Origin of the sequence: Bombilactobacillus bombi, from assembly GCF_003522965.1 — a bacterium.
GTDB classification, from domain to species: Bacteria; Bacillota; Bacilli; order Lactobacillales; family Lactobacillaceae; genus Bombilactobacillus; species Bombilactobacillus bombi.
On record NZ_CP031513.1, the window covers coordinates 1,614,802 to 1,672,472 of the forward strand.

General features: G+C 32.0%; 53 protein-coding genes, 1 pseudogene and 2 riboswitches (2 of these 56 only partly in view). Of the genes and pseudogenes, 37 read left to right on the forward strand and 17 right to left on the reverse strand.

Going from position 1 to position 57,671, the window contains the following annotated elements:
• The 4 genes from DS830_RS07775 to DS830_RS07790 all read left to right on the forward strand — a co-directional run.
• Nucleotides 1–602, forward strand: partial view of a glycoside-pentoside-hexuronide (GPH):cation symporter gene (locus tag DS830_RS07775; protein WP_118908901.1) — the end only. 1,333 nt of this gene lie to the left of the window's left edge; 602 of the gene's 1,935 nt are visible here — the last part of the coding sequence; its start codon lies beyond the left edge, outside the window; the stop codon is at nucleotides 600–602.
• Between the two features lie 23 nt (nucleotides 603–625).
• The gene (locus DS830_RS07780; protein WP_118908902.1) at nucleotides 626–2,836 is read left to right on the forward strand and encodes an alpha-galactosidase; all 2,211 of its coding nucleotides are present in this window, start codon (nucleotides 626–628) and stop codon (nucleotides 2,834–2,836) included.
• Nucleotides 2,837–3,151: 315 nt separating this feature from the next.
• On the forward strand, nucleotides 3,152–3,730 hold the full coding sequence (locus DS830_RS07785) for a TetR/AcrR family transcriptional regulator (protein ID WP_118908903.1): 579 nt from the start codon (nucleotides 3,152–3,154) through the stop codon (nucleotides 3,728–3,730).
• A gap of 17 nt (nucleotides 3,731–3,747) precedes the next feature.
• Nucleotides 3,748–6,216, forward strand: a complete 2,469-nt coding sequence (locus tag DS830_RS07790; protein WP_118908904.1) for a YhgE/Pip domain-containing protein — start codon at nucleotides 3,748–3,750, stop codon at nucleotides 6,214–6,216.
• A 64-nt stretch (nucleotides 6,217–6,280) separates the two neighbouring features.
• On the opposite strand, the gene DS830_RS07795 is transcribed toward DS830_RS07790, so the two are convergent.
• The 4 genes from DS830_RS07795 to thiM all read right to left on the reverse strand — a co-directional run bounded on the left by DS830_RS07795 (nucleotide 6,281) and on the right by thiM (nucleotide 9,320).
• Nucleotides 6,281–6,973, reverse strand: coding sequence for a GTP pyrophosphokinase (locus DS830_RS07795; RefSeq protein ID WP_118908905.1), 693 nt, complete (start codon nucleotides 6,971–6,973; stop codon nucleotides 6,281–6,283).
• Between the two features lie 66 nt (nucleotides 6,974–7,039).
• A complete protein-coding gene (gene thiE, locus DS830_RS07800) occupies nucleotides 7,040–7,696 on the reverse strand; it encodes a thiamine phosphate synthase (protein WP_118908906.1) in 657 nt (218 codons plus the stop codon).
• Nucleotides 7,683–8,516 (reverse strand): bifunctional hydroxymethylpyrimidine kinase/phosphomethylpyrimidine kinase, encoded by an 834-nt coding sequence (gene thiD / locus DS830_RS07805; RefSeq protein ID WP_118908907.1) that lies wholly within the window; start codon nucleotides 8,514–8,516, stop codon nucleotides 7,683–7,685. The genes thiE and thiD overlap by 14 nt, the downstream gene beginning before the upstream one ends.
• Entirely contained in the window at nucleotides 8,517–9,320 is an 804-nt protein-coding gene (gene thiM / locus DS830_RS07810) for a hydroxyethylthiazole kinase (protein WP_118908908.1), read from the reverse strand. It abuts the gene before it with no gap.
• 64 nt (nucleotides 9,321–9,384) lie between these two features.
• Nucleotides 9,385–9,489, reverse strand: a riboswitch (TPP riboswitch).
• Nucleotides 9,490–9,772: 283 nt separating this feature from the next.
• Here thiM and guaD point away from each other — a divergent pair.
• The 23 genes and pseudogenes from guaD to DS830_RS07920 all read left to right on the forward strand — a co-directional run bounded on the left by guaD (nucleotide 9,773) and on the right by DS830_RS07920 (nucleotide 36,228).
• Nucleotides 9,773–11,062: a guanine deaminase gene (gene guaD, locus DS830_RS07815; protein ID WP_240366799.1), complete on the forward strand. Its 1,290-nt coding sequence runs from the start codon at nucleotides 9,773–9,775 to the stop codon at nucleotides 11,060–11,062.
• A gap of 4 nt (nucleotides 11,063–11,066) precedes the next feature.
• Nucleotides 11,067–12,416: a uracil-xanthine permease family protein gene (locus DS830_RS07820; protein ID WP_118908910.1), complete on the forward strand. Its 1,350-nt coding sequence runs from the start codon at nucleotides 11,067–11,069 to the stop codon at nucleotides 12,414–12,416.
• Nucleotides 12,417–12,688: 272 nt separating this feature from the next.
• Nucleotides 12,689–13,792, forward strand: a complete 1,104-nt coding sequence (locus tag DS830_RS07825) for a hypothetical protein (protein WP_162887556.1) — start codon at nucleotides 12,689–12,691, stop codon at nucleotides 13,790–13,792.
• Nucleotides 13,793–13,878: 86 nt separating this feature from the next.
• Nucleotides 13,879–16,089, forward strand: a complete 2,211-nt coding sequence (locus tag DS830_RS07830; RefSeq protein WP_118908912.1) for a sigma factor-like helix-turn-helix DNA-binding protein — start codon at nucleotides 13,879–13,881, stop codon at nucleotides 16,087–16,089.
• Nucleotides 16,086–17,459, forward strand: a complete 1,374-nt coding sequence (locus tag DS830_RS07835; protein WP_118908913.1) for a DEAD/DEAH box helicase family protein — start codon at nucleotides 16,086–16,088, stop codon at nucleotides 17,457–17,459. Before DS830_RS07830 ends, DS830_RS07835 begins: the two co-directional genes overlap by 4 nt.
• Nucleotides 17,437–17,613 carry a hypothetical protein gene (locus DS830_RS08915; RefSeq protein WP_162887557.1) on the forward strand — a complete coding sequence of 59 codons (177 nt, stop codon included), beginning with the start codon at nucleotides 17,437–17,439 and terminating at the stop codon, nucleotides 17,611–17,613. The genes DS830_RS07835 and DS830_RS08915 overlap by 23 nt, the downstream gene beginning before the upstream one ends.
• A complete protein-coding gene (locus DS830_RS07840) occupies nucleotides 17,613–19,646 on the forward strand; it encodes an AAA family ATPase (RefSeq protein ID WP_118908914.1) in 2,034 nt (677 codons plus the stop codon). Before DS830_RS08915 ends, DS830_RS07840 begins: the two co-directional genes overlap by 1 nt.
• Complete coding sequence (locus DS830_RS07845) at nucleotides 19,639–20,088, forward strand: hypothetical protein (protein ID WP_118908915.1); 450 nt, start codon at nucleotides 19,639–19,641, stop codon at nucleotides 20,086–20,088. Before DS830_RS07840 ends, DS830_RS07845 begins: the two co-directional genes overlap by 8 nt.
• A gap of 181 nt (nucleotides 20,089–20,269) precedes the next feature.
• Nucleotides 20,270–21,838 (forward strand): hypothetical protein, encoded by a 1,569-nt coding sequence (locus tag DS830_RS07850; RefSeq protein WP_118908916.1) that lies wholly within the window; start codon nucleotides 20,270–20,272, stop codon nucleotides 21,836–21,838.
• An 18-nt stretch (nucleotides 21,839–21,856) separates the two neighbouring features.
• Nucleotides 21,857–23,740, forward strand: a complete 1,884-nt coding sequence (locus tag DS830_RS07855; RefSeq protein ID WP_118908917.1) for a Rad50 family protein — start codon at nucleotides 21,857–21,859, stop codon at nucleotides 23,738–23,740.
• An 11-nt stretch (nucleotides 23,741–23,751) separates the two neighbouring features.
• Nucleotides 23,752–24,210 (forward strand): hypothetical protein, encoded by a 459-nt coding sequence (locus DS830_RS07860; RefSeq protein ID WP_118900011.1) that lies wholly within the window; start codon nucleotides 23,752–23,754, stop codon nucleotides 24,208–24,210.
• A 48-nt stretch (nucleotides 24,211–24,258) separates the two neighbouring features.
• Nucleotides 24,259–25,200, forward strand: a complete 942-nt coding sequence (locus DS830_RS07865; protein WP_118908918.1) for a restriction endonuclease — start codon at nucleotides 24,259–24,261, stop codon at nucleotides 25,198–25,200.
• 179 nt (nucleotides 25,201–25,379) lie between these two features.
• Nucleotides 25,380–26,222, forward strand: a complete 843-nt coding sequence (locus DS830_RS07870; RefSeq protein ID WP_162887558.1) for a PRD domain-containing protein — start codon at nucleotides 25,380–25,382, stop codon at nucleotides 26,220–26,222.
• Nucleotides 26,223–26,329: 107 nt separating this feature from the next.
• Entirely contained in the window at nucleotides 26,330–28,201 is a 1,872-nt protein-coding gene (locus DS830_RS07875; protein ID WP_205526783.1) for a beta-glucoside-specific PTS transporter subunit IIABC, read from the forward strand.
• A 43-nt stretch (nucleotides 28,202–28,244) separates the two neighbouring features.
• The gene (locus tag DS830_RS07880) at nucleotides 28,245–28,961 is read left to right on the forward strand and encodes a glucosamine-6-phosphate deaminase (protein WP_118908921.1); all 717 of its coding nucleotides are present in this window, start codon (nucleotides 28,245–28,247) and stop codon (nucleotides 28,959–28,961) included.
• Nucleotides 28,962–28,963: 2 nt separating this feature from the next.
• Nucleotides 28,964–30,409, forward strand: a complete 1,446-nt coding sequence (locus DS830_RS07885) for a glycoside hydrolase family 1 protein (RefSeq protein WP_118908922.1) — start codon at nucleotides 28,964–28,966, stop codon at nucleotides 30,407–30,409.
• Nucleotides 30,410–31,964: 1,555 nt separating this feature from the next.
• A complete protein-coding gene (locus DS830_RS07890) occupies nucleotides 31,965–32,450 on the forward strand; it encodes a PTS sugar transporter subunit IIB (protein ID WP_118908923.1) in 486 nt (161 codons plus the stop codon).
• Between the two features lie 5 nt (nucleotides 32,451–32,455).
• The gene (locus DS830_RS07895; protein ID WP_118908924.1) at nucleotides 32,456–33,247 is read left to right on the forward strand and encodes a PTS mannose/fructose/sorbose/N-acetylgalactosamine transporter subunit IIC; all 792 of its coding nucleotides are present in this window, start codon (nucleotides 32,456–32,458) and stop codon (nucleotides 33,245–33,247) included.
• Nucleotides 33,240–34,043, forward strand: a complete 804-nt coding sequence (locus DS830_RS07900) for a PTS system mannose/fructose/sorbose family transporter subunit IID (protein ID WP_118908925.1) — start codon at nucleotides 33,240–33,242, stop codon at nucleotides 34,041–34,043. Before DS830_RS07895 ends, DS830_RS07900 begins: the two co-directional genes overlap by 8 nt.
• A 20-nt stretch (nucleotides 34,044–34,063) precedes the next feature.
• Nucleotides 34,064–34,480, forward strand: a complete 417-nt coding sequence (locus DS830_RS07905) for a PTS sugar transporter subunit IIA (protein ID WP_162887559.1) — start codon at nucleotides 34,064–34,066, stop codon at nucleotides 34,478–34,480.
• A 31-nt stretch (nucleotides 34,481–34,511) separates the two neighbouring features.
• Nucleotides 34,512–34,936: pseudogene (locus tag DS830_RS07910) on the forward strand (CAT RNA binding domain-containing protein); the annotation flags it as partial.
• Nucleotides 34,937–34,948: 12 nt separating this feature from the next.
• Entirely contained in the window at nucleotides 34,949–35,392 is a 444-nt protein-coding gene (locus DS830_RS07915) for a PRD domain-containing protein (protein ID WP_118908928.1), read from the forward strand.
• Nucleotides 35,389–36,228 carry a Nif3-like dinuclear metal center hexameric protein gene (locus DS830_RS07920; RefSeq protein WP_118908929.1) on the forward strand — a complete coding sequence of 280 codons (840 nt, stop codon included), beginning with the start codon at nucleotides 35,389–35,391 and terminating at the stop codon, nucleotides 36,226–36,228. The genes DS830_RS07915 and DS830_RS07920 overlap by 4 nt, the downstream gene beginning before the upstream one ends.
• A gap of 437 nt (nucleotides 36,229–36,665) precedes the next feature.
• Here DS830_RS07920 and DS830_RS07925 read toward each other — a convergent pair whose 3' ends face one another.
• Nucleotides 36,666–37,040: an IS30 family transposase gene (locus tag DS830_RS07925; RefSeq protein WP_118908930.1), complete on the reverse strand. Its 375-nt coding sequence runs from the start codon at nucleotides 37,038–37,040 to the stop codon at nucleotides 36,666–36,668.
• A 262-nt stretch (nucleotides 37,041–37,302) separates the two neighbouring features.
• Nucleotides 37,303–38,229: a LysR family transcriptional regulator gene (locus tag DS830_RS07930; protein WP_118908931.1), complete on the reverse strand. Its 927-nt coding sequence runs from the start codon at nucleotides 38,227–38,229 to the stop codon at nucleotides 37,303–37,305.
• Nucleotides 38,230–38,520: 291 nt separating this feature from the next.
• On the opposite strand from DS830_RS07930, the gene DS830_RS07935 reads away from it, so the two are divergent.
• The 7 genes from DS830_RS07935 (at nucleotide 38,521) to DS830_RS07965 (ending at nucleotide 45,326) form a co-directional block, all read left to right on the forward strand.
• Nucleotides 38,521–39,732, forward strand: coding sequence for a CaiB/BaiF CoA transferase family protein (locus DS830_RS07935; protein ID WP_118908932.1), 1,212 nt, complete (start codon nucleotides 38,521–38,523; stop codon nucleotides 39,730–39,732).
• Nucleotides 39,733–39,764: 32 nt separating this feature from the next.
• The gene (locus tag DS830_RS07940; RefSeq protein WP_118908933.1) at nucleotides 39,765–40,181 is read left to right on the forward strand and encodes a MaoC family dehydratase; all 417 of its coding nucleotides are present in this window, start codon (nucleotides 39,765–39,767) and stop codon (nucleotides 40,179–40,181) included.
• 222 nt (nucleotides 40,182–40,403) lie between these two features.
• Nucleotides 40,404–41,342: a nitronate monooxygenase gene (locus DS830_RS07945; protein WP_118908934.1), complete on the forward strand. Its 939-nt coding sequence runs from the start codon at nucleotides 40,404–40,406 to the stop codon at nucleotides 41,340–41,342.
• Nucleotides 41,343–41,430: 88 nt separating this feature from the next.
• A complete protein-coding gene (locus DS830_RS07950) occupies nucleotides 41,431–42,156 on the forward strand; it encodes a type I pantothenate kinase (protein ID WP_162887561.1) in 726 nt (241 codons plus the stop codon).
• 9 nt (nucleotides 42,157–42,165) lie between these two features.
• Nucleotides 42,166–42,759: an ECF transporter S component gene (locus DS830_RS07955; RefSeq protein WP_118908936.1), complete on the forward strand. Its 594-nt coding sequence runs from the start codon at nucleotides 42,166–42,168 to the stop codon at nucleotides 42,757–42,759.
• Between the two features lie 981 nt (nucleotides 42,760–43,740).
• Nucleotides 43,741–44,655 carry an ROK family protein gene (locus DS830_RS07960; protein ID WP_118908937.1) on the forward strand — a complete coding sequence of 305 codons (915 nt, stop codon included), beginning with the start codon at nucleotides 43,741–43,743 and terminating at the stop codon, nucleotides 44,653–44,655.
• A 101-nt stretch (nucleotides 44,656–44,756) separates the two neighbouring features.
• The gene (locus DS830_RS07965; protein WP_118908938.1) at nucleotides 44,757–45,326 is read left to right on the forward strand and encodes an LOG family protein; all 570 of its coding nucleotides are present in this window, start codon (nucleotides 44,757–44,759) and stop codon (nucleotides 45,324–45,326) included.
• Nucleotides 45,327–45,482: 156 nt separating this feature from the next.
• Here the strand turns inward: DS830_RS07965 and pepT are convergent, their stop codons facing one another.
• From pepT to DS830_RS08010, 10 genes are all read right to left on the reverse strand, one after another.
• Nucleotides 45,483–46,721 carry a peptidase T gene (gene pepT / locus DS830_RS07970; RefSeq protein ID WP_118908939.1) on the reverse strand — a complete coding sequence of 413 codons (1,239 nt, stop codon included), beginning with the start codon at nucleotides 46,719–46,721 and terminating at the stop codon, nucleotides 45,483–45,485.
• A gap of 13 nt (nucleotides 46,722–46,734) precedes the next feature.
• Nucleotides 46,735–47,271, reverse strand: coding sequence for an ABC transporter substrate-binding protein (locus DS830_RS09010; protein ID WP_276102925.1), 537 nt, complete (start codon nucleotides 47,269–47,271; stop codon nucleotides 46,735–46,737).
• 34 nt (nucleotides 47,272–47,305) lie between these two features.
• Nucleotides 47,306–48,355 (reverse strand): peptide ABC transporter substrate-binding protein, encoded by a 1,050-nt coding sequence (locus tag DS830_RS09015; protein ID WP_276102927.1) that lies wholly within the window; start codon nucleotides 48,353–48,355, stop codon nucleotides 47,306–47,308.
• A gap of 210 nt (nucleotides 48,356–48,565) precedes the next feature.
• Nucleotides 48,566–49,528: an NAD(P)-dependent oxidoreductase gene (locus tag DS830_RS07980; RefSeq protein WP_118908940.1), complete on the reverse strand. Its 963-nt coding sequence runs from the start codon at nucleotides 49,526–49,528 to the stop codon at nucleotides 48,566–48,568.
• Between the two features lie 141 nt (nucleotides 49,529–49,669).
• Entirely contained in the window at nucleotides 49,670–50,095 is a 426-nt protein-coding gene (locus DS830_RS07985; RefSeq protein ID WP_118908941.1) for an Hsp20/alpha crystallin family protein, read from the reverse strand.
• A gap of 91 nt (nucleotides 50,096–50,186) precedes the next feature.
• Nucleotides 50,187–50,852, reverse strand: coding sequence for an ABC transporter permease (locus tag DS830_RS07990; RefSeq protein ID WP_118899974.1), 666 nt, complete (start codon nucleotides 50,850–50,852; stop codon nucleotides 50,187–50,189).
• Complete coding sequence (locus tag DS830_RS07995) at nucleotides 50,852–51,787, reverse strand: osmoprotectant ABC transporter substrate-binding protein (protein ID WP_118908942.1); 936 nt, start codon at nucleotides 51,785–51,787, stop codon at nucleotides 50,852–50,854. Before DS830_RS07995 ends, DS830_RS07990 begins: the two co-directional genes overlap by 1 nt.
• Nucleotides 51,788–51,800: 13 nt before the next feature.
• The gene (locus DS830_RS08000; RefSeq protein ID WP_118899971.1) at nucleotides 51,801–52,427 is read right to left on the reverse strand and encodes an ABC transporter permease; all 627 of its coding nucleotides are present in this window, start codon (nucleotides 52,425–52,427) and stop codon (nucleotides 51,801–51,803) included.
• Nucleotides 52,420–53,595, reverse strand: a complete 1,176-nt coding sequence (locus DS830_RS08005; protein WP_118908943.1) for an ABC transporter ATP-binding protein — start codon at nucleotides 53,593–53,595, stop codon at nucleotides 52,420–52,422. Before DS830_RS08005 ends, DS830_RS08000 begins: the two co-directional genes overlap by 8 nt.
• Nucleotides 53,596–53,683: 88 nt before the next feature.
• Nucleotides 53,684–54,418: a TerC family protein gene (locus DS830_RS08010; RefSeq protein WP_118908944.1), complete on the reverse strand. Its 735-nt coding sequence runs from the start codon at nucleotides 54,416–54,418 to the stop codon at nucleotides 53,684–53,686.
• Nucleotides 54,419–54,590: 172 nt separating this feature from the next.
• A riboswitch (TPP riboswitch) is annotated at nucleotides 54,591–54,687 on the forward strand.
• Between the two features lie 42 nt (nucleotides 54,688–54,729).
• On the opposite strand from DS830_RS08010, the gene thiT reads away from it, so the two are divergent.
• The 3 genes from thiT to tnpA all read left to right on the forward strand — a co-directional run bounded on the left by thiT (nucleotide 54,730) and on the right by tnpA (nucleotide 57,347).
• Nucleotides 54,730–55,296, forward strand: a complete 567-nt coding sequence (thiT, locus tag DS830_RS08015) for an energy-coupled thiamine transporter ThiT (protein ID WP_118908945.1) — start codon at nucleotides 54,730–54,732, stop codon at nucleotides 55,294–55,296.
• 97 nt (nucleotides 55,297–55,393) lie between these two features.
• Complete coding sequence (locus DS830_RS08020) at nucleotides 55,394–56,407, forward strand: lipoate--protein ligase (protein ID WP_118908946.1); 1,014 nt, start codon at nucleotides 55,394–55,396, stop codon at nucleotides 56,405–56,407.
• A 481-nt stretch (nucleotides 56,408–56,888) separates the two neighbouring features.
• Nucleotides 56,889–57,347: an IS200/IS605 family transposase gene (gene tnpA / locus DS830_RS08025; RefSeq protein WP_118908947.1), complete on the forward strand. Its 459-nt coding sequence runs from the start codon at nucleotides 56,889–56,891 to the stop codon at nucleotides 57,345–57,347.
• Nucleotides 57,348–57,473: 126 nt separating this feature from the next.
• Here tnpA and DS830_RS08030 read toward each other — a convergent pair whose 3' ends face one another.
• Nucleotides 57,474–57,671 carry the 3' end of an NAD(P)-dependent oxidoreductase gene (locus DS830_RS08030; RefSeq protein WP_118908948.1) on the reverse strand. It continues 798 nt past the right edge of the window, so the window shows 198 of its 996 coding nt (coding positions 799–996); its start codon lies beyond the right edge, outside the window; it ends in the stop codon at nucleotides 57,474–57,476.

Sequence of the window (57,671 nt, forward strand, 5' to 3'; positions counted from 1 at the left end):
CAGTTTTCTTAATAATTGCTTTTCTAATTTTTTGGAAAAAATCTACTTTAACTGAAGAAAAACATGCTGAAATTATGGCACAGTTAGAAAAAACATGGGGCAAAGAAGTAAAGCCAGAGGCAAAAGAAGTGCAGCACAATTTCACAATGACTTTAGCATCACCCGTTTCTGGAGAAATAATTGCCTTAGATAAAGTGGCTGATGTGACATTTGCTTCTGGACAGGTAGGACAAGGATTTGCAGTTAAACCAACTGATGGACGAGTGTTAGCACCATTTAATGCCACGGTTAAAAGAATTTTTGAAACTAGACATGCTATTGGGTTGGTGGATGATCATGGCGTAGCTGTATTAATTCATATTGGATTTGATACTGTCAAAATGAAGGGTACAGGCTTTGTCAGTTACGTTCAAGAAGGACAATATGTCACTAAAGGAACAGAATTGATTGAATTTTGGGATCCGGCAATAAAAAAAGCTGGATTTGATGATACCATCACAGTCACTATAACCAATAGTGATAAATTCAGCACTCCTCAAATCCTAGCAAGACCGGGTGAGTTAGTGAGCGCCAATAAACAAGAAGTATTGAAATTACAATAATTTAATTGAAAACGAAGGAAGATATGAAATTGAAAAATTTGATTAATTTTGATGAACAGCAGCAAGTATTTCATCTTCATAATGGAAATATTTCTTATATTTTAGGAATTGATGAGGGTGGGGTACTTTCCCATTTATATTTTGGCCCACGAATTAAAAATTATCATGGGCAATTAAAAAATCCCCGTAAAGACCGTGGTTTTTCTGATAACTTGCCAGGAGCTCAAGAACGTACTTTTTCTTTAGATTTTGTGTTGCAGGAGTACAGTAGCCAGGGTGATGGCGATTTTAGAAATCCAGCTGCAATAATTAGACAAGCCAATGGCTCTTATTCAGCGCGTTTTGTTTACAAAGATTATAAGATAAGCTTTGGTAAACCCCAATTAGATGGACTTCCAGCAGCTTATGTTATTAAGAAAAATGAAGCTCAAACTTTAAAGATTATTTTAGAAGATCAAGTTAATCAATTGGAATTAATTTTGATATATACGATTTATCAAGATTATGACGTTATTGCGCGTTCAGTAGAATTGATTAATAAAAGTGATAAGTCTGTTCACATTGAAAAGCTGGCTTCTATGCAACTTGATCTACCTGCTGGTAAGAAACAGCAAGTTATTTCTTTACCAGGAGCACATGCTAATGAGCGTCAATTGCAAAGAGAAGATATTAACGCTGGGACTAAAGTATTTGAGAGTAGACGTGGCACTACAAGTCATCAAATGAATAATTTTATTGCCATTTGTGATTCTCAAACTGATGAATTTCAAGGAAATATTATCGGCTTGAGTTTTGTTTATTCAGGTAACCATAAAGAGGAAATTGAAAAAGACCAATATGGTGCAACACGAATTCTTGTTGGTATCAATGATGAACAGTTTGATTGGGAAGTTAAAAGTCAGCAGACATTTCAAACTCCAGAAGTCTTGATGACATACTCAGCACAAGGTATGAATAAAATGAGTGATAACTTGCATCGGTTAATGAGGGAACGAGTTGCACGTGGTAAATATAAATTTGCTCCACGACCAATCTTGGTTAATAATTGGGAAGCTACTTTTATGGACTTTGATGAAAACAAATTAAAACCAATTGTTGATGAGGCTAAAAAGTTAGGAGTTGAAATGTTTGTTTTAGATGATGGTTGGTTTGGACATCGTGATGATGACAACACTTCTCTGGGTGATTGGAAAGTGTTTGCCCGTAAGTTCCCACAGGGTTTAAAACGTTTTGTAGATTACATCCATGCTAACGGATTAAAATTCGGATTATGGTTTGAACCAGAAATGATTTCAATTGATTCAGAATTATATCAACAACATCCAGATTACATGTTAAAAGTTCCTGGAAGTAAACCAAGCCCTTCACGAAATCAATATGTTTTAGATATGGGAAGACAAGAAGTACGTGATAATATCTATAATCAGATGACAGCAATTTTAGATAGTTGTCAAATTGATTATGTTAAATGGGATATGAATCGCCATTTAACAGATATTTATTCACCAGTATTACCAGCTAATCGTCAGGGAGAAGTTTTACATCGCTATGTATTAGGTTTATACCAAATGTTAGAAAAAATAACCACAGAATATCCAGACATTTTATGGGAAGGCTGTTCGGGTGGTGGTGGTCGTTTTGATGCTGGATTTTTATATTATATGCCACAATCTTGGACAAGTGATAATACTGATGCTGTAGCTCGTATTAAAATTCAGTATGGAACTTCAATAGCTTATCCAATATCATCAATGACAGCTCATGTTTCAGCATCTCCAAATCAGCAAACTGGTCGCTTAACGTCTATGAAGACGCGTGGAGAGGTTGCTATGAGTGGTGTTTTAGGATATGAATTAGACTTAACTAAACTTAGTTCTGTTGATAAAAAAGAGGTTCAAGCACAAATTGCTTTTTATAAAAAAATTCGTTCACTAGTCCAATATGGTAAATTTATTCGATTAATTAGTCCTTATGATAATAATCGCTGCGCATGGATGTTTGTATCTGATGACAAAAATGAAGCTATTGTGTTTTCTTTTAAGATAATGTCAGAAGCGCAGCCAGCGTTTGAAATTTTAAAATTATCTGGTCTTGATGCTGATAAGACTTATAAAAATCTTGATACTGGTGCAGTTATTGGTGGAGATGAACTTATGAATACTGGTTTTTATGAACCAATTACTCAGGCCGATTTTAGCTCACAAGTTTATCATTTTAAAGCTTTAGCCGGTTAGTAGTTAAGTGAACTGAGACAAACCATTGTCTGAGTTCTTTTTTATTATGCAGATTTTGTGATTAGTTCTATTTTTACAATATATAATTTTCACTATTCATCAACTTTTGACTCTAGTTAACTTTCAATACTAGTTCTCAAAGAGATTATGAAGTTTCTTATTGCGAGTTATATTTGTATACTATACAATTAAGCATGTTTAATAAAATTTTAAAAAAATTCAATTTAATGACTCTTTACTCTTGCAAACTTTAATTAATCGTACTAAAATTACAACTTGTAGATTTATGATAAGAGATAAAGGGGGGAGAAAAATATGAGCAACCGTAGAATTAACCGCGAACAGATTATTCAGACAGCACAAACGATTATTTTTGAGCAAGGAGTTAAGGCTCTTACATTTCAAAGTTTATCTAAAGCATTAAATATTCGTTCCCAGTCATTATATAATTATTTCCGTAATATCAGTGATCTGATTGATCAAATTGGCACAATTTTTATGGATAACCTTTATCGTCGCGTGACTGATGGACTAGTAGGAATGGCGGGACAAGCAGCTTTTCGCCGTTATGCTGAAATTGCACATAACTATTTTGAAAGCCAGGGCAAAATGGTAGAATTAATTTACGATGTGCATAATTTTGACCATGACAGCAGTTTTTATCAGGCGACAGCTAAAGTGTTAGACTTATTAAATAAGTTAGTTGCAAGTGTTCATTTGCGGCATATGCAAGCAGACTCATATGTTCAAACCCTGATAAGTTCAGTGCTAGGTTTTACTGTCATTGAGATTATGGGATTTTTGCCAGTGGAACGGTCGGAGCGACAACGACAATTTGAAGAACTGTTAGATTTACAACTAAGTGAGATTAGTGAAACACCAAATACATTGTAAAGAAAGCGAGCATCATAATGATTAAAAAAGAATGGAAATTCATTGGCCGCAATCGGTTAATCTTGATTTCCGTAATTGTCATGACCATAATTCCTTTTTTATATTCAATTTTCTTCTTAAAGTCAGTTTGGGATCCTTATGGCAGTACGCAAGATTTGCCAGTGGCTGTAGTTAATGAAGACCGTCCTGTACACTATAATGGTAAAAAAATGAATGTCGGGCAGCAAACAATTAAAAAGTTGAAAAAAAATAAGCAATTAGATTGGCATATTGTAAGTAAAAAGCAGGCTGCTCAAGGACTAAAAGACAGAAAATATTATACTGTGATTACAATCCCAAGTAATTTTTCTAAGAATGCCGCCACAGTCTTATCTGCAAAGCCGAAAAAAATGCAATTAAAGTATGAAACTAATGATTCATTGAATTATATTGGTGAAGTTATTAGTCAAGTGGGAGCTAGCAGCCTAGAAAAAGAAATTCGTACGGCAGTCACCAATGCCTATGCTAGTGCGATGTTTGAACAATTGCACGTCTTAGGCTCTGGTATGAAACAAGCTGCCAGTGGTGCATCGCAGTTGAATAATGGAACTGCTACTTTAAGTGACGGTTTAAATCAATATACTGCGGGTGTGTCTCAAGTTAGCAATGGTATTCAAACTTTAAATGTGAAGGTTTCGCCACTGGCTGGTGGAATCCAACAATTGCAGCAAGGGGTTCAACCACTAGCTTCAGGTGTAGGACAACTAGCTAATGGTTCTAATCAATTAAGTAGTGGTTTACAACAGTTGCAGTCTGCTTTAGCTTCGAGTACTTCAGGCGATCAACAAGCGCAATTGAACCAATTAACTTCAGCATTGCCACAAATTAATAGTGGTATTCAACAGTTAAATCAACAGTTACAAGCAAGCAGTGGTAGTTTAGGTGGTATTGATCAATTAACTGGTCAGATTTCTGGTATTGGTACTCAAGCTCAAACTATTGGAGCTAACTTAAAAGAAGCCGGAGCAACTTTGCAAAATATTAGCCAAAGTGCTGGTGGAACAACATCTGATCCTAATGCTTCTGCTAATGGGATTGCCCAAGCTGTGATTGATGCTTTGGGACCAGATACACTTACTGCCGATCAACAAGCTACAATTACTAGTGCGGTTACTCAAGCAGTTGCTCAATCAGCAAGCCAGGGTGGTCAAGCTGATATTGCGGGTGCATTACAAAGCGTAGCGGCTAATTTACAAAATGCTAGTGCAGCTGATCAACAAATTGCTGCACATTTACAAGCAATTCAACAAGCAGCGCCACAATTACAGCAGATTAATACCCAAATTAATCAGTTACAGGCAAGTGTTGCTCAATTGGCTCAAGCTTCTAATGTTGCTTTGCCAGGAGCAAATCAAGCTATTACGCAACTTAATTCAGGTTTGAGCAATATTCAAGGTGCGGTTAATGGAAATGGTTCACAACCTGGTTTGCTTGGTGGTGCTAATCAATTATCTTCCGGGTTAAACCAAATGAATCAAATGGTACCAACTCTAACTAACGGTGTAAACCAACTTGGTTCTGGCAGTGGTCAGTTAACTAGTGGCATTCAACAATTAGCTAATGGTGCTTCAGCTTTACAAGCTAATTCAGGTATGTTAACTGGTGGGGCTCAACAATTAGCTAATGGTAGTGATCAATTAGGTTTGGCTTTAACTGATGGTGCTCAACAAGTTAATAGTATTAAAGCAGGACCGAAGAATGCAGATATGTTTGCTGCACCAACTAAGTTGAAACATACTAATTATAGTTATGTACCAAATTATGGACATGCTTTAGCACCCTATGTCTTATCAGTTGCTTTATATGTTGGTGCTTTGGTCTTCAATTTTGCTTATCCAATTCGTAAAGTGTCAGAAACTGGTAAATCTGCTACACAATGGTTCTTAAGTAAAGTAAGTGTAGGAGCAGTAGTGGCAGTTGCAATGGGTGTGTTAGAAGCTGGCTTGATTATGGTTGGCGGTTTGCAAATTGATCATGTTGCCCAATTCTTTGCAACTGCGGTGGTTTTCTCCTTATGTGCGATGTTTGTCATTATGTTCTTATCGATGACTTTTGATAATCCAGGTCGGTTTGTTGCGATGGTCCTCTTAATGTTGCAATTAGGTGGATCTGGTGGTACTTTCCCAATGGAAATTACCAATCACTTCTTTAATGTGATTCATCCTTATTTACCAATGACATATTCTATTTTAAGTTTCCGTCAATCAATTACTTCTGGATTAGGCACAACAATCTTTACTAGTTCTGTTTTGATTTTAGTAGCAATTACGATTGTAGCTCTTATACTGTTATGGTTGGCTATGATTGGATTGCAAAAAATTCATCTGAATGGAGTTTCACAACTAGATGATAATCAAAAATTACAAGCAGTAGAAGAATATGACACACCGAAGCATCTAGCTATTGATGATAAAGAAGATCGAATTGAAACTGGTAATGAAGAATAATTATTGAATAAATCTAAAAAAATCGCTCGCAAATTTGCGGGCGATTTTTTTATATGAATAAGCTTTATCCTTTTTCAATATCTTTGGAAATTTGTTGCATTCCCACTTCAATGTTATAAAGTTTTTGGGAATATTCTTGTAATTTAGCTGTATGTTGATCGGCCTTTTCTTTGCTAATAAAATTTTTATAGTGTAGTTTATGCTCGAGGCTGGACCACATTTCCATACCCACTGTCCGAATTTGAATTTCGACAGGAACATCTTTATGAGTGCCATTTGATAAAAAGACAGGGACAGTAACAACTAAATGGGCACTGCGATAACCATTAGGTTTAGGATGGTTAATATAATCTTTTCTTTTAACTAATTTGACATCGTCTTGTTCAATTAAAGTTTGTTCAATACGAAAGATGTCATCTAAATAATTAGTAATCACACGAATACCAGCAATATCTAAAATGTTTTTATTAATGCTTTCAATGGTATAATCTAAGTGCTTTCGCTCTAATTTTTCCATCAGACTAGCAGGGCTTTTAATTCTTTCCTCAATGAGATTAATGGGATTGTGTTGATGAACTAATGAAAATTCATCGTCGAGATTTTCTAATTTTGTACCAATTTCTTTAATAGCTGCGCGTCTTAACATGTACACGTAAGTTAGTTGTTTAAAATCTTGTAAATGATCGCGTAAGGGTGACTGCTGTAATTGAATTTCTAACTGACTAATATTAAATAAATTATTTCGTTCTAATATCATAAGTTAACCTCCAAGTATAGTGACTATTATATAGTATTTATCTTTAAAATGGAGGTGAAGTTTTGCTTAATTTGCTTGCCAAGCGGCGGTTCGTAATTGTGATACAGTATTTTGATAGTCAGAACTTTGAGTTAATAAAGAAATTACGGCTGCTCCCGCAGCTTGGGTCTGAGCTAAGGCAGGTAGATCATCAGTTTTAATACCACCAATAGCTACTACAGGACGAGTTGCAGCTTTTACTAGGCGAGTTAAACCAGAAATACCAATAACAGGACTAGCATCTGCTTTAGAAGTTGTAGCAAAGATAGGTCCACACCCATAATAATCGATGCCATCAATTTGATTAGCAGCTTGAACTTCAGCTAAATTGGAACAAGAATAGCCAATTATCATCTTTTGACCCACACTTTGAATAACCTGAGTGATTTTTTGATCTGATTGACCAACATGGATACCATCTGCTTGTACTTTTAAAGCTAGTTGAACGTCATCATCAATCAAGAAAGGAACATGATAGTCGTTACATAATGCTTTGAATTGGCGTGCTGCTTGCAAACGCTGATCAGGAGTAAAGTGCGAGTTAGGTCCTTTATCGCGAAATTGAAATGCAGTAATTCCTGCAGCTAAAGCTTTGTGGACTACTGTTAAAAGATTATCCTGCTTTAAATCCTGGCTGCCACAAATGAAATAAGCATTTAATATTTGCGGATTAAATTTTTTCATAAGCTAAACCTTCTTTCTGGGCGGCCCAATGATTTAAAGGACCATGTCCGTGACCGACTTGAATGGGATGTTCAATGGTTGCTGTTACATAATTTTTACCGCATCTAATTGCAGTAGCTAAATCAGCTCCATGGGCCAATTCAGCAGTAATGCATGCAGAAATAGTATCACCAGTACCATGAGTGCGATTGGTATGAGTACGCGGTTTGGTAAGCCAAAAATGAGTCTGATTAGCCAATAAAACATAGTCACTAACAGTGTCTGAATTCTGATGGCCACCTTTAATGAGCACATTTTGCGCACCCAAATTTTGCAATATTCGGGCTGTCTTTTGAAAATCTACTTTATTTTCAATATGTTGTCCGGTAAGTTTTTCTGCTTCAGGAATATTAGGCGTGATAAGTGTTGCTAAAGGCAATAGTTCTCTTTTGACCGTCACAATAGCTTCCTCACTTAATAACGCAGTTCCACCTTTAGCAATCATTACCGGATCAACAATTATAGGACCAAAATTATATTTTTTGAGATTTTGAACGACAGCGCGGACACGATTACTATCACCCAACATACCAGTTTTACAAGCTCTAATTTGAAAATCTTCTGCGATTGCGGCAAATTGAGCATTAATTAAACTTTGTGGCATTAACTTGCTAGCCTGCACATCTAGAGTATTTTGGGCTGTTACAGCTACAACTACTGCCGTACCAAAAACATGGCGGGCTTGAAAAGTTTTTAAATCGGCCATGATTCCAGCTCCTCCACCTGAATCCGTGCCAGCAATAGTTAAAACTTCTGGGAAAGAATTAATTGTATTAGACATTTATACAGCCTCGATTTCAAATTTTGCAGATTGTGTTAAATCACTAACTTGAATTTGAGCTAGTTTATCTAATAAGCATGCTGTAAAAGTTCCAGGTCCGATATTTGGTTGTGCATTGGCTGCTAATTCACCACTTAACCCCATAACTAAAGTAGCCATTTGTGCTGCTTCATACAAATTTTGGGAAGAAATCGCAGCAAAGGCAGCACTAATACTAGATAACATATCGCCAGATCCTACATGAACTTGTAGTAAAGAATTTCCATTATGCACTTTCGTTACTGCTTTACCGTCAGTAATAATATCTATAGCACCACTCATAATTACGACACAGTGATATTTTTGTGCTGTTTTTTGAGCAATCTCCACACGATTGCCTTGACCTTCACCTGAGTCAATTCCTTTTGCTTGCCATTCAAAACCTCCTAAAGCAGCAATTTCCCCAGTATTACCTCGAATAATATCTGCATGAAATTCTTGTAATAATTGTGGAATAATGCGATGACGATAAGCTACGGAACTAACAGCCACAGGATCAATAACTACTGGTAAATGATATTGATTGGCTAATTGTCCCATTTTTTGAATATGAGCCACTTGCTCTTTAGTAAAAGCGCCAAAATTCAATTGCACCGCTTGACTAATTTGAATCATATCTTCAGTTTCTGCAATTTCTTCAGACATAATTGGTGAAGCGCCTAAAGCACTCAAGCCATTAGCCACGTCTTGAACAGTAACAAAATTAGAAATATTCAAGACAACCGGATTGGCTTGGCGTAAATTATCTAAAAGTTGAAAATCCATCAAAAATCCTCCTTATATTTAAAAAGCCACCATCTCCTAAGAAACGGCGGCTAAAATTTATTGATTAGCTTAGTGCACACGTCCCTTCGCAAGTCTTAACTCGAACAGGTTCAAAGGGTCTCAAGTTTTTAATTTGATCTCAGCCAATATGGCACCCCTCGTGTATTAAAAAGTATACGCTTTCAGTGTAACGTATTTTACTTAAAATAGAAATAACCAATGAGTATATTTTTAAAAATTATAGTAAAAATTTTAATCTTTATTGATTTCATTACTATCAAAATATTTTCAAAAAATTTATTTTTATCTTTTAATTTTGAAAAAAATTGTTACAATAGTAATACGAACATTTTGTTAGAATATAAAAATTATAGTTCGCGATTGGAGGGATAGAGATTAATTTTACAACAGTAATTCAAGGAGCCTATTTTTCGGCTGCTGATCCAGATACAGTGACTTATCAAACTGATAATTTGATTTGTATTGACAACAGCGGTTATATTGCGGCAATTATAACGCCTCAAGATTCTGATTATGCAGCAATTTTGGCTACTGCTCAAAAACGAGATTGCTTGATACAACTGAGCACACAACAAGTGGTTTTACCTGGTTTTATTGATTTACATATTCATGCTCCTCAATGGCCTAATGCCGGAGTAGCGTTAGATCGGCCTTTGGAAGAATGGTTGAATGTTTATACCTTTCCTTTAGAAGCTCAATATCAGGATGCGAACTTTGCTCAACAAGTATATGCCGACTTAGTTCAGGAATTGTTAGCTCAAGGAACAACTACTGCTTTATACTTTGGTTCAGTTCACAATCAAGGTAATTTGGCTTTGGCGCAGGCTTGTTTAAAATATCAGCAACGGGGATTTATCGGGAAAGTGGTAATGGATAATCCCGAACAAACTCCCGCCAATTATCGTGATGAATCGGCTGCACAAGCACTACAAGCAACGCAAAGCTTTATTGAACAACTGCAGCAATTAAATCAAACTACAAGAATATCATTGACGCCAGTAATTACACCGCGCTTTTTACCGAGTTGCAGTGATGAGGCTTTGGCTGGCTTAGGTCAATTAGCCCATCAGTATAATTTGCCCATTCAATCCCATTGTAGTGAAAGTGATTGGGAAAATGGCTATGCTTTGCAGCATTATCACCAACGAGATGCGCAAGTCTTAAATCGTTTTGGGTTATTGACTAATAAAGCAGTTATGGCACATGGGACATTACTAAATGAAGATGATTTGAACTTATTTCAACAACAAGGTGTTGCGATTGCTCATTGTCCAATTTCCAATGTATATTTTGGTAATGCAATTTTACCAACAAAAACAATTTTGCAAAAACAGATTAAAATGGGCTTAGGTACTGATATTTCAGGTGGTTATAGTGAGAGTCTATATCAAAATATTCGCCAAGCAGTGATTTCAGCTCATCAACGTCATGATGGAGTAGATGGCCAAATTAACGCCTTAAATCGAGGTACCCAAGATGAGTTTTTAACAATTAAAAATGCTTTTTACTTAGCTACTCTTGGTGGTGCGCGCAGTTTGCAGCTACCCACTGGTCAAATTAAAGTGGGATGTTATGCGGATTTACAAATTGTGCATAATAATTGGACAACTTGGCAATCAGAAACACCAGCTATGCGATTTGAAAAATTAATGTACCATACTGATAAAAACAATATTGACCAAGTATTAGTTCAAGGACAAATTATTCAAAAAAAGGAGTAGCTGCGTGAAAACTCAAGATAATGGATTACTATATGGACCAGAAGACAAAATTCCGGTTTGGGAGTCGGGTTTATTAGGGTTACAGCATGTTTTAGCAATGGATGTTTATGTACCGCCACTGATTATTGCCGGTTTGTTGTCAATGGATGCCGCGCAAAAAACCGGATTTTTGCAAGTTGCCTTTTTAGCTTGTGGACTTGGGACTTTAATACAGACTATCTGGTTATTAAAGATGCCAATGTCTCAAGGTCCTTCTTATGTTCCAGTAGGAGCAGTAGCTGGCGTTTATTTGGCTAATGGTGCTTCCCATGGTGGTATGGCAACAGTGATTGGGTCTTGTCTAGTAGGGGCAATTTTATTAATTATTTTAGGATTAACTGGGATTTATCAAAAAATCATTAATAAATTAGTACCTCCGGTTGTAGGTGGGACCATTATTGCTTGTGTGGGTTTATCCCTTTTACCTTCAGCCTTGAACGATAATATTTTTCAAGCTCCAGGTAATATTTATCAAAATATGGAATTAGCAGCAATTACGATGGGAGCTTTGCTAATCACCATTGCTTTGAGTAATTATTTTCGGCGGACACGTAAAATTCTCAAGGCTGGCTCCATCGTTATTGCCATGTTTGTAGGAACTTTGGCTGCTGCCCATATGAAATTATTCAATTGGTCTCTAATACAACAAGCACCCTGGTTTTCTTGGCCGCAGTTTACTGCAGCTTATTATGGGATTCATTTTTCAGGGATGGCAATTTTCACGTTTGTTATTATTTATATTGTGCTCACAACTGAAACGATGGGTACTTGGTTTGCCATGAGTTCAGTTACTAATGAACCAATTACTGCACGCCAATGGAATCGAGGTTTAATTGGTGAAGGCCTAAGTTGTTTGTTAGCGGCTTTATTGGGGAGTACACCAATGACTGGTTATTCGACAAATGCTGGTGTAGTATCTATTACAGGAGTTGCTAGTCGTCGCGTCTTTATTGCTGTGGGTGTGTGGTTTATTATTTTAGGTTTTGTGGGCAAGCTATCTGCCTTTTTATCAGCAATTCCAGATGCTATTATTGGTGGGGTTTTCTCCATTATCTGTATGATTATTATGCTCAATGGTTTGAAATTAATTAAGACAATGACCGGTAATGAAATTTATATTGTTGGTGTTCCAATGGTATTAACCTTAGCATTAATTTTAGTGCCGGCCAAAGTTATTAGTCAAACACCGCCAATGTTGCAATACTTTTTGAAATCACCGATTACGATTGCAGCCTTAACTGCGATTATTTTGAATTTAGTTTTAAATTGGCAACCGCATTGGACAAAGGAAAAAACAGCTAAAATACTGAATTAGAAAAAGAGTTAAAGAAGGTCAAGATAAATTTTTTCTTGACCTTCTTTAAGTTTATAAAAATTTCAAGTTCAACTAATCTAATTTTGTAAAAATTTCAGGGGGAATAGAAGTGTCTTAATTTTTATTAAAAAATCTCTTTCATAAAAATTTATAAGTTGGAGCATAGTTTATATTTTTGATATTCTGTTGACAGAAATTATCCCTATTATATAATCAGAATATAAATAGATGTTTTGGATTTTTATAACATATTACATATATTGAAGGTGTTAGTGAAATTGGAAGAAGGGATTTTCTTTCCCAATTTTTGGTCTGATGACCAAGTTGATAATTGGATTACTACTTTTATTACTAATAAAATGAATACTTCTATAGATTTGGATAATTTTGATTCTGATAAAGCACTTTCAGTCGATTTATTGCGTAAGTTATACGTAAAAAATCGTTTATTTTTTAATGAAATAATTCAGCTTTTTAAATTGTTTGGAATTAAAGTACAAGTTAATCACGGACAAGGAATTTTTGGAGTTTTTAAATGGCAACACGATACTATCATTGTTAATGATACTCGTTTTGTGGATGTAAAAGATTTTATTAGCCGACACCCATTATTGAATTCATTAAATCTATTTCCATCCATATTAGCTTATAACAGTTTATTTGGACTAGTTCTTAATCAATTGATTTTTGTTAATCCAACTATTGAGATAGATAATTTGGTTCAACTTTTTAATGTTGATAAAATTAAAATATCTACATATAGCAAATTAACTAACTTTGAAATCCAAGAAAGTGGTGAAATTAATAATTCTCGACTTAGACTTGATCAACTCTTTGACAAAAAACAACAATCTTTAATTGTTAATAAGTTCATACAGTTAGGTATAGAATACGTTGATGAATTGACCTTAAGCAAGATTAAGCGAGTTTTTGCAGATAGTGAAATTGAAATAAAACAACAACAAGAAATAGAAAGTAAACTAACTAAAGTAACAGAGATTGATTTTAAAAAATTACATCCGGAAAACTTTTTGGATGTAGAAGATTTTGAATCAATGCCAGTCAACTTTGTATTTAACAAGAAAACAGATAATGTTATTTTGCGTTCTTTTCAAGCACATGGAGTAACTAAAATTTCACAAATAACTGTAGAAAAGTTACGTGTAATCTGTTTAACACCAGGTATTGGTAATAAAAAACTACGTAAAATTATAGATAATATTAAAGATATTCAACAAAAATATATAAAAACTAAAAATTTATCTTCATATTCGGTTTTTTTGCCAATGATTCCGTTATCGGCAGATGTTTTTGATAACGTGAAACATTTAAAAGAACCTCTTATCTTATCTATATTTTCTTATTTTGGGAGATAAATTATTTTATTGTAATAAAGCAATTAAACTGGGGAAAAAATCCTCTAATTAAAGAATTAATACAAAACTTACAATCGATTGTTCATGTGCCACAAGAAACCACAAATATTCCTTCAGTTAATATTTTACGTCAAGCTTTAATACTAGATTTGAATAAAGATCAGCAATGGGTAAATCAATATTCGGATAAGCTATTGAATTATAGTTGGTCTATTCAGCAAAGACTTTTACCGCATTCTATAGAATATTATTTAAATCAATATATTCAAACTATGGATGAACGAGCACGTGATATTTTTAAGAATCGAAAAATGATTAAAGAACCCTTGACTTTGGAAGCTTTAGGTCGTCGCTGGGGCATTACTCGCGAACGTGTTCGGCAAATGGAGACTAAATATTCTGTAAAATTCTATAATTGGTGGAAACAACAACGTTTCACCCTAAAATTATTGGTAACAACACAATGTAAACAAATAAAATTAAAAGATTACTTAAATTTGGAATATGAGTACTTAATTGAAAATATTGTCCTTGAAAATCAGCCTTTTTTAAAAAATATATGGCTTACAAGTGATGCTTATGTAAAACAGGCAACAGAAATTTTGAAATCTAAAATAAATGATGGCAAAGCACATTATTGGACAGAAATTGATAGTATATTTCATGAATATAATTTACAGTTGGACTCTCACGAAATAGAAGAGCTATTAACTAATCTGAATTATTCATTAGATGAACGACGTCAACGTATTATATCTAAAAAACATCTTAATAAATCAGAAATTATTCGGAGATACTGTCAAAAAAATAACTTTGCAAAAATAAAATGTGACGAAAGAAATTATCATCGGATAAATAATTGGACGCAGCAAGAATTTGGATATCAAATTAGTGAAACTTACAAGGGTTTTTGTGGAACATTTAATAATAATTTGGAAATAATCACTGTAGGTAAGGGATATTATAAGTTTTTTAATAAAAATGATTATAATTTAGAAGTATTTGAGACAGCGAAGGAAATGCTAAATAAACATTTTGCTGACGGATATCATTATTCACGTGATTTATGGTTATATAATCAAATTAAAGATCAATTACCTAAATCTATGACTAATGATGAATTTTATCAAATATTTCAAAGATTATACCCTAATGATTTTGTTTATTCTGATGGCCGTAATAATGATATTTTTGTGAATGGCAGTCAGCCGATTAAGATTTCAGAACAAATTGTAAGATATTTAAAAACTCAGCAATTGCCCATTGCTATACAAGATCTTAATAATGAATTTGGGTGGCAAGATTATACTATTAGGCAAGAAGCTTCTAATAATTCTGAAATTATTGTTGATGGTAATAAAGTTTTTTGGATTAATATTAAGGCTGCTGAAAAAGTACTAGCACCGAAGTTAATTGATTTTATTAATACTAATTTGAATAAACGACCTATCTTGTCTTTAGAAATTGTCTATGACTACTATAATAATGAACTGAATGATCAGATTGATACCACTCATATTTATAATAAAAGTGCGGTTACATCATTAATTAGATATCTTAACAATTTAAAACCTAATAGATTTATAAATAAAATTGATATTATTAATAATACTTTTATTGTGAATGTTGATATGTTACCGGATATAAAGAAGCAACCGGGTGAAATATGGCCTCTTTATTTATCATTACAAGTTTCAAATAAAATCACTGAAGATAAGTTGAAACAAATAGCATTAACAGCCGGTCTTAGCGAAAGTTCTTGGAATCAAAATTACCGTAGTTATATGGAAAAAGCTGATTTAGTGCCTGTTTCAGTTGACTATTATGCTAAAAGGAGTGATATAAAACGTTCTCCAGAAGCTGACAAAGCAGTAGCCAACACGTTAAATAATTTGTTTGGTACAAAAGATTTTCTAGTGCTGACCTTATTATCAGAAGCTATTTGGATGGACTTACCAGATGTAGGCTATCGCTGGACAAGAGAATTATTTGCAACTTATGCAACACTATTAGGCTATCATTTTTATGTTTGGCCCAAAAAAATGTTTAGATCTAATTGTTATGTCTTAACTCGTAATAATAGTAAATATCAATCTATGGAAGATATTGTTGCTCATCAGATTCGAATCTGGTTATCAGATAATTCTAATCAGGCACAAATTTATGATCAAGCTGCTGAAATGGGTCTCGTGCCTAAGCGATCAGATAAGATTAAAAAATGTTTTTCTAAAGAATTCTATCAAAATAATCATTTCCAAGTTGATGAGATTGGTAATATCAGTGAGGTCGATTCATGAAATTACGAAATTATCAGCAAACGGCAGTAACTAATTTTAAAAATAATGGACGTGTTGGTATTTTTAATATGGCTACTGGAACAGGTAAAACATATACTAGTATTGCTGCTGCACAAGATTATTATCAAGAATATCAGCGACAATTTTTAGTGATCATTGTTCCTTTTGTTCATTTAGTTAGTCAATGGGAATCTAGTTTAAAAGCTGCGGGAATTAATGTCGATTGTCATATTTTCGGTAATAGCCGTGAGTGGATCCACTCATTACATGATTTAGTATGGTTTTATAATCGTAACTTTAGATCACGAGTTGTGGTTATTGGTACCTATCAAAGCATTGTTTCTAATAAATTTGAAAACTGCATTCGAAATTTAGATTTTCAGCAATCATTTTTATTGGGGGATGAATGTCACTATTTAGGTGCTAACGATAAGCAACGAAATTTCTTATACAATTTTCCTAATCGATTAGGCTTATCAGCCACCCCTACTCGTTGGTGGGATATAACTGGGACTGATTTTGTTCGTAAAATATTCGGTGAAGATGTTTATGAATACTCATTAGAAACGGCTATTAAAAATCATTTTCTAACACAGTATGAATATGATCCCATTATTGCACCTTTTACAGAAGAGGAAATGGAAGAATTTGAATATTTAACTACTAAAGTCAAATCAATGATGCATCGTAAACAAAAGGATTCAAAAATACGTGATTCTCTGCAACTATTACTTTTAAAACGAGCGCGTTTAATTAAACAAGCCGCTGTTAAGCAATCATTGTTAGAACAAGTATTGTTAAGGCAAAAAGATCACCATTATACATTAATTTACTGTAGCGATAAACAGGAAATTCATCAAATAATGCAATTATTACATCGACATCAAATAACTTGTCATAATTTTGATTCTGATCTTAGTAAAATAAAACGTCAACAAGTATTAAGAAAATTTTCTAAGGGTGAAATTGAAGTTTTAGTAGCCGTAAAATGTTTAGATGAAGGGGTTGACATCCCAGCTACACGAGAGGCATTTTTTTTGGCTAGTACAACTAATCCGCGAGAGTTTGTGCAAAGACGAGGACGAATTTTGCGTTTATCCCCTGGAAAAAATAAAGCCATATTACACGATTTTGTGGTTTTTCCACCTAAAGATTATTTAGGTAAAGATACTGAAACTTTGATTAAACATGAATTACCTCGGGTATTTGACTTGAATGAATTTGCATTAAATAAATTTACAGCGCGAAAAAAATTAATTCCAATATTAAGAAAGTTAAAATTGGAGAGATATTTAGATAAATCACCACAAGAAATTTATCTAGAAGCACAAGAGGAGATGAAAAAATATGGCATTACAACAAGATATTAAAATGAGGATTGAAGAATTACCAATGAACGTAAAAGAACCTATTCAAGTGTTGCTAACAGCTATCACTCAACAAAAGCAAGATCAATTTACAGATAAAGAAATTGAGCAACGTTTAATACAGGTTTTAGAAAAAGTTATTAAGGAGGATAATTAATGAAATTAAAGCAATTAATAGTTAATAACTTTCGCCAATTTCGAGATAAGCAATATATCCATTTTGCTAGTGAAGATACTCAAAATGTAACTGTTATTCTCGGACAAAATGGTGCTGGTAAAACCGGTATTTTTCGAGCGGTTCTTTTTGCACTATTTGGCGCAGTTAAATTAAATCAAGATTCAGATAATGTAGATGTGCATTTAATTAATGAAGTAGCCTTACAGGAATCTATAGGAAAAATAGTAACAGCCACTGTAGAATTAGAATTTGAACATAATAAGATTAACTATCGTATTGTAAGAGCCATTCAAGGAAGATTTGATGGCGAACAATATTTACAATTGAATAATCAACAATGTCGTTTAGACATTAGTTCCGATAGTACTGAAAATAGTATCGACGATAAAGATATGATTACTGCAACTATTTCTTCTATTATGCGAGAGGATATTAGTGAATTTTTCTTTTTTGATGCGGAAAGCTTACAAATTGTGTCAGATTTAGATGAATCCTCAAACGCTAATAAAAAGATTCAAGAAGGTATCTATCAATTATTACAAGTTAAAGATTTAAATAAAGCAATTAGCATTGCTACAAAATTGAGTAATCGTATTCGTCGTAATGTGGTTGCCGAAAGTAAAGATAATAATTTACAAGTACTAGAGCAACAAAGAACAAAAAACGAAGAACAAATGCAACAAAGTCAACAAATAATAGCTACCAGCGAGCAAGAGATAATACAAGCTCAAAAAGAATTAGAAAATAAGAAGCAACTGTATCAATCTTCAGAAGATATGCGCGTTTTAGCACAAAAAATAAATAATTATACTGAGCAAAAGCAACAATTACAGTCAACTATCGACCAACAAATTATGTATATGACAGAATTAGTTAAACAAGGATCTAGTCAGCTATTTAGTGATCTTTTATCTGATATTAAGATTAATGTTGCCTCTTTACGAAAAGATAGTGATGATAATATCCCTCAAACAGTTTTAGAACAAACCATCAAAGATCAGATTTGTTATTTATGCGGTAATAAGTTGAATGAACATCCAGAAGCATATCAACACGTTCAAGAGTTGTTACAGAAATTTAAATATTCACATTCGACGGCTTATTTAAATCAGATAGAATCTGGTATTAATGAAGTTGAAAATAATCATGATAGTTATATTGAAACTCAAGCACAGACTTTTAAAAAATATAATGATAATTGTAAAAAACAAAAAGAAATTCAATATAAAATTGATACTCTCCAAGAACAATTAAAAGTTAATGATAATGATGTTAAAGAAGCAGAATCTTTAGGAAAATCTATTCAAAGAATTGAACAAAATATTAATGATTGCAAACTTCAAGTTCAAAAAGAACAAGAAAGAGTTAAAATTTTACAAAAAAAACAAGATAAATTAAATCATGACTGGCTTATTTCTCAAAATAAAGACAATACATTACGTGCTAAAAAGCAACAGTCCTACTTATTAGACAATATAGTAGATCAATTGAAAAATATTGTGGAAGATTACGGATATCAATGTCGGCAGAAAGTTCAGACATACACTAAAGAATTTTTTCAGCGATTTATTGCTGATAAAGATAAAACTTTAATTGATCATGTGGAAATTGATCGTAATTATAGATTTAAAATTTATAGATCAGCTTTTACAGGTAATTTATCTCAAGGACAATATCAAATATTATCTTTAGCTTTTGTTATAGCTTTAGCTAAAGTGGCTTCTGAGGGACGATCAGAAATGTTATTTCCATTATTTATGGACACTCCTTTTGCTCGAATTGATGGAGACAATCGAGACTGTCTTATTCAAGAAATACCACGAACTACCAGTCAATGGATTTTGCTTTTAACAGATACTGAGTTTACTGCAGCAGAAAGAGATTCTTTTGTCAAACAAAATACAGTCGGTAATATTTATCAATTAAATACTACAAGTAATCAAGGAACTACAAGTATAGAACCAATAAAAGATCTCAATTCAATAATACTACGAGGAGAAAATAATGGCTGATCTATTTGATGGTAAGCGCAATATCTCTTTAGATACTTCATATAATATGGATTATGAAGCTATGAATGCTGCAAATCTTGGGATTGCTAATATCTTTTTTTTGGCATTGATAATTGGTAAGCGTAATAACACTAAAATTGCAGTAAATGACCATAGAGGTAAGGAATTTAGACCTAGTTATTTTACACCATTGCAAAAAGATTTGATATATGGCTTAGTTTTAAATTTGACAGGTAGTATTCCTGTTGACGATAAAGAAATAACAAATATTTATGATGAGTTAATCGCATACGCTAATGGTGGTATTCAATGGATGCGAAATAATGTTTTTTTTGATTGTCTGAATGATAATGGTGCCATTAATATAGAACCACAAGAAATAATAGTACGATTCAATCAAATGATTTATGATGAGTTAAATCCACAACAATCACCGTTTTAATATCTTTTTTATTTATAAGGGCTGGAACATAATATTGTTCTAGCCTTTCTATAATTATAAATCAAAAAATATGACGTATATTTTAATTATTATTCAATTATTAAATTGATGAATGCGAGTCATCTTTATTATATAATTAAATTATTTATTGCTAATAGTATATAAAAGGAGGTGGATTTATTTGCAAGAAGGAATTTATTTTCCTAAATTTTGGCAACGAGCACAAATAGAACATTGGATTGATCATTTTCTTAATTCTAAATTAGCAACTCCTATTGTTTATCAGTTTGATTTTGCTAATGAGCAAGTTTTTTTACCAGTAGATTGGTTGCGCCAATTGTATACGTCACAGTATGCGGAATTTAGAGAAATAGTGAATCTTTTTAATTTATTTGGAATTAAAGTTCATACATCACATAATTTGGGATTATTTAGTGTTGATGATAGAGGGAATAGTTTTGTAATTGATACACAAGTGATTAATATTAGACAATTAGTAGATCAACATCCATTGCTTGATTTCTTGCAGTCCTTTGTTCCATTGCTTACATATGATAGCTTGTATGGTTTAGTGTTAGATCAATTAAACATACTGAATCCTGCTATTAAAATCAATGATATAGTGCAACTTTTTTCTGATTGTCAAATTAATGTTAAAACACCAATTGAGATAGTCTTCAAAAAGTCTTTATCATCTCATTCAGAACGTCATAAAATAATTGAGAATAATAAACCTAAATTAGAACACAGTTGGACTGAGCAGCAATTAAGCAAATATGATAAAGGTACTAATACAGAACTTATTTCTTCTATATTTTATAAAAAAAGTTATCGTTCATTTGTCCGTGCATTAAATGCAAAAGGAATTTTTAGAATAGATCAATTGACACACAAAATTATAGAACAAGTAGTAACTAATCTTAATTTTAGTAAGAAAAAGTTAAAAAAAATTGATTCAATATTAGAACAATTACCACAAAGTAATAATTGCAATGAATCTACACTTCAAGTTTCTAAAACAAAGGTAAACCAAGCGCTTTTAGCCAATCATAGAACACATATATCTACAAATATTAAGAAAGTATTTCTCCCCATGTTACCTTTTCCAAGTAATATTTTAAATAAATCTGAAACTATAGAAAATAAAGTTATTATAAGTTTATCTGAATATAAAGAAAAAGTTAGGACCTATATAGATAAGGATCACGAACAACAATATCATTATCCAGCTATCGATGTATTAACTACAAATTTAGCATCATTAACGGATAAAGATTGGCAACAATCAAAAGTGCCATCTCTTGATATTTTAAAATACGCAATTGAGATTGAATGGGGACAATCAACATATACTGATCAACAAATTGTGGAAAATTTACCATATACCTGGTATATTCAGCATCAATTGTTACCTAATTCAATTGAAAGTTATCTCCATATATTTTGGCAATCTATGAGTGAAGATGCTCAAAATGTTTTTAGAAATCGCTTTATGTCTGCCAATGATTCTGTGATATATCAAGATTCATTAACAAACGCAAATTATCTACGCAATTTAGAAAGAGAATGGACTGAAAGATTTAAAATCTGGTGGCAACAAATGAGTTTTACAAATAAATTATTGATTACCAGCGGATGTCAACAGTGCAAACTAAAAGATTATTTTAGTCCTGGATATGATTTATTAATTTATAACACTATTGTCCAATATAGTGAAAACGAAATGATCAAAAAATTATGGACAATATGATTTTTACGGAGGATTAGTATGCAACTACAACAGTTAGTTATAACCAATTTTCGCCAATTTGGTGAACGGCATAGTCTACATTTTGCCACTGAAGGACAACAAAATGTGACTTTAATCATCGGAAATCAGGAAATAGATAGAACTGATATTTGGCGGGCTATTTTATTTGCTTTTTTGGGTGATGCACGTATTGGTCAAGAAAGCGATGAAATTAATCAGCGTTTGATTAATTATTCAATATTACAAAGTGCACCTAATCAATGGCTTAAAGCTGAAGTAGAAATATTCTTTGAGCAAGATGGCATTCAGTATGACTTAATTCGGCGAGTTAAGGGATATTACGATGGTAAAAAATATAAACAATCACCACAAAAATGTTGGCTAGAAATCAAGAATCCTCATCAAGAAAAAGAACAATTTACAGCTGAAAAAATAGTAACTCAAAAAATCCAAAAAGCTCTTTCACCTAAATCAATGCTGTTTGGTGATGCTGAAAGTTTGGAATTGCTAACTGCTATTGATAATGCTTCAGCTTTTACTCAAAAATTACAAGCAATTATTTATCACTTATTGAATACTACGGATATAAAACAAGCTATCAAATTAAGTAGTAAATTAAAAAGTCAACTTCAGCTGGTAATGAGCGATAATGATTCTTCTGATTATTTCCAATCAATAAAGCATCAACAAACCAATTTAAGCACTAAAATCCAAACAATTAAACAAAATAAAGATCAACATCAGCAACAATATACGCAAGCTCAAGAGCAGTTAAAACTATTAACTCAGTTAAAACCAAGGATTACGGCCTCTTCTAATAAAAAGCCCATCATTGTTAACGAAAAACCACAGCTAAATAAAATGGCAGAATTTATCAAATTAGGTGCTAACCAATTATTTTATGATTATTGTTCAGACATTACTATGATAATTAATAATCTGCGTAATCATAGTGAGGAAAGTATTTCTGAAAAAATCTTGATAAATACTGCCAATAGTCAGAAGTGTTATCTATGTGGTCGAGAATTCACTTCTGATAGCGAAGCAAAGACTCACGTAAATGAATTACGGCAAAGTTTTAATCATACAAAGTCATTGGCTTGTCTTAATCAAATTGAGGCAGGAATTAATGAAGTAGAAAAAAATCATTATTATTTTCAGCAAGAGCAAACAAAAGCATTAGCTGAGTACAAAGAATTTTTGCAAACAATAACTGAAAATTATGATGAAAGTGATTCAGTTCATGATAATGATGGGATTACCACAATTATTGATCAATTACAAAATCAAATTCAAGAATTAGCAACTCAAAATCAACAGGAACAACTACAATTACGCAGCTTGAAACAAGAACACATTACTTTACAAACTGAAATTTTGGAATATCAACAAATGCTTCAACAATTGCCCACAAAAATCAAAAATTCTAACTTACTTCAGCAAATTATAGATTCAATAGATGAAATATATACAACGGCAACTTTAGAAAAGCTGCAAACGACTACTAAAGAAATTTTTCAAAATTTACAAGCTAAAACTAAACCAGATGTTGCAGCTAACTTGCTGACTAATGCTTATCAGAAAAATTTAACAGCCAGTCAAAAGCAATTATTAATAATCGCGTTTATATTGGCACTCTTACAGATTAATAATTTCAATGTTTTGTTAACGGAGCAGCCATTTTCTTATTTAAATACAGTAAATTATCGTTACTTAATTGCTGGTATGCCCCAATTGTTCAATCAGTGGATTGTTTATTTAACGGATACGGAATTGACAGCGGAATTGAAAACAGCCTTCTTGAAACAAGATAATGTCGGGCGTATTTATCAATTAAATAATCACATTATGTCCGGTGCCACAAATGTTGAGGCGTTGAGAAGTCTCACTGCAATACTATAAGGAGGGTAAATATGGCGGATTTATTTGATGGCAAGCGCAATCTTGTCTTAGGAGCAGAATACAATACAGATTACCAAACGCTCCAAAAAGCTCATTTGGAATTGAACGATAGCTTTTTTTTGGCAGTAATGATAGGCTATCGCAATCAACAAAAGATACCATCTAATATTAGACGAGGTCTAGAATTTAATTCATTAGCTTTTTCCCCTGTCCAAAAAGAACTTTTGTATGGCCTAATATTGAGTTGGAAAAATATGGATTTACAAACAATGGTTGATAATGAGAGTATTAATCAAATTTATGAAAAACTCATTGCATATGCTAACGGAGGTCTCCAATGGTTGCGGGGAAATATCTTTCCAGATTATTTGGATGCAGATGGAGCGATTGTTGCCGACCCATCAACCATACTTTTAAAATTAAACGAAATGATTGCTGAAGAAGTTAGCTCTAATAAAGCCCCATTTTGATAATGGTTATAGTAAGATAAGGATAAAACAATAATTGAGGTTTAACCAATGACATTATTAGTGGATTATCATAAATTAAAATTAGGAAAATACGATATTCCAACTTGGGATGGTCTTTGTTATCCTATTTTGTTATATTTACAAGATGAACAGGTGCATAGTGGCTTAGAGATTAAACACGCTGTAGCTGATGGAATTGGTTTAGCCAATAATTTACGTCACTTAACGTACGATAACAGTAAACAAACAACTAAAGTTATTGAAGATCGAATTGGTTGGGCATATTCAGAAATGTTCTTAGCAGGAATATTAAAGCGTCCTGAACGTAGTCATTATCAAATAACTTCTTTAGGATTACGATTATTAAAACAATATAATATAAAGATAGATCGACATATTGTTCATCAACAATCAGCTTATCGCCAGCATAACCAAGAGCTCTTAGCGCAAAAACAATCTGTTCAGCACCACAACACTAGTATTGACAATATAGCTGATATTAATCAAATGGTTCAAGAATTAAATAAACAAGTGGCATCAGAATTGTTAAATTTAATTTTGAGTAATGATCCTAGTTTTTTTGAAGGTTTAGTTGTTGAATTATTGAGTAAAATGGGCTACAAGGGTAAAAATGGTTCCTCATATGTCACACCTGCTAGTAATGATGCTGGTATTGATGGTGTTATCAATCAAGATCCATTAGGGACAAGGACAATTTATTTACAGGCTAAACGCTATGCAAAAGACCATACTGTAGAACGTCCTGAAATTCAAAGATTTCATGGAGCTTTAGACGAAAAAAGCGCCGATAAGGGCGTTTTTATTACTACATCTGATTTTTCTCAAGGAGCCCAAAATACAGCTGCAAAATTAGGAATTATTTTAGTTAATGGACGTATGTTAACAGATTTAATGATCAAGTATGCTGTGGGTGTCCGTGTAAAAAATCAATTTGTTATTTATGATATTGATCAAGATTATTTTGAGTAGTGGCATATGTTAAGTATTAAATGATTTAGCTTTATTGATATCGCTTTCTTTTTGATATATAATGATGCTGAAGATTAATGGAATTGTTACTGGTTTATTACTGGGCATAACCATAGTTAAACTTATAAAAAATAAGTTTAACTATGGTTTTTATTTTATACAAGGAGATGATAGTGAATGTGAAAGTAAAACGTAGAATTAATAATAATGTTGTGTTAGCAACAGACGTTGGTTCTAAAGGCTTAGAAGGTATTTTGATTGGTAAAGGAATTGGTTTTAATGTTCATCCAGGAAACTTTATAAATAAAGATAATATTCAAAATGTTTATTTGCCTAGTAAAAATTATAATATAACACAAATGGCTGCAGAGTTAACTGATGCAAGTAATGATGACATTAATCTTGTTATAAAAATTATCCAGTATATTGATAGTAAGATTGAAAAGAAAATTAACGGAGGTTTATTTTTTGGTTTATTAGATCATATATCTTTTACTTTACATCGCTATTATCAAGGAATGAATATTAAGAGCCCATTAGAATGGGAAATAAAGCATTTTTATCCAGTAATATATAAATTAGGATTAGATGTTGTTAATATTATTGATAAAGAAAAAAATGTTAAATTACCTAATTCTGAAGCAGCTTTTATTGCTTTACATGTTATAAATAATACCGAAAATTTAACTTCAGTTGATGAAACAATTGACTGGATAGAAGTTTCACGAGATGTTAATAAAATAATTAGTATTAGTAGTAACAATAAAATTGATCAGCAATCTATTGCATATCAACGATTTATAAATCATTTACGTTATTTGGTTTTAAGATTGTCAAGTAAAGAAAGAGTTAAAAACAATTCAACTAATCCACAAATGCTAAAAATGATTATGACTCAATATTCTAATGAGTACAGTATTAGTAAAAAAATAAGCGATTATCTTTCTAAAAGATATGGATCTCGTATTAGCAAAGATGAACAACTCTATTTAACATTGCACTTAATACGTTTACTAAATTAAATATTAAAATACAGGAATAGTTACAGTTTGGCTGGCATAACCTGTTCACAAATCGCAGTATTAATGCGTCTTGTGGACAGGCTTTTATATTTATGAAAGGATATGTAATGACAAATAATGACTTAGCAAAAGCAATAGTTAGTTATGTTGGCGGAGAAAACAATATTCAATCTTTAACACATTGTGTAACAAGATTAAGATTTCATTTAAAAAACGATGATAAGGCAAAAGATAATCAAATTGAAAATCTTGATGGTATTATGGGTGTTCAAAAAAGAAATGGGCAATATCAAGTAATTGTTGGTACTAATGTAAGTCAAGTATATAAAAAAATAATTGAAATTCTACCAAGATTAGCTGAATTTGATAATACTAAAAAAAATGAAAAAGATAAGAAAGATTCAATTATTAGCAGAATAATTAACGCATTATCTGAAATATTAGTGCCAAGTTTGGCACCAATTATTGGTGGTGGTATGCTAAAAGGTTTTTTATATATAGCAACTACATTAAAGCTAGCTGATCCAAAAAATGGAACAATGTTTGTTTTAAATATAGCCAGTGATGCTATGTTCTATTTCTTCCCTTTTCTTTTATCAATTAGTGCAGCAAGATATTTTAAAACTAATGAATATATGGCAGCTACATTAGCAGGTGTGCTTTTATATCCTACACTAGTTTCTGCAGCAACTGCTGGTAAAGTTGCACAAATTAAATTTTTGGGATTTTTACCAATACCGATGGTTGATTATAGTCAATCTGTAATTCCAATAATTCTTTCTGTCTGGTTTTTAAGCTATATTTACCGCTTTTTAGAAGATCACTTACCTAATATGATAACTGTAATTTTCACTCCTTTAATTTCTTTAGTTGTAGTTGTTCCAATTATGCTATTTGGGATTGCTCCTTTAGGATATTATTTGGGAGAATATATGGCTAAAGGACTTCAAATATTAATCAATTTTTCACCTTTATTGGCAGGAGCAATTATAGGTGGGTTAAGGCCTTTATTTGTTTTGACAGGAATGCATCATGCCATTAGACCCTTGACAATTCAACAAATTGCAACTTATGGTTATTCTACTTTAGGTGCCATGAATTTTATGAGCACAATGGCTCAAGCAACTGCAGCGTTGGCAGTTTACTTTATTGTGAAAAATTCAAAAATGAAACAAATTTCTCTATCAGCAACTATCTCGGGATTTTTAGGGATTACTGAGCCTGCATTGTATGGAGTACTAATTAAATACAAAGCTGCATTTATGGGAGCTACTTTAGGTGGAGCTCTAGGTGGTGGAATTGGGGCTGCTCTAGGTGCTAAAGCAATGGCTATGGTAATGCCCAGTGTTTTATCCATTCCAGTATTTTTAAATAGTACAACTACAGGATTCTTGATTGGTTTAGCAACTACTTTAATTAGTACGTTAGTTATAACATTTTTGTTATTTAAAACAATTTTTAAACCGGAAGATAATTCGGATATTAGATTTAAAAATAGTACTAAAAACAATAATAAAAATAAACTCAACATCTTTAGCCCTGTCGATGGTGATGTTTATTTAACCGAAGATGTCTCTGACGATACTTTTTCTAAACAATTAATGGGGAAAACTGTGGCTATAATGCCATCAAATGGTAATGTTGTTTCTCCTGTTTCTGGAAAAGTGAAAATGTTATTTCCTACAAAACATTCGATTGGTTTAATTTCTGATGATGGGGTGGAAGTAATGATTCATGTGGGTTTAGATACTGTTAATCTTAATGGTAAATACTTCAAAAGTTTTGTTAATGAAGGAGATCACGTTGAAATTGGGCAAAAAATATTACAATTTGATTTAAATGAGATCAAGAATGCAGGATATGATCCTACTACTATCATAATAATTAGTAATTCTAGTGACTATGCATCGTTATCATCACCATCTGATAATCAATCAATTAAGAATGGTCAATCTTTGATTGAAATTATTCCTAATTAGTTACAAGTTTTGAGATATTAATATTATTGGAGGGATATATATTATGAAAATTATAACAGTAAATAACAAACAGGAACTCAATGAATTAACAGGAGAAATGTTAATTGGATTAATGTTGAGTAAACAAAATAGAATTAATATAGCTATTACTGCTGGAAGCACACCTAAGGGAGTTTATTCATACATGGCACCACGTATAAGAAATAATGACGCTTTTAATAATGTTCATTATTATAATTTTGATGAAATACCATCTACTGATTCTAATTTTATAGGTATAACTATGAGAGATTTGGAAGATATGTATTTAAATCCTGCACAAATTTCTACAAGTCGGTTTCATCATTTAAATGGTGATAATTACAAAGAACAAGATGAAAAAATCAAATCAATAGGTGGTTTAGATGCGATTCTTTTAGGAATTGGGAAAGATAGTCATTATTGTGGTAACTTACCTGGTACAACTAAGTTTGAAGATGAGACTGTAAAGGTGGATGCTAAAGGTGAACTAAAGAAAAAAATTAGTGGCCATTTTGAAAATCAATCATTAGTTCCTGATTATTGGATTACTATGGGGCCAAGAAGTATTATGGCTGCTAAAAAATTAATTTTAATTGCAACAGGTTCTGAAAAAGCAGAAGCAATATGGCATCTTGTTAAGGGCCCTGTTGATAACCAATATCCAGCATCTGTTTTAAAATTACATCCTGATTTAACTGTTATAGCTGATAAAAAGGCTATGAAAGAAGTGAATAAATAATTATGAACAATTTTCCTAAAGATTTTTTATGGGGTGGAGCCATTTCAGCCTGTCAAGCAGAAGGTGCATTTAATGAAGATGGTAGGGGATTAGCTGTTTCAGATGTATCATTTTTTGATTCAGAATTAAGTAATAAATCTTTAACTATTAACAAAAAAATAACAAGTACAGATATTAATACTGCTTTACTTGATGAAAGTACAAAGCATTATCCTAAACGCCATGGAATAGATTTTTATCATCACTATGATGAAGATATTAAATTATGTTCACAAATGGGTTTTAATGTATTTAGATTTTCAATATCTTGGAGTAGGTTTTTCCCTACCGGAGAGGAAAAAAGCCCCAATAAAAAAGCTATAGAATTTTATGATAATGTTATTAATAAAATTATAGAAAATGGTATGCAACCATTAGTTACAATTTCACATTTTGATATGCCGTTGCAATTATCTTTGAAATATAACGGATGGTCAGATAGAAAATTAATAACATTATTTAGAAAATATGCAAATACTTTATTTGATTGTTATAGCAATCGTGTGAAATTATGGATAGGGTTTAATGAAATTAATGCAAGTAAATTTTCTGCTTTTAAATCCACGGGTGTAGTTGAAGATCAATCAAATAACTACCAACAAGATCTTTATCAAGCAGCTCATAATCAATTTGTTGCATCTGCACAAATTAAGAGTGATTTAAGTTTAAAAGATCCTAATAGTAAATTGGGATGCATGATTGCATATTTTGCAACTTATCCATTAACGCCTAGTCCTGATGACGTTTTAGCTGCTCAACAAAAAGATTATGAGGATAATTTATATTATACTGATACAATGATTAATGGAGAATATCCATATTATGCTCAACGTATATGGAAAAAGAACAATGTACACTTAGATATTACTAAAAACGATAGTCAACTATTAAAACAAAATAAACCTGATTTTTTATCTTTTAGTTATTATATGTCTAATATAGCAGCAAATAACACTATCAATAATAGTAAAACTAAGGGTAATTTAAGAGATACAATAGTTAATCCTTATTTAAAAAAATCTGAATGGGGATGGCAAATTGACCCATTAGGATTACGATATTCTTTGAATAAGTTATATGCACGCTATCATATACCTTTATTTATTGTAGAAAATGGGATAGGTGCCAATGATAAGATTACAATTGATTATAAGATACATGATGATTATCGTATTTCATATCTAAATGATCATATAGAAGCAGTATCAGAAGCAATTAAAGATGGAGTGGATTTGATGGGATACACTATGTGGTCGGCATTGGATATTATTTCATCTGGAACTTCTGAAATGTCTAAAAGATATGGACTTATTTACGTTGATCAGGATAACTATGGGAATGGTACTTTGTCTAGACATCCTAAAGATTCATTTTATTGGTATAAAAATTTAATCAGTAAATATAGTTAGTTTGAATAACAAATTTATTGCCAGCTAGATTAATTAGTCTAGCTGGTTTTGGTTTAGTTTATTGACATATGATGATTATAATTTTTAAATCTTCACTACTATATTCAAATTCTATAAAACTAGGTAATTTCTCTATTTTACAATGATTATTATCGCAACCAATTGGAAAATAATTTATTAAACACAACCTAACAGTTTATCGATAACCTTTTTTAAATTCAATAATCAGACAATAAGTCGGCAGAATTGCCAATTTATACGAAAAATAGTGTATGTTTATGATTATAGTGGATATAAATACGATAATTATATTGTGATAGCAAATGACAAGTTGAATCCAAACAGGCTCTAAAAACTTTAATGTCAGTGTGATAATTGTGCAGCTTTAAGAACCGATTATTAACCAGTTCCACAATTTCCAATACTTGATTGGTAGTAACTTTAATAAAGTTAGTTTTCTTGGAAAAAAACAATGCTACCCTATCTCCAAAGTGAATAGGAATAACAAAATAACTGGTGATTCCATAACGTTGTTCTAGTTTATGATATTGGGTAAGCTCTTTGCTATAATCAACGTTAATGCTTTGAATTGTACTAATAAAATACCGCATAAAGCTTTCAAAGGATATTAAACAAGCTTTGTTTTTTACTCACGGCTTGATAATAAAACTGTAATGAACTAACTCTTGTCGTTATTTAATCTCCATCTGACGTTATTTAATAATAGTACTTGTTTGATATCACCCACAAATTTCATGGGTACGATATCGACGGTGATTACAGTCTAGTAAGTCTTTACAATCAAAAAACAACTGACCTTGATATAGCCAGTTATAAATCAAAATTATCGCTAACTTAAATTTGGAAGCAATCGCTTGATGAGAGTAATTTAACCACAAATGATTTTTCAATTATTTGTTTGAGCGATGCATTCAAAATAGGTTTACGACCACAATGTTTTCTTTTCTGATTGGTATTCTTATGATTCAAAATCATCAAATCCTAATAGTTACAATTTCGTGTAAAAAGACGATTTAGCGACATTACTAGGATTGAAAATTTGTTGTTTGATTTTATTTTTTCAATAAAAGTGCTATCACTTTGTAGTCAAATTATTTTAAAGTAAAGATGCTCAAAGTAATCCTTCTTTTACAGTTTGTGTAATAACTACCATTATAAAAGAATTACTTTGGTTTTTTAGATTAATGCCTATTTGTATTAATTATATAATCTGCGATATATAAAAAATACTTATTTTACACAATAATAGTGTGTGTCATCACGTTAGAAAACTGTTGGCACACACTATTTTTAATAATTATACAATATATGCTTTTTTGTAATTAGCAGTTTATTAAAATTATATACTTGCTTGAGCTAAATCTATTAATTTGCTTTGCTAAAATATAAAGTTTGACAAAAAATATTAGATACGTATAATGAAGATATAAGGATTGTAATCGCATACAGCGAGCAAAACCAAAACAGAAGGACACACAGTGTCCAAAATGTTTTGGTTTTTTTTATCCTTAAATTTTAAATAGGGGGTAAAACAATGACAATAGTTGGAGCACGAATAGATAACCGATTACTTCACGGTATTGTAGCAACAACATGGGTTCCCGAGTCTAATGCAACTAGAGTCATGGTTATTGATGATGATGTGGCTAACAATGCTAATTTAAAGGAAGCGATGAAATTAGGAAGACCCAGTTGTGTAGCAGTTTCTATTATAAATAAAGAAACAGCATTAAAAAATTTCTCTAATCATAAATATGATCGACAGCGTGTGTATATTCTTTCTAAGACACCTCAAATATTTTTAGAATTAATAAAATTAGGAGAAAAAATTAATAAATTGATTTTAGGTGGAACTATTACTTATCCAAACAGTATAAAAATATCTAATAGAGCATACATTAAACCAACAGAAATTGAAATTTATAAAAATATTTATCGTAACAATACAGAAATTGTTTCAGCCTATACAACTAATGATAAACAAATAGATATTTTTTCTAAGATTGATGAAGAGAGGTAAATAATATGGGAATGTCATTTTTACAAGCTAGTAGTATTACACTTTTGGCCTATATATACAATCTTGATCGACATGCAACACAATTCTTTGGGAAAATGCCTATTCTTTATGGAGCTATCACAGGTATGATCTTAGGAGATGTTAAGACTGGTTTAATGGTAGGAGCTACTCTACAATTAATGTCTTTAGGTGTTGCAAATATTGGTGGTTCTTCTATGCCAGATTATATTGTTGCTGCAATTATATCAGCTGCAATATCAGTTACTACAGGTAAAGGTATAGCAGCTGGTATGGCAATAGGCCTTCCTGTAGGTATGCTAACAATGAATCTGGATGTTATTGTTAAGTTAATTAATTCGGCGATTGCTAAAAAAGCGCAAACATTTGCTAATCGTAAGCAATTTGGTAAAATGCAAAAAATGATTCCGATAGCGACTTTTATGTATCCTTTGGAAGCTGCTCTTCCAGTATTTTTAGCAGTTGTATTTGGTAAAACTGTAGTGGAATCTATTTTAAACTTTATGCCTCAATGGTTTACAGTTGGACTCAATGTGGCTGGAGGCATGTTACCTGCAGTTGGTATAGCTATGTTATTGGTTTATATGCCTATGAAAAGATATGGTTATTGGATAATAATAGGTTTTGTATTGTCGGCATTTTTAAAGATGCCAGTTTTAGGGGTTGCTTTATTAGGATGTGCAGCTGCAGTTAATCAATTTAAAAATGAAAATACACATAATACCAATGTAACTGCAACAATGGCAAATTTAAATAAGGAGGATATGGAAGATGAGTGAACCTTTAGGGAAATTAAACAAACGAGATTTAATTAAAACAGCTTTGCGTCACTACATTGGTGTCAGTACTTATAATTATGATACCGGTACAGCATCAGGCTTGGTTTGGGAAATGTTTCCAGCATTACGCAAAATTTATAAAAAAGATGATGATTTAGTGCAATCACTAAATAATCATTTTAAATTTTATAATTGTAATCCATGGCTCTCTCCTTTAATTACAGGTGCTACTTTAGCAATGGAAGAAAAAAATGGTATTCAGTCTTTAGAAGCAGTACAAAACTTAAAGGTAGGTCTAATGGGGCCATTATCCGGTATCGGAGATACGATTATTTGGGTTATGATTCCAACTATTTTAGGAGCTATTGCTGGTTCAATGGGGCAAAAAGGTGATCCAACAGGTTTATTTTTGTTTTTATTTCTATGGTTATTAATGTCGTTTACCCGACCATATCTATATATTATAGGTTATAAATCAGGAACTAATTTAATTAGTAATTTGGGTGATAGTCTTAAATCTTTTACTGATGCAATTTCTATTTTGGGTATTACTGTTATTGGATCTATTATTTCTACTACTGTTAAAGTTAACGTGGGATGGCAATTTGTTCGTTCGGGAGTCAAGGTTAATTTGCAAGATATTTTAAATAAATTGTGTCCGTCCTTATTACCAGCAATAGTAGTTTTGATATTGTATTTATTGTTAAAAAACAAAAAAGCCAAAATGGGCTGGCTAATTGTAGGAATTATTATAATTTCTATGGCTGGTGCTGCAGTTGGCTTATTTAAAGCATAATAACAAAGATGTGGGTAAATATGAAAAGAATTATAATTGTTACACATAAAAAATTAGCATTAGGTTTACAAGATAGTTTAAATTTTTTTACAAATATGAACGATCAGATTACGGCAATTCCAGCTTATGAACATGATGATAATCAATTTCCTGATGAAATTATAAAAAAGAAAATAGTGGAATTTAAAAATAATAATGATCAAATTTTTATTTTAACTGATTTATTAGGTGGGAGTGTTAATCAACATATTTTAAAATTCGTAGACAATAATACTTTTGTTATTACAGGAGTTAATTTGCCTTTGGCTTTATCTATTTTGTTGTCTCCTTATGAATATCTAACATTGAATCAAGTTCAAAAAGTAGTGTCTGAAGCTAAAGAACAAATAATTTTAATGAACACTTATAATTCTCCTAATTCTGAAGATGATGAGTAAAAGTTATTTTTGGTAATGTAGGTGTACAATTATGCGAATAGCCAGAGTATTTAATAATAATATAGTTTTAGCAATAGACGATAATAATCATACTGAAAAAATTCTTTGGGGAAAAGGAGTAGGATTCCAAAAAAAAAGTGGTGACCAAATTAATCCTGCTAATCAAGATAAAATTTTTGTTCAAAATACTACTTCAGAATGGCTACAATCTTTTATTAATCTAACAAATGAAATACCTATACTATATTTTGAACTTTCTAAAAAAATAGTGGATTATGCTTCCAGCAAACTTCAAGTCGAATTTAATCCTTTTTTAATTATATCGTTAGCTGATCATTTATACTTTGCCGCTAAACGAATCAATAATTCATTTTATAACATAGGTATGCTTAATGAAATTAAAAAAAATATTATCTAGAATATACAGTAGCAAAAGAGTGTTTACAAATAGTTAACAAAGCTCTTGCAGTGTCTTTTTCTATAAATGAGGCTGGTTTTTTAGCAATTCATTTTATTGAAAATGAACTATCTCTTAATTCAGAAAATAGAATAAATAATATAGAGATTAAAGATAATCAATCTATTAATCAAATAATCAAAATAATTTTGAATAATTTACAAATTAAAGATCAACATGCGAATATTAAATTAGATAGATTAATAACACATCTAAACTTTTTATTGAATCGTATACGTAAGCAACAACACTTCCAAGACAATCACGATGATAAAAAGCTAAATGATAGTTTACGTCGCCAATTTCCACAAATTTCCAAAATTTGTGATCAAATATCTACATTATTACTTTCAAAATATTATTATAAATTATCAAAGTCTGAAGAAATCTATTTAATTATGCACATTCAACAAGTAGCTAAACAATTGGATATTAGAAAGGACAAAAACAAATGAAAATCTCTGAAATTATTGAGATAATAAAGAAATTTTATAAAGGACCATCTGATGATATTGGCACTGTTACCAGAGATCAAGTTTTATATGGCGATATTAATCAGGATTGTACGGGAGTTGTTACTAGTCAGTGGGCTTCAATAAATGTAATAAAAAGGGCAATAGATTTAAATGCTAATTTAATTATTTCGCATGAAGCGCTTTTTTGGAATCATGAAGATCATCAAGATTGGTTACAAAATTCTAATAATCGAGTTTATCAATATAAAAAAGATTTATTAAATAAACATAATATAACTGTATGGCGTAATCATGACTTTATTCATTCAGGAATTCCGATAAAAGATGGATTATATCAAGATGGTATTTTTTATGCTTTTGCTCAAGCAATGGGATGGGGAAGCTATTTAAAAGGCAATATTGAAAAAGTTCGGACTTTTCAAATACCAGAAACGACGGTTATGGAAATCGCTAAAAAAATGATGAATGTTCTCAACATTGAAGGAATTAAGATAATTGGAAGTCCTAATAGTAAAGTGAAGAATGTTTGTATCCCACACCATATTTTAGGAGATGCCAAAGGATATATAACAGATACTGAGAAAAAGGATATAAACTTGTTTGTCGCTATGGAAGTAGTTGACTTTACACTAAGTGAATATATTCGTGATGCTGCACAAGCAGGTAAAAGTCGTGCAATAATTACAGCAGGACATTTTAATACTGAAGAAATAGGGATGAAGTATTTTGTTAAGCATTTGGAATACTTATTACCCCAAGAAATAAATTGTAATTTTGTGCAATCAGGAGATATGTATCATTATCTAGTCAAGTAATAATAAATAAAATATATGATTTTTATCAAATTTTGATACAGATCCAATAGTATTTTAAGATGTTTTTGTTATACCTTAATAAAACATTTATGAATCGTTTAAATATCTACTTTATAATAATTTTTGCGCCAAGGGCTCTATGCCTAGGCGCTTATTTTTATGTTTTTGGATTAATTAGAGTTCTAAGTGAAAAACGTATTTAAAATATCAAATTTATAAATACATATTTGCAAGTATAGTGCTTTAATTTTAAATTATTATTAAAGACAGATTGCAAGTTTAATCCGAGCAAGTTCTAAAAATTTCAATGACAGTGTGATAATGGTGCAATTTTAAAGGTCGCTTATTAATCATCTCCATATCTCCCCATAGCTTAAAGTTATTTTTCTTGGAAAAAACCAGTGTAGCTTTCGATTAAAATACTCATTGCTGCCCCGTTACCAAGGTGAATAGGGACGACAGAAATAAGTGGTTAGCCCATAACGCTGTTCTAATTCTTGATACTGGACAAACTCTTTGTCATGATCAACAGTAATGCTTTGAACCACGCTACCAAAGCGCTCAAAGGTTTGATTTAAGAACTGAGCTGTCCGATCTGGAGTTTTCATCACACAAAATAAGTGACTGTGTCGTTTCACAGAGGTAACCAAACAAGCTTTGCTTTGCCCTTGACTAGATAAAACAGTATCCACTTCCCAATGACCAAACTCTTGGCGTTGATTAATTGCTTTAGGACGTTGTTCAATACTTATCTCCACTTTGCTCTGGAGTCTCTTGGCTGCGTTTACGACGGCGATTACGATCTGGTAAATTTAACAATCAAAGTCCAATTGACCTTGATGCAACCAAGCATAAATTGAAGCTGTTGCTACCTTAAATTTAGCAGCAATTGCATGAGTAGGACAGGTTAAGCGCAAATGGTTTTCAATCAATTGCTTAAGAGACGCATTTAGAATAGTTTTGCGCCCACAATGCTTTCTTTTCTGTTTGGCATCCTGTTGTTTGGATTAATTTGAGAATCTGCGTAACTAATATAATTAAATTACTAGATAAATATAGAGCAATTTAAAAAAATCACGTATAAATATCATATTCTTTATTTTTTTCTTTGAAGTTTTCAGCATATTTACACATATCTATAAAAATTTGAAAATTTTTTGCATCAAAGCGTTTATATTTCTTCAATATTGAAATATATATAGAAAATCTGATATCAGGTTTCATTAATTTGTAACAATATTCATTTTTGTTTACATGAGAATAGGCCAGTGTAGGTAATATGGCTAAAGTTTTTTGGTTTTTACAAGTAGAAATTAATAAATTCAGATCAGATGATTGAAATGTAAATACAGGTGTGGATTTTATAGATTTAAATTTTTTAATAATTAATTTATTAATGTCGTAAGAATTATTTAAAGATGCTAGAGGATATATAAATAAATCTTTAGCAGTTATAAATTTATTTTTAGCTAAAGGGTGATTACGATCCATTATTACAACAAGATCACTATCGAATATTTTTTTAGAAAATAAATCATTGCAAGTGTTTGGATTTTCTGTGCTAATTGCAATATCTATCTCACCATTATTGAGCATGTATAATGCTTTTTGACTATTGCTTTCAATAATAGAAATCTTCAAATTTTGATATTCTAATTGTAATTTTTGGAAAAACTTTTCATAAACTAATTGTAAAGCTAAAATAGGTATACCAATAGTTATTTGCTTGTTAGTTGCATAAACATTTTGCAAAGTTTTTTTGGTTTCTTCATAAATATTAATAATAGACTGGGATTTTTGAAAAATATATTTTCCTGCTGGCGTTAAACCCACAAGATGTCCCTTATTACGTTTAAAAAAGGGGACATTGATTAAATTTTCATAATGATTAATTAACTGGCTTAATGCCGATTGACTAATATATAATTTTTTTGCAGCAACGGTTAAGTTATAGTTGGATTTAACAATTTCTACATAATATCTTAAATGTTCTATATTCATGAGTCAGCCTCCCAACTTGAAATAGATTTTATTTTCTGTTAATAATAATTTTATTTCAGATATTGTTAATAATTTCATAATCTTAATATGAACTTTAAAATTATTTTTGACAAGAGGATTTAATTAACAATTAAAGTTTAAATGTTATTGCTTCAATATTTTTGATAACGCTATTATTTTTTCTTATGCCAATATCAGTTTTATTAAGTGGTATTATTCACAATCGATGATATGCTCAATATGTAACAAGCAAAGCGATAATTGAATTATTGAACGTTAGGAGGATTTACAATGTATTATGATTTATTGAATGGCTTGAAAGTTGTGGATTTATCAACTTATATTGCTGCTCCAGTAGCTGCAGAAATGTTAGCAGATTTAGGAGCTGATGTTATAAAGATTGAAACACCCAAGGGTGACGTTATTAGATATCTAAATGCCACTTGTAAGATCGATGATGGACCTGAAGAAAGTAGTGCTTTTCAATGCTATAACGGAGGAAAAAAGAAAATAGTACTTAATTTAAAAACTTCTGAAGGTTTGGAGGTTATGCATAAATTATTAAGTCAAGCGGACGTGTTTATTACTAATAATCGTACTAAATCTCTAAAAAAGATGGGCCTTGATTATAATTCTATAAAAAGCAAATATCCGGAATTAGTTTATGGTCAAATTTTAGGTTATGGGGATAAAGGACCATTAAAGGATGCACCTGGTTTTGATTCTGTAGCATTTTGGACACGATCTGGTTTTTTGCAAGATGCTGGTACAGAAGGAGATTATCCAATTAATGCTCCTTATGGTTTTGGAGATATATCTACGGGTACAGCATTATTTGGTGCTGTTTGTGCAGCACTTGTCAAGCAACAACGCCAAGGTGAAGGATCACGTGTAGCAGTTTCCTTATATGGAACAAGTATTTGGTATAACGGTATTTTAATAGGATCAGCACAAAAAGCTCCTGGATTCCATGCTACCTATCCAATGAAGCGTGAAGATAACTCTCCATTGTTTACCTCTTATCAATCACAAGACCATAAATGGATTATGTTAACTATTTTGGATTATGATAAATATTTTAAATCTTTATGCAATGCTTTGAATTTATCAGAGATTCCTGATGATCCGAGATTTAATACGTATAACAATCTGAATAAGAATCGTAAAGAAATGATTCGAATTTTAGAAGAGGCTTTTGGTAAATTTACAGCTGATGAAATTAGTCAAAAACTTACAGAATTAGATATAACGCATGATATTATGCCACATTTTAAAGATGTCAATACTGATCCACAGGCTTTAGAAAATGGCTATATTGAAGATTTTACTTTTAAGACAGGTAAAACTGTTAAAGTAGCACGTCAACCAATTCATGTAACTGGACAACATCCACATAAATGGCAAGATGCACCAAAGATTGGTTGTGATACGGAAACAGTTTTGAAGTCGATTGGTTATGATGATGCTATGATTATGAAATTAAGAGAAAATAAAACAATTTAAAGAAAGTTATTAATTATTAGGAGGATATAATTATGACAGAAGAAAAAGGTTTATTTTTAGGCAAAAAATCAAAGGATTACAGTGTAAAAATTGATAGTGAAAAAATTCATCAATTTGCTGATTTATCAGGTGATCATAATCCATTACATTTAGATGAAGAATTTGCTAAAACTTCTCGTTTTGGCCAAAGAGTTGCTCATGGAATGCTATCAGCAATTTATATTAATAAGCCATTAGTTGATATGGGTGATGGTAGTGGTGTTATTCTAGATCAAAATTTGCGCTTTGTTAAACCTGTTTATTATGATGATGTCATTACAGTAAAATGTGAAGTTAAAGATGTTATAGACAAGAAAAAATTCACTATGGTTAAAATTGCAACTAATGTTTATAACCAAAATGATGAGTTAGTAATCGAGGGTGAAGCGACAGTTATTCCTGAAGCTTAAGCAGATATGTAATTATATCTATAGGAGTGAATTTAGGATGCAGTTCAACTTTAATTTATTCATCAAAACATTTATAGATTTTTTCACATATAGTATCGAAGATAATAATTGTAATTGGGAATGTTTTTTATTTAATAACTATATAGATCATAATTGTCGATAAGTAATAAATGTAGTTTTTTTATTATAGTGAATATTTAATTAGAGAGGAAACGATATATAATTAATCGAGTTAATCAACTTTTAGGTACTAAATATCCTATTATTCAAGGAGACATGGCTCAATTAGCTACCGCCCAACTAGCAGCAGCTGTTTCAAATGCTGGAGGTTTGGGAATTATTGCTGCAGGTGGTAAAACTCCTGACGAAGTGCGGGAACAAATTCACGAAGCTCGTCAATTAACTGATAACAATTTTGGCGTCAATCTTATGTTAATGGATCCTAATTCTCCTAAGATTGCTCAAGTAATTGTTGAAGAACAAGTTCCTATTATTACGACGGGTGCAGGAACACCTAAAAAATTAATGCCAGTTATGAAGGCTAATGGTATCAAAGTTATTCCAGTCATTCCCAATGTTGAATTAGCAGTTAAAATGGAACAATTGGGTGTTGACGCGGTAGTTGCCGAAGGAATGGAAGCAGGTGGTCATATTGGGCAATTAACTTCTCAAGTATTATGGCCTCAAGTAAGTGATGCAGTTTCTATTCCAGTAATTGCTGCAGGTGGGATTGCAGATGGACGTGGAATTGTTGATGCCTTTGTCGATGGCGCAGAAGGAGTGCAATTGGGAACATTATTCTCAATAGCCAAAGAAAGTCCTGTCGGACCTAAATGGCGCCAAGCAATTATTGAAGCAACAGATACTTCCACAATTATTACTGGCTTGTCTTTAGGCGCTCCAGTAAGATCCTTAAAAAATAAAATGACTTTGAAATTTAGTGAATTAGAAAGAAACGCCCAGAACCGTGAAGAGTTAGAAACTATTGCAGTTGGTGGCTTAAAGAAAGCAGTTTTTGATGATGATGTAGAAACTGGTTCTTTAATGGCCGGCCAAATTTCAGGGATGATTAAGGAAGCTAAAACTTGCAGAGAAATTATTGAAGATTTATTTAATGATGCCAATGCAGTCGCAAATAAAGTTCAATCGCCTTTATTTTAAACAATATAATTAACACTCAACAAGGCTGAGACAGATATTTGTCTCAGCTTTGGTTTTTATAGTAATCATCTTTAAAGGAATGGAAATTATGTTAAATACAGAAGCTGATTTTTTTAATAAATTGCTTGCTTTAACAAATAATTATTACACAGAATTTAAACCAATAGTTATTGGAATTTCTGGTAATATTGCTGTGGGCAAATCCACTTTTGCTAATAAATTATACCAATATTTAAATAAGCACTTATCTAATTTAAAAATACAATTAGTTTGTACTGATTGTTTTTTATATGCAAATACTTATTTAAAGCAAAAGCATCTTTTTGATCGTAAAGGCTTTCCTGAAAGTTATGATAAAAGCTTAATAGATAGATTTATTAGTAGTATAAATAATGATAACAAAATCGACTTGCCTGTATATGATCATCAAATTAACGATATTAATTTCAAATATTGCAAAAATATTTCTCAACCCGATATTCTAATTATTGAAGGTATTATTTCTTTGCAATTACCCTTACGTAATATTATTAATTATAGTATTTTTTTGGATGCAGTTAATCCGACTGTTTTCGAATGGTATTTACAGCGATGCAATAAAATATACGGTAATAAATTCCAACAATTTAAATCAGAAATTGATAATGCTTGGTCACAAATAAACATTCCTAATTATCAGCAAAATATAATTCCTACTAAAAAGTATGCTGATACTGTTTTGTACTTAAATAAAAATCATCAAATAATTAAAATTCAACATCGATGTAAACAAAACATGATAACGTATTGTAATAAGTTATCAATTGACGACTAAGGTAAAAAAATGAGAAAACATAAAGCATATAAACTAGCAATTCGGGCTATTTTAATAGCGATTATTTTAGTTCAATCAATGACTCCCTTTCTGGGTTTTATTCCTTTAGGATTAGTCAATGTAACGATTATTCATTTAACCGTAATTGTAGCGGCAATTGTTTTAGGACCTGGAGATGGCGCATTAGTGGGCTTAATTTGGGGATTAGGGACGATGATTCGCGCTTATAGCGCGCCAACGAGTCCTTTGGATACAATGGTCTTCACTAATCCAATCATTGCAGTATTACCACGGATTTTGGTGGGCTATTTAGCGGGGATTATTTATCGCAGCACTAAAAACAAAATCAAATCGCAAACAGTACGCATGGCTTTAGCGGCAGCGATTGGTTCTTTAACCAATACAATCACCGTTTTAGGCTTGATGCGCTTAATGTTTGCTGGCGCCATGGCGAGCGCTTATAAAGTGACTTCAGGAGCTTTAAATGGAGTCATTATGACCGTAGTGGCTACTAATGGCATTCCAGAATTAATTGCAGCTATAATTATTGTGCCCATGATTTATTTGGCAGTGTTACGTGCAAATAAGTTTTTAGATAATTAAATATTTTTTAGAAAATTATAAAAAAACGTTAAGATTAACTAATTATGAATGCAATAGAAAAGTTAAACTTTTTTAAATTTATTTAGATGCTAAGACTTGATTCCAGTATTTGATTGGAGTTAAGTCTTTTAGTTTATTGGCGTTTCGAACTTGATTACATGTTCTCTTAATACTTGCTACTGCTGAGCTAAAGAATCTATTGAATTTGCTTCAGTTTCATTACTTTATTAAATTAAAGATGGTTTACCTCAGTATATTGTCATGATATTTACCCTTCACAATATACTTTTAGTAACATTAACTTGTATAAGCTAGGTAAATGTAATTGTGATATTGAAATCTTCCATCTGAATGCAGAATTGAATTTATATTAACAGACGATTTTTGTATTAATTTATTAAATATAATATAAACAATTTCTATTTTATAGAATGGTTTGTAGAATAAGCCAATGTTTTACTATGAAGCTTCATCAATGACTATAGAAATATGAACTTTTACCAAAGTAAATCTATATTTATTAATATAGGCGTATAAAACGTGATAAAGTCGAGTCTTATCAATTGCTGTTCTAAAATATTTTTTTAATCGGTCCATATGTTCTGTCATACAAACTAGCATATGGTCTGTTTACTTTAAAGGTGAGTTTTAGCCCCAATTGATTCATAAATTTACATACAGTTTGTAGTGAATAATTATATAAACTTAATCGAGTAATGATTCATGTATTCTTCGTTAATCATATGTTTCATCGTTATCTTGATAAAAAATTTTCTTAATCGTTGCTTTAACATCAGAATATTTATTTGATCGTTTTAAGCAATTTTGAAGTTGAATTCCTATATTATTATCCAATTCTAATTTAATTTCAAAGTGTCTATTAATGATACTGCTTTATTTATATAATTGTTTTTGCATACTATCTTACATGCGTTATTATAGGAATATTAGATTTAAAAGTTGTTATGGATGGTGAAAATTGTGACAAAGAACTATTTAAGTATTGATATTGGCGGTACCAATATTAAATATGGCATTTTAAATATCCGCGGAGAAATGTTGCAACATGATCACATTAAAACTCCAAAAAGTGATTTGCCTGCTTTTATGACTATGATAAATAAATTGATAGCTACTGTTGCAGATAATCTTGCTGGAATTGCGATTAGTGCCCCTGGAAAAGTAGACCCACAAAGTGGTTGTATCTATGGCGGTGGCGCGTTGCCTTTTTTGGATGGGGTTAATTTTAAAGAGCAATTGCAGACTAAATATAATTGTCCAGTAGCAGTGGAAAACGATGGAAAAGCCGCTGCTTTGGCAGAATTATGGTTAGGTACTTTGCACAATATTAATACTGGTGCTGTTTTAGTTCTTGGAACTGGAATCGGCGGGGGAATTATTGTAGATGGTCAATTGTTGCGGGGAGCACATTGGCAAGCTGGTGAAGTGAGTTACATGATTTTATCGCCTTATGCAAATAAAGTCTCACAAATTGCGGGATATCATGGCTCTGCAGTGGCAATGATTGAACGCTGTGCACACAAATTGCAGTTATCTAATCAACAAGATGGTCTGACAGTATTTGAAGCAGTAAAGGCTCATGATGAACGCATAATGCCAATTTTTAATGAGTACTGTGATGCAATCGCAACGATTATTTTAAATTTACAAACCGTAATTGATGTTCAACGGATTGCTATTGGTGGTGGAATTAGTGCGCAGCCGTTATTAATCCAAGGAATTCAAAACGCTTATTTAAGCATTAATGAACGCATTCCTTTGATTGCAGAACAACTAGAACCTGTTGAAATTATGGCCACTCATTTTCATAATAATTCTAACTTATATGGTGCTTTGTATAATTTGATTTTGCAAAATAAAGTTCTAAAAAAATGAATTTTGCTTGGAACAGGGAATTATAGAATATTTAAGAAAAGATTTTGTTTAAATAAAGTAATATAATAGTCACAACTTACACAATTAATAGAGGGAAATATATGAAAAAAATTGCAGTTTATTGTGGTGCAGCATCAGGAAATGATACAAGATTTCAGCAAGCGACTATCGAATTAGCTCATTATTTAGTCGAACATAATTTGGCATTAGTATATGGTGGCGGTGGTGTTGGACTTATGGGTTTATTAGCAAAAACAGTTTTGCAAGCAGATGGTCAAGTTTATGGTATTATGACCAAAGAGCTAGTCGAACGTGGCGCGGCGTTATCAGAATTAACTAATTTACAGGTAGTAGCTGATATGTCAGAACGCAAACAGCAAATGATGGATTTATCAGATGGTTGCATCGCTTTGCCAGGTGGTCCAGGAACTTTAGAAGAGATTTCCCAATCTTTTTCATGGACACGTTTAGGAGATTATACGAAACCCTGCGTTTTATATAATGTAGCTGGATACTATAATACTTTGCAACAAATGTTTGAACAGATGGTTGCTAAAGGATTTTTAACAACTGCTGACTTTGAAAAATTATTATTTTCTGATTCTTTAGACGAAATTTTTGCTTTTATGGAGACTTATATACCGCCCCAAATAAGGACTTATCCAAAATAAAAGTTAATTATTATATATAATTTATATTCTTATTATTTTTCACGTACTTAATTATGTAGGATCTTTAATTTAAATTTGTTAAAAATTTAGAAATAGTAAAACACACCTATTGAATTTCTGTCAATAGGTGTGTTTTACATAAGTATTTATTGTATTCTATTTGGATATATGACTAATTTCAATAATAGTAGCTGCTACTGCTTGCATAGCTTCTACGGTCACAAATTCATATGGACCATGAAAATTATCACCACCATTAAATAGGTTTGGAGTTGGCATTCCTTGATAAGTAATCAATGAGCCATCAGTACCTCCACGGAATGCTTTGATTGTTGGAGTAATTCCCAAATTTATTAAAGCTTGTTTTGCTAAATCGATGGTGTATGGATTCTTTTTGATAATATCTGCCATGTTGTAATATTCATCTTCTATTTGGAGATTTATTCTTGGTCGATCTAATTGTTGATTAAGTAGATTAACTATATTGCGAATAAGTTGTTTACGTTTTTCGAAATTATTATGATCAAAATCACGAATAATATAGGTCAACTCAGCACTTTCAATTTTAGCATCAAAATTAAGCATTAAATAATATCCTTCACGATTATCAGTGAATTCTGCCCGTTCAAATTGAGGAATTATTGAGTCTATTTTTTCACCAATAGTAATAGCATTAACTAGTCCGCCCTCTTTTGCTTGTCCAGGATGTACGCTTTTTCCCTGAATAGTAATAACTGCTTGTGCTGCATTAAAAGTTTCGTATTCAATATCTCCAATATCACCGTTGTCCAATGTATATGCAAAATCCGCTTGAAAATCGGAAATATCAAAGTGTTTAGCTCCTTGACCAATCTCTTCATCAGGACCAAAGCCAATTTTAATTGGTCCATGGCTTATTTCTGGGTGATTTAATAGATAGGTAATAGCACTTATAATAGATGCAATTCCAGCTTTATCATCAACACCTAATAAAGTTTTTCCATCGGTAGTAATTAACGTTTGGCCTATAAATTTTTTTAAGTTAGGAAATTCAGTGGTAGTTAATTCTAAACCGTTGTCGAATTTAATAGGTTTACCATCGTAATTGTAGTGAACTTGAGGATTAACATTTTCTGATTCAAAGTCTGCAGTATCCAAGTGCGCAATAAAACCAATAGTAGGACGTGCTTCATCCGTGTTGCTAGGTAAAAGAGCAGTTAAATAACTATTTTTAGGATTAACTTTTACTTCTTGCAAATTCAACTCTTCCAACTGCTGCTTTAATATTTTTATTAAATCTAGTTGACAATTTGTGGAGGGAATTTGTTTTGAATTATTTGGATTAGATCTAGTATTTATTTTGGCATAAATTAAAAAGTTATTTAACAAATTATTATTATCTATTTTATATTTCATTTAGCAAACCTCATTATTTAATATATGCATATTTCCAATCGTAAGGGACTCCGGAGCCATTATAAATAATTCCTTTAACTTTTGTGTCTAATAATTGTGCTTGGGTTACTTGATAAAGTGGAATAGTTCCTTGGTCATTCATTAATTCATGCTCGGCTTTTTGTAATTGTGTCCATCTTTGAGCAGGATTAGTAGCATACCTGTTTTCAGATAATTCAGTATAATTATCAAATTTTTTATTACGCCACTTAGAATTATTATACGTGGAGTCTGATTCCCAAACGTCTAAAAAGTTAATGGGATCGGAAAAAGTTGATGTCCAAGTAGCTATTACCATGTCAAAATCACTTTTTCCTTCTTTTGTTATCCTCTGAACTTTTGGTAAGCTCTTGATATGAACTTTAACTTTTGGTAACTGCTCTAATTGGCCTTGAACAAATTCTCCAGTCTTTTTTGTGTTTGGACTATCATCAACCATAAGTTCTAAGTCTAGTTTCTTAGTGTTAGTAGCTTTTAATCCTTTAGCTAATAATTTTTTAGCTAGAGGCATATTTTTAGTTACTGCAGCTTTAACTTCTGTTTGTTTAGCGAAGTCTTTTCCAGTAGATGGATCTTGCTAATCCAACAGGAACAAAGCCTTTAGGCTCTAAAGAGCCATCTTGAAGAACTCTTTTAGTCAATTGCTTACGATTAATAGCTAATGATAAAGCTCGACGAACGTTTCGGTTCTTAAACGCTTTGATTTTTTCTTGGTTAAGATCCATTCTAATACCACTAGAAGCGTGGCGAAAAATAAGATCTTTTTGCCCTTTGAATTGTGGAACTTGTTCTCCTACAAGAACAGTTTCTTGTACTTTTTTGTTTTGATAAAGGTTTAAACCGGTTTGAGAATCTTTGACAACACTTTCGTTAATTTTATTTAAATGGACATGTTTTTTATCCCAGTAATATGGATTTTTCACTAACGACCAAGAGCCATTAGCACCATCCCAACCTTTAAGGACGAAAGGGCCACTAGAAACTGTTTTATTAGCAGTGGTTCCATAAGCTTTACCATATTTCTCAACAATTTTTTTGTTTTCTGGAGCGAATAGTGGCCATGATATCAAAGTTTTAAAATAAGATACAGGTCTAGCTAGATTAACTACAAATGTATAATTATCCGGAGCTGATACACCTAATTTATTAAGCGCCATTTTTCCAGAATTAATCTCTTTTGCATTTTTTATTTGGAAAAAGTTAAAAGCATTTTGAGCTCCTGTTTTAGGGTTTACAACTCTTTTCCAAGAATAAACAAAGTCTTTGGCCGTAATTGGATCACCATTTGACCATTTGGCATTAGGGCGTATCTTAAAAGTATAGGTTTTACCATCTTTAGATATTGTGGTTTTTTCAGCTAAGGCAGGCTGAGGTTTTCCTTTTTTGTCCAAACGGTATAAGTTTTCTTGAGTATTTAATAACACATTAAAACTTAAGGTGTCAGTAGCCTGGGCATTATCAATGGAAGAAATTTCTACATTTTCTGTCCAATTTAGCTCTTGCTTACTAGCTGCTTGCACTGGTTTTGAAAAAGTAAAGCCTCCACTAATTATAGTTATTATTAAAATTACTGATAATTTTCTAAATAATTTCATGTATACCTTCCTTAAAAACATAATATTATATAGTGTATGTAAATTTAAAATTAAATTATGATTAGAATCATATGATATAAATTAAGCAATGTCAATGTTTTGTTATTAGCTTAAATTTTTTATTGTTTTAAATTGAAAACACCCTCAAATTCCACCTATGAGAGTGTTTTTAATAATTTTAGTTTATTGCTTATGAAAAGAATCATTCTGTTAATATCCTTTGTTTAAATCTGCTCGATTAATTAAAACTGTTCCATTTTTCTTAAATTGTTGCAAATTTTTGCTGAATAAGTGGATGGCTTCTTCCGTATATTCAGAATAGATTCCTGAGATATGTGGTGTGATTAAAACATTATTCATTGCCCATAATGGATTATCATTAGGTAAAGGTTCAGGATCTGTGACATCAAGAGCTGCACCACTTAATTGATGCTGTTTTAAGGCAGTAATTAAGTCTTGGGTATTAGTGCTGGGTCCACGACCAACGCTAATAAATAAGGGTTGTTGTTTTAATTGGTTGAAAAATTTAGTATTGAAAAAATTTTTAGTAGTTGGTGTTAAAGGCATAGTGTTAATAATAATATCCGCAGTACTGGCTATTTTTGTAGAAGTATCGGTACTAAAAGTTTGAGAAAAATTAGTTGCTGGATGACCGCTATGATTAATTCCAATAATTTGGTTAGTAAAGACTTGTAATAATTGAGCCGTTCTACTGCCAATATTACCTGTGCCAAAGATAACTACTTTTTTATTTTTTATCATTTTTGAAACATGTTGCGGTTTTTGCCATTTTTGGTTTTGGACAGCAAAATTTAAGGCCCGATAATTATTTAAAATCATACCTAAAATTGTTTCTGCTATTGGTTCCGCGTGTAATCCTTTGAGAGTAGTTAATAAAATGTTTTTTTGTCTTAATTTTTGTAAGGGCAGATAGTCAATTCCAGCAGATAAAGCTTGCACCCAACGGAGTTGTGATGTGGATTGAGCTAAAATTGTATCCACCAAATTTTGATCATTACCAACAACAATGTCAATTATTTTTAAATCTTTTGCTGTGAGCAAGTCATTTGAATAATAAATCTGATCATTATAAAAATTGTCATCATGATTAATCAGCTGTTTAATTTTGCTTATATCAAAATTAGCGTTTGGTGCTGCTATCAAAATATTCATTAAAAGTCACCTCTAAATAAGCTTATCTTTTTATTTTTATCTTCGCAATTAATTTGGCTATCACTAACAGAGGAATAATCAAATAAATCTTTTAACTAAAAAACGCTAGTTGCCAATGCAGCTAGCGTTTTTTAGTTTTGCTTAATTAATTTGAATTTTATGGTTATTATTTGGTAAATCGTGAGCTTTTGGTAAGTTGATTTTTAAAGTTCCATCCTCATACTTAGCAGAAATCTGTTCACGATCAACATCTGGGAGTCGATATTGCCGGCTAAATCGTCCGTATGAACGTTCATTCATAATCAGATTACCATCTTTGTCACTTGCGTGATTCAATGAATGACGGTGAGCTGATACTGTCAAAATATCATGATCATAAGTGATGGAGATATCTTTTTTATCCATAGCGGGGAGGTCAATTACAACTTCATAAGCTTTTGGAGATTCAGAAACATCAGTTTTCATATTAGCAGCTGGAAAATCTGGACCCCAATTATTGAACCAGTGATCCATATTATTAAACATATCAAACATATCATTGTGACGATCCATTAAATTGTTTGCCATAACTGCTTACTTCCTTTCTTTCTTGGTACAACTATATATTAGTACCATTTAAGAAAAGGAGCAAGCAATTAGCACTCTTAATTGTTGAGTGCTAATTATTCTTTTTGAGACCTGTTGGTTGTAGCCATTTTTCTAAGAGATTTAAGACAGTGTCTGTAATTACTGCCATTAGTGCGGTAGGTAAGGCGCCTGCTAAAATCAAAGCTGCACCATTAGTTGCATTAATACCGCGGGTAATAATATCACCTAGACCACCAGCGCCAACAAATGAACCAATGGCTGTAATTCCAATAGCAATAACTAATGCACTTCGAATACCAGCCATAATAATGGAAAGTGATAAGGGCAAGCGAATCATGTATAAAATTTGCCATTTAGTCATTCCCATACCGCGACCGGAATCAATGATATTATCATCGACGTTATGCATACCTGTATAGGTATTTTTAATAATTGGCAGCAGTGAATATAAAAAAACGGTAACAATAACAGTATTAACTCCTAAACCTAATCCCAACATGATAATAGATAACAGGGCTAGAGAGGGGATAGTTTGAATAACATTTGCAATACTAATAATAAAGTCCGCTAAGTGATGATTACGAGAAATATAAATACCTAATGGAATTCCAATAATGGCAGCGAATAAAACACCATAAATAGATACTAAAAAGTGTCGGCTAAATTGTTCCCAGACATATATTCCATTGTGCTGATAATAATAAATTAATTGTTCCCACGTGTTTAAATGTGCCACTACTTTTCACCTCGAAAATAATTATTTTTAACTAAAAATTGATGAGCAGCTACTTGAGGTTCTAACAATTGATCATCTACTTGATAATTTAATTTTCGCATTGTGTGCAAATTGATTTTGCCATCTAAACGATGTAAAAGAAGCCTTAGTTGTGGATGTTCACGTAATAAATAGTTATTAACTACTAAAGAACATTGATAAGGTGGGAAAAAGCGCTTATCATCTTTTAATTGTTGCAAATGATAGCTATCAATACGCCCATCAGTCGAATAACCTAAGACCACATCCATCTTATTGGCCGCTAAAGCAGAATATACTAAACCGATTTGCATTGGATGAGCGCGTTTAAATTCAAAACCATAATAGTGCACAAAGTCTTTATAACCATCACCTTTATGATTGAGCCAAATAGAATCAACACCCACAGAAAATTGCTGTGCTACTTTACTTAAGTCAGAAACTTTTTGTAATTGATATTTTTGGGCAGTTTTTTGTTTGACCATGAAAGCATATGTGTCAGCAAAACCATACGTAGGATAATAAGTTTGATCATAACGTTTTTTAAGTTCACGGCGTACTTCATGGGTAGCTTTTTGGGGATCTTTGGTAGGGGACATCTGTAAAGTCCCAGTTAATTCAGTGCCGTTAAAAGATGTAGACTGAATATCAGCATTACGGCGCACTAATGCTTCATGCATCATAGAAGCAGAGCCCATATTATTGACAATCGAAGTGTGTAAGTTGGTTTCGTGCTCAATTAAATCCGAAATCATATAAGCTAAAATTTGCGATTCAGTACTGGTAGTAGCAGCTACACGTACGGAATTAGGATTTCTTTCAGCTGCTGATAATCCAGGCAGACTACAACTGGATAATAGAGAAAATAATGAAAGGAGGCCAATAATTTTAAATAATTTATGTGAGAATTTCGTCATACTTTATACCTCCTTATTGCTGATTCAAAGGCGACAATTTATGTTCCAACTTACCTAATAAATAGTCGGTTAAAATGGCCAAAATAATAATTGGAATTGTGCCACCTAAGATTAAATCTGTTTGAAATAAATCTAAGCCATTGAAGATAAAGTCACCTAAACCACCAGCACCAATATAAGACGCAAGAGTTGACCAAGAAATAACATAAACAGCCGATAAGCGAATTCCAGTCATAATTACAGACATTGCTAGCGGCAATTGCACTTTAAAAGTTAATTGCGTAGTTGTCATACCTAACCCCTTAGCCGAATCAATCACATTAGGGTCAACTCCCTGCATGCCAATATAAGTATTGCGTAAAATCGGCATTAAACTATAAATAAAAAGTGCAATAATAGCTGGAACAGCACCCACACCAAAAAGTGGAATCATTAAGGCCAATAAGGCTAACGCGGGGATAGTTTGTAACATGCTAGTGATCCCCATTACTATTTGTGCAACTCGAGGAAAATGAGCCAAAATTACTCCAGCGGGAACTGCCACGATAATTCCTAAGCCCAATGAAATTGCAGCAATGTAAATTTGTTGCCACGTTTTAAGAATTAATTCGGAACCATGCTCTGCTAAAAAATTACTCATGACTCTCATCACCCTCCTGTTCAGTAGTATCATGTCCCCAAATAGTGTCATAGACTAAGTTAACTAATGCAGAACGAGTTACAATCCCTACTAACTTTTGGTGGTGATCGACTACTGGAACATAGGTCATATTGCCTTGCAGAATTTTGCTGGCGTAATCACGCAAGTAAGAATCAGGATGTAATGTCGCGATATTGGTATCTAAAATATCACTGACACTATTAACATGCCGATAGCGTTTATCTAATTTACCAACGCTAATATAACCTTTGAGATGTTGTGCATCATCGGTTACTAATAAGGTATCGACATGACGTTTTTTCATAAGGGTTAAAGCTTCAGTTAAAGTTGCTCCTATGTTAATTTTAACTGGATTAGTAAGCATAATTTCACCAACTTTAACTGTGTCGTGGCGCGCTTCTTCTAAGCGATCTTCACCTAACAAATCTTCTACAAATTTATTAGCAGGGTGATGCAAAATATCATCAGGTGTGCCGACTTGAATAATTTTACCTTCATGCATAATTACGATTTGAGTAGCTAATTTTAAGGCTTCATCCATATCATGAGTTACGAAGATAATAGTTTTACCTAGTTTGCTTTGTAATTTTTTCACAAATTCTTGCAAAGTTTCACGAGTAATTGGATCCAAAGCCCCAAAGGGTTCATCCATTAAAATTAAATCTTGATCTGCAGCCAAGGCACGAATAACTCCGACACGTTGCTGCTGTCCACCAGAAAGTTCTGCGGGATAACGATTTAAAAATTCTTCTGGAAATTCAGCTAATTCAATTAATTCTTGTACTTTATGCTCGATTTTTGCGGCAGGCCATTTTAGCAATTTGGGGACAATAGTAATATTGTCTTTGATTGTCATATGAGGCATAAGACCATTATTTTGAATAACGTAACCGATATGCCGCCGTAAATTGACTGGATTTAATTGCTTAACATTTTGTCCATTAAGGTACACACTGCCTTTAGTAATGGGATTCATTCGATTAATCATCCGCATTAAAGTTGTCTTGCCAGAACCAGAAGTTCCTATTAAACAGCAAAATGCTCCTTGGGGAATAGTTAAATTAATATCACTTACAGCAGGAATTTTGGTTTTGTTATAAATTTTAGTCACATTTTTAAATTCAACATAAGTTGTATTTTTCGCCATAGAGGTCCTTCTTTCTTGAAAACGTTTTCTTAAAGATTTAAACTCAATTTGAGTTTAAATCGAGTTTTGAAAATAATACTTTCACTGGCTAGGGTCGATGACTCCGCCGCCAAAAATGGATAATAAAGGTAATGACAAAAGCAATTACCAAAACCAAAGTAAAGATACTATTAGGTATTTCAATATTGATAGCAGGGATTGTTAAGAAAAGCTTAATAGCAATAAAGAAAATCAATGCATATGCCATAGGTTCTAATTCTGGAATTTTATTCATTAAGCCCATGATTGCTTCAGCAACGCCTCTCATTGCAATAATACCAACAATACTACCAATCAAAATAATCACCGGATTATTAGAAATGGCAATCAGTGTTAAAACCGAATCTAAGGAGAACATAATGTCAGTAAATTCGATAGAAACTACAACTTGCCAAACAGGAGACAAGCCCTTAATCCGAAACATTTTGAAGTGCTTTTTTTTATGGGTTAATTTTTCGTAGAAAAAATGCAGCGCCATATAGATTAGATAAAGCGCTCCTAAAATCTTAATCCACCATAATTCAATTAAATAAGTTCCAATTCCAATCACTAAAAATCGGAAAATGAAAGCTCCCCAAATACCATAAAAAAGTGCTTCTTCTTGTTCTTTCTTCTGCGTTAAAGTGTGGGCCTGTGCTGCTAAAACAATTGAATTATCTACTGACAGCAGACATTCCATAATTACTAAAGATAATATTAACAACCAGTCATTGGGGGAAGTAATTACCGTTTGCCAATTATGAAGATCAAAAAAAGGTTTATAAAGATTAATTATAAAATTCACATAGTTCTCCTTTGATTCTAACTTTATTATAACAAATAATTAACAAGTGCGCTCAAATAGCCAAATTTAGGCTCCAATTCAATTATAACTAGAATTTAGTAATTGCCAATGCTTAAAATCGCTTGCAGTTTCAGTCAATTAATTGTATGTTAAGAGTATTAAAAATTGAATAGTCATCGCAAAGGGGAGCTATATGCTGAGAGTGATTAAGTTCAGACCCTTGGAACCTGTTTGTTAATACAAGCGTAGGAATTGTGATGGGTGGAAGACACTCTTTTTGCGGGACATTCAGACAAGGAGAGTGTTTTTATATGGGTAAAAATAAATTAGCAGTAACGGTAGAAGGTGCAATAATTGTTGCTTTAGCAATGGCTTTAACTTATATTCCTCATAGTTTAGGAATATCTTCTATTGAATTCCAATATGGAATTATTCCGTTAATTATTTATGCTTGGCGGCGTGGATTTAGTGCCGGAGTAACGGCCGGTGTAGTTTGGGGATTGCTAGATCTAATTTTAAGAGGGATGAGCAAAGGCTCAGTAATTAATCCTTGGCAAGGCATTTTAGAATACCCTGTTGCATTTGGTGTTTTAGGTTTAGCAGGTTTATGGGCACAACAAATCCAACATCATTTAAAAAATAATCAACAAGTTTATTGGCCAATGTTGCTTAGCGGAATGGTTGCTGTTTGCGCTAAATATTTGCTTCATTTTTTTGCTGGTGGAATTGTGTGGGCTGCATATGCTCCTAAAACTTTAAATCCCTGGGTTTATTCACTGATTATTAATGGAGGCAGCGCTCTAGCTAATATAATTATGGTGGCAATAGTTTTAGTTTTATTGAGACAAGTAATGGGAAAATTAGTTATTACCCGCTGATTTAAAGATTTTTTAATAAGCAAGCTATTTTATTATAAATAAAATTAAGGTATACTAATATCTGAAAGCGGTTTTAAATAAAAGGAGGAACTTGTCTGTGTATTATGTTGTAATGAATTCCAATGATATTCGTGACAATTTAGCGACAGAGCAATATCTCATGAACTATAAAAATTTTGATGAACCTTTAGTGTTGTTTTATATTGAGGGGCCTTGCATTATTGTTGGGCGTAATCAAAATACTATTGAAGAATTAAATAATGAATATGTTCGGGAGCATAATATAGTTGTTACACGGAGATTATCCGGTGGCGGCGCTGTTTACCAAGATTTAGGCAATTTGTGTTTTAGCTTTGTGGTAGATGCCGCTGATGAGAAATTTGGTGATTTCAAAAAAATTGTTCAACCAATTGTTGATGCACTACACAAGTTAGGCGCAACAGGAGCAGAAGTTTCTGGTCGTAATGATATTTTAGTTGATGGCAAAAAATTCTCGGGCAATGCGATGTATACCAAAAATGGCAAAACCTTCTCTCATGGAACTTTATCCTATGATGTTGATTTAGATGTTTTGACTAAAGCTTTACATGTTAATAAAGATAAGATTCAATCTAAAGGTATTAAATCTATCCGTAGTCGGGTAACTAATGTACGTCCATATTTAGCAGAAAAATATCAAAGCTTAACAACAGAACAATTTCGCGATGTATTATTGTTGAGCTTGTTTAATGCTGAGAATATTGATGAAATTAAAGAACATGAATATCAGGTAACTGCTGAGGATCAAAAGGAAATCGATAAAATTAAAGAACAATATTATTACAACTGGGAATGGGTTTATGGTCACTCTCCAGAGTTTACTGTTAAAAAACGGAAACATTTTGATATGGGAACAATTGATGCACGTTTCCAAGTGCAACATGGCAAGATTAGTGCTGCACGTTTTTATGGAGATTTCTTTGGTCCGCAGGATGTCAGTGAATTAGAGCAAAAATTAATTGGAATTAATTATGATTATGATAGTTTGAAACAAGTTTTTGCAGATAATGACTTGAATAATTACTTTACAGGAATTGAACCAGCTGATATTTTACAATTAGTGGAACCTTAATGATTAATATTTAATATTAAGTCTAAACAGAATTATTTCTTAATAGTTTTGTTTAGGCTTTTTTGATAAAAAAATTTTGATAACAAAAAATAGCAATGAGTTTGTTTTATTGTTAACTATCTTGTGCTTTTAGTTGAATATTGTATACTATTATTATCATTTTTATGAGGGGGTGAAACTTATGTCATGGATTAATATTGTGCAAGGTGCTTTAGCAATGGGTACAGGTATTTTACAAGATATCAGCGGCTTTTTTAACATTTTTAAATAATTATATTTAGTAATGTAAATTAAAGTTTTTGAAATCAAATAACGGCCCCAGTTAGCAATATAGCTAATTGAGGCCGTTATTTTAATTTAATATGTTAAATAAACCACAAGTTTTACTTGTGGGGGTTAGAAGAGCTTTAGCGAGAAAAACTTCCTTTCGGTATAATAGTTTCGGCTACCAACCAAAACTATCCGAAAGGAAGTTTTTGCATTGTCTAAAGACAATAATAGCTTAGCACATACACGCTGGAATTGTAAATATCACATCGTATTTACACCTAAATACCGAAGGAAAGTAATTTATGGGAAATTGAGACAAGATATCGGTCACATTTTGCGACGCTTATGCGAACTTAAAGAAGTAGAAATCATTGAAGCTCATGCAATGCCAGACCATATTCATATGCTGGTTAAGATTCCTCCAAAAATCAGTGTTGCCAGTTTTATGGGATATCTAAAAGGCAGAAGTGCTGTCATTATCCATGAGCGGCATGCGAATCTGAAATATAAATATGGCAATCGCAGTTTTTGGGCTAGAGGATATTATGCCAGTACCGTCGGGTTAAATCAAAAAACGATTGAAAAATATATTCGAGAACAGGAAGCAGAAGATCGCTTACAAGATACGATTAGTAAAAGAGAATATCTAGATCCCTTTAAGAAACATTAAATCTAAAAACAATTAGAATAGTCGCGGTTGGTAGGCTTTTGTTGGGCCCCTTCAAGGGGCTATTTGTGTGGGGCGAGCCCTTCTAGGGCTGATAAAAAGCCACCAGCTATGCTGGTGGATGATTACTTATTCTTCTACTAAGTTCTTAGTAGTACCTGTAGTTAAAACATCATTGAAATTATCATAACTAATAGTAATCATGTCACGTAAAGCTTCTTTGGTGTAAGAGCCAATGTGAGGTGTAATGATTGCTCGAGGATAAAGATCAATCAAAGCTTGCAAATTAGGATCATTGATTTGGTTAATTTTTTTGCCTAAATAATC

Bases quoted from the DNA above. Each gene is read 5' to 3' on its own strand.
- DS830_RS07780 (WP_118908902.1), top strand. From the start codon at position 626: ATGAAATTGAAAAATTTGATTAATTTTGATGAACAGCAGCAAGTATTT.
- DS830_RS07785 (WP_118908903.1), top strand. From the start codon at position 3,152: ATGAGCAACCGTAGAATTAACCGCGAACAGATTATTCAGACAGCACAA.
- DS830_RS07790 (WP_118908904.1), top strand. From the start codon at position 3,748: ATGATTAAAAAAGAATGGAAATTCATTGGCCGCAATCGGTTAATCTTG.
- DS830_RS07795 (WP_118908905.1), bottom strand. From the start codon at position 6,973: ATGATATTAGAACGAAATAATTTATTTAATATTAGTCAGTTAGAAATT.
- thiE (WP_118908906.1), bottom strand. From the start codon at position 7,696: ATGAAAAAATTTAATCCGCAAATATTAAATGCTTATTTCATTTGTGGC.
- thiD (WP_118908907.1), bottom strand. From the start codon at position 8,516: ATGTCTAATACAATTAATTCTTTCCCAGAAGTTTTAACTATTGCTGGC.
- thiM (WP_118908908.1), bottom strand. From the start codon at position 9,320: ATGGATTTTCAACTTTTAGATAATTTACGCCAAGCCAATCCGGTTGTC.
- DS830_RS07835 (WP_118908913.1), top strand. From the start codon at position 16,086: ATGAAATTACGAAATTATCAGCAAACGGCAGTAACTAATTTTAAAAAT.
- DS830_RS08915 (WP_162887557.1), top strand. From the start codon at position 17,437: ATGGCATTACAACAAGATATTAAAATGAGGATTGAAGAATTACCAATG.
- DS830_RS07840 (WP_118908914.1), top strand. From the start codon at position 17,613: ATGAAATTAAAGCAATTAATAGTTAATAACTTTCGCCAATTTCGAGAT.
- DS830_RS07845 (WP_118908915.1), top strand. From the start codon at position 19,639: ATGGCTGATCTATTTGATGGTAAGCGCAATATCTCTTTAGATACTTCA.
- DS830_RS07855 (WP_118908917.1), top strand. From the start codon at position 21,857: ATGCAACTACAACAGTTAGTTATAACCAATTTTCGCCAATTTGGTGAA.
- DS830_RS07860 (WP_118900011.1), top strand. From the start codon at position 23,752: ATGGCGGATTTATTTGATGGCAAGCGCAATCTTGTCTTAGGAGCAGAA.
- DS830_RS07865 (WP_118908918.1), top strand. From the start codon at position 24,259: ATGACATTATTAGTGGATTATCATAAATTAAAATTAGGAAAATACGAT.
- DS830_RS07875 (WP_205526783.1), top strand. From the start codon at position 26,330: ATGACAAATAATGACTTAGCAAAAGCAATAGTTAGTTATGTTGGCGGA.
- DS830_RS07880 (WP_118908921.1), top strand. From the start codon at position 28,245: ATGAAAATTATAACAGTAAATAACAAACAGGAACTCAATGAATTAACA.
- DS830_RS07885 (WP_118908922.1), top strand. From the start codon at position 28,964: ATGAACAATTTTCCTAAAGATTTTTTATGGGGTGGAGCCATTTCAGCC.
- DS830_RS07890 (WP_118908923.1), top strand. From the start codon at position 31,965: ATGACAATAGTTGGAGCACGAATAGATAACCGATTACTTCACGGTATT.
- DS830_RS07895 (WP_118908924.1), top strand. From the start codon at position 32,456: ATGGGAATGTCATTTTTACAAGCTAGTAGTATTACACTTTTGGCCTAT.
- DS830_RS07900 (WP_118908925.1), top strand. From the start codon at position 33,240: ATGAGTGAACCTTTAGGGAAATTAAACAAACGAGATTTAATTAAAACA.
- DS830_RS07905 (WP_162887559.1), top strand. From the start codon at position 34,064: ATGAAAAGAATTATAATTGTTACACATAAAAAATTAGCATTAGGTTTA.
- DS830_RS07920 (WP_118908929.1), top strand. From the start codon at position 35,389: ATGAAAATCTCTGAAATTATTGAGATAATAAAGAAATTTTATAAAGGA.
- DS830_RS07930 (WP_118908931.1), bottom strand. From the start codon at position 38,229: ATGAATATAGAACATTTAAGATATTATGTAGAAATTGTTAAATCCAAC.
- DS830_RS07935 (WP_118908932.1), top strand. From the start codon at position 38,521: ATGTATTATGATTTATTGAATGGCTTGAAAGTTGTGGATTTATCAACT.
- DS830_RS07940 (WP_118908933.1), top strand. From the start codon at position 39,765: ATGACAGAAGAAAAAGGTTTATTTTTAGGCAAAAAATCAAAGGATTAC.
- DS830_RS07950 (WP_162887561.1), top strand. From the start codon at position 41,431: ATGTTAAATACAGAAGCTGATTTTTTTAATAAATTGCTTGCTTTAACA.
- DS830_RS07955 (WP_118908936.1), top strand. From the start codon at position 42,166: ATGAGAAAACATAAAGCATATAAACTAGCAATTCGGGCTATTTTAATA.
- DS830_RS07965 (WP_118908938.1), top strand. From the start codon at position 44,757: ATGAAAAAAATTGCAGTTTATTGTGGTGCAGCATCAGGAAATGATACA.
- pepT (WP_118908939.1), bottom strand. From the start codon at position 46,721: ATGAAATATAAAATAGATAATAATAATTTGTTAAATAACTTTTTAATT.
- DS830_RS09010 (WP_276102925.1), bottom strand. From the start codon at position 47,271: ATGCCTCTAGCTAAAAAATTATTAGCTAAAGGATTAAAAGCTACTAAC.
- DS830_RS09015 (WP_276102927.1), bottom strand. From the start codon at position 48,355: ATGAAATTATTTAGAAAATTATCAGTAATTTTAATAATAACTATAATT.
- DS830_RS07980 (WP_118908940.1), bottom strand. From the start codon at position 49,528: ATGAATATTTTGATAGCAGCACCAAACGCTAATTTTGATATAAGCAAA.
- DS830_RS07985 (WP_118908941.1), bottom strand. From the start codon at position 50,095: ATGGCAAACAATTTAATGGATCGTCACAATGATATGTTTGATATGTTT.
- DS830_RS07995 (WP_118908942.1), bottom strand. From the start codon at position 51,787: ATGACGAAATTCTCACATAAATTATTTAAAATTATTGGCCTCCTTTCA.
- DS830_RS08000 (WP_118899971.1), bottom strand. From the start codon at position 52,427: ATGAGTAATTTTTTAGCAGAGCATGGTTCCGAATTAATTCTTAAAACG.
- DS830_RS08005 (WP_118908943.1), bottom strand. From the start codon at position 53,595: ATGGCGAAAAATACAACTTATGTTGAATTTAAAAATGTGACTAAAATT.
- thiT (WP_118908945.1), top strand. From the start codon at position 54,730: ATGGGTAAAAATAAATTAGCAGTAACGGTAGAAGGTGCAATAATTGTT.